Origin of the sequence: Cupriavidus necator (assembly GCF_013141915.1) — a bacterium.
Classification (GTDB): Bacteria; Pseudomonadota; Gammaproteobacteria; order Burkholderiales; family Burkholderiaceae; genus Cupriavidus; species Cupriavidus necator_B.
Window position 1 is genome coordinate 169053 of record NZ_SROX01000002.1, and the last position, 56556, is coordinate 225608.

Below are 56556 nucleotides of genomic sequence, written 5' to 3' on the forward strand. Positions count from 1 at the left end.
CGCCGGGCGCCACGCCGACCAACCCCGGTGGCCTCGCCAAGGATCTCGGCGACGTCCCCAAGGAACCGCACACCGCCGGCGGCCTGCCCGGCCGCGACAAGCCCAAGCCGGCCTCGGAGAGCGCCGGCAAGGCCGACCGCGACGGCCTGCATGGCAAGCCGCGCAAGGGCACCGGCGGCGCCTCGATCGACCAGACCCGCGTGCCGGATTCGAAGGCACGCTGAGCCCCGTCAGGAGCGGAACGATGGCACGATTTGCTGACAAGGTAGTGATCGTCACCGGCGCCGGTTCCGGTATCGGCGCGGCCACCGCGCGGCGCTTTGCCGACGAAGGCGCCAGCGTGGCGCTGGCCGGACGCACGCGCGACAAGCTCGACAAGACGGCCGCCAGGCTGCCCTCCGACCGGTGCCTGGTGCAGGTGACCGACGTGGCGCAGTGGCCGCAGGTGCAGGCATTGGTCGAGGCCACGCTGCAGCGCTTCGGCCGGCTCGACGTGATGGTCAACAACGCCGGCGTGGCGGTCGAGGGCCGCATCACCGAGGCCAGCCTGGAAGACTGGCGCCAGGTGATGTCGATCGACCTCGACGGCGTCTTCCATGGCTGCCGCGCGGCAATGCCCGCGTTGATGCAATCGCGCGGCTGCATCGTCAACGTGTCGTCGGTCTCGGGGCTTGGCGGCGACTGGGGGCTGTCGTTCTACAACGCCGCAAAAGGCGGCGTCAGCAACCTGACGCGGGCGCTGGCGATGGACTACGGCCGCGACGGCGTGCGCGTGAACGCGGTATGCCCGTCGCTGACGCGCACCGGCATGACCGAGGACATGTTCGGCGATGAAGCGCTGCTCGAGCGCTTCCGCGACCGTATTGCCCTTGGCAGCACCGCCGAGCCCGAGGATATCGCCGCGGTGATCGCCTTCCTCGCCAGCGACGATGCGCGCTTTGTCACCGGCGTGAACCTGCCGGTCGACGGCGGCCTGATGGCTTCGAACGGCCAACCGCACCAGGCCTAGCGCCGTTAACTCCGGCAGGGTCGCAACGCCGAAGGCGGGCAACAAAAAAGGGCCTGGCGGCCCTTTCCTGCACTGCGGACGATCCGTGGATCAGCCAGCGAAGTTCTTGCCGGCGAAGTCCCAGTTCACGACATTCCAGAACGCCTCGACGTACTTCGGGCGGGCATTGCGGTAGTCGATGTAGTAGGCGTGCTCCCACACGTCGCAGGTCAGCAGCGGCTTGGCGTCGGTGGTCAGCGGCGTGGCGGCGTTGGAGGTGGACACCAGGTCCAGCGAGCCGTCGGCCTTCTTGACCAGCCAGGCCCAGCCCGAGCCGAAGGTGCCGACGGCAACCTTGGTGAACTCTTCCTTGAACTTGTCGAACGAGCCCCACTTGGCGTTGATGGCATCGGCCAGAGCACCGGTCGGCTGGCCACCACCGTTGGGCTTCAGCGAATCCCAGTAGAAGGTGTGGTTCCACACCTGGGCAGCGTTGTTGAAGATGCCGCCCGACGACTTCTTGACGATCTCTTCCAGGGTCGCGTTCTCGAACTCGGTGCCCTTGATGAGGTTGTTCAGGTTGGTGACGTAGGTCTGGTGGTGCTTGTCATGATGGAACTCCAGCGTCTCCTTGGAGATGTGCGGAGCCAGGGCATCATGCGCGTACGGCAGCGGGGGGAGCTTGTGTTCCATTGTTCTGTCTCTGTGGGTTGGGGTTGTGGGTCCGGAATTGCCGATTGTAGGGGACTTGCAAGACCCGCGCAAACCGCGGCGCAAAGCCCCCTGCTCCGATGTTAGTTTGTCCGCGCGCGGCTTTCCGGGAGATTTCCGTGCCGTCTCTCGGGCGCCGGCAAGACACGAATGGGAGGCGTTCCCGGCGCCGCGCGGCGGCTCAGAATTCCGGCAACTTGGCCTGCACGCCGGCGATCGCCAGGTCGGCCACGCCCTCGGCCAGGTGCGCTTCGATTACGCTGCCGGCGCGGATCTCGGCGGGCGCGCGCAGCGCGCGGCCGCGCTGGTCCAGCAGCACTGCATAGCCGCGTTCCAGCGTGCGCTGCGGCGCCAGCAGTTCCAGCGCACCAGCGCTGCGCGCCAGGCGCTGGCCGGCCCGTTCATGCTGGCGCAGCGCGGCTGCCTGCAGCCGTTGCCACAGGCGTGCCACGCCGGCGTGCGCAGCGAGGGCGTCGGGGCGGCATGCGCGCCAGCGCATTGCCAGCAACTGCTGGCGATGCCGCTGCGACACCACGGTGTCACGCAATGCCGATCGCAAATGTCGCGCCAGATTGTCGACCTGCGCGCGGCGCTCCTGCAGTTGCGCCTGCGGGCTGCGCACGCGCCGGGCCAGCCAGTCGAGGTGTTGCGCGCGCAGGTCCAGTCCACGCCGCAGGCATTGCCTCAGCGCATCGCGCGCGCGCAGCGTCTGCGCGAGCAGGTGCGCGCGATCCGGACTGACCAGCTCGGCCGCGCCGGTGGGCGTCGGGGCGCGCACGTCGGCGACAAAATCAGCAATGGTGAAATCGGTCTCGTGGCCGACGCCGGAAACCACCGGCAGCGTGCAACGCGCGATGGCCTGCGCCACCACCTCTTCATTGAACGACCACAGGTCTTCGATGCTGCCGCCGCCGCGGCACAGGATCAACACGTCGCACTCGGCGCGCGCCGCCGCGGCATCGAGCATGTCGGCAATCTTCTGGGCCGCGCCCGCGCCCTGCACCGGTACCGGATAGACCACCACCGGCACATGGGGGGCGCGCCGCCGCAGCGTGCTCAGCACATCGCGCAGCGCCGCCGCCTGCAACGAGGTAACCACGCCGATGCTGCGCGGCTGCGTCGGCACCGGGCGCTTGCGCTCGGGCGCGAACAGTCCGGCTTGCGACAGCTTCTCCTTGAGCCGCAGGAAAGCTTCATACAGGTTGCCGAGCCCGGCGCGGCGCATGGCTTCCACCCCCAGCTGCAGTTCGCCGCGTGCCTCGTACATCGAGACCACGGCGCGCACTTCGACCGCCTCGCCCTCGCGCGGCTGGAAGTCGACATGCTGGTTGCGGCCGCGGAACATCACGCACCGGATCTGCGCCCGGGCATCCTTCAGCGAGAAATACCAGTGACCGCTGGCAGCGCGCGTGAAATTCGAGATCTCGCCACGTACCCACGCGAGCGGAAAACTGCGTTCCAGCACGCGCGCGATCGCGTGATTGAGTTCGCCGACAGGGATGACATCGCGACCGCTGCGCGGCGCGGTGGAGGAAGGGTCACGGGAAAAATTCGGCAGGTCAGGCATGGGGCACCCGCTGGCATGCGGCGTAGATCAGACATGTCCACAGCATAACCGCTCTGTCAAGGGGGTCGCACTGATGGCGGCCGGCTTCCCTGAAAGCCGCATGACTTCGTGCAAGCCTTTGATTCTTATGCGGTTTATGGGTACAACAAAAATTAGGCAATATAACCATTTCTCTTTTGCATCAACCACTTACAAGGGCGGTGGCAGGCTTGTTCACAAAGTTATCCACAGCTTCTCTGGATAAGAGATGCCTCTCTATTCACTTCTGGCCGCCGCGTGGCCTGTAGCCCGCATCGTTCGGGCGCCCAGGCGCCTCGCCCTTCGCACCTATGGCAGAGCCCGCCTGGCGCGGCGCTTGAGCCGGTTTCATGCTGCGATTGCACATTTTCGCAGCATCCCTTGAAAACCCTCTCGAAATCAACAACTTGTGATCCTTCTCCCGGATTTGTCCACAGGCCATCCACAATGCTCTCCCTCGCTACTGTGGACAAACCCCGATTTTGACGGTGCCACCTCGCCACAGTGCCGGGGCGCAGCCTATACGCCCGTTTGCCCGTTTTTTAAGCAATGGAATGGACTGCCTTTCGAATCAAGGGTTTACGCGATCTCTCAGCCACCTGTCCACAAGCCCTCCACAGTACTGTCCCGCTGCATTGTGGAAAGTCGCACCCGTAGGTGCGGCAGCGCACGGAGGCGAGGCCGGAAACTGTGGCAAGCGCCGGGCCGGTACGTGCCCGATGCGCCGCAGCGCCACCCGGGGCGACCTTGCCCAATTTTTAAGCAGCACCAGCTTTGCCCTTTCCGATCAATGGCTTAGCCATCTTGTCCGGCAGCTTTCCACAATCGATCCACAACACTGTCCCTGCGCGCTGTGGACAGCGCGGTGCGGTGACCGGCCGGGGCGATGCGCGCCAGAGACAGCTGCGCGCGGTCCCTTGCCGCGCGCCAGGCCGCGGGTTAGAGTGGCGCCTGTTTTTTCAGAGCAATGCCGGAGCGCGCAGCAAGGCATCATGCCGACGCGCCTCAAGGCATGCCGACAGGTGGTTTGGGGTTTCGTAATTCGGTGGTCGATCCGGGGGTCCAATTGTTTTCCATCATTCAAGCGGCCGGCTGGCCGATCTGGCCGCTGTTGCTCGCCTCGGTCATCGCGCTGGCGCTGATCGTCGAACGTTTCCTGTCGCTAAAGCGCAGCAAGGTGCTGCCCGCGCGGCTCTATGAAGAAGCGCTGGCGGCCGCGCAGCAACGACGCGCCACGCCGGAAGTGGTCAACACGCTGGAACAGAATTCGCCGCTGGGCCGGGTGCTGGCCGCCGGCCTGCGCCACGTGGTACTGCAGCCCCATACCTCGCGCGATGCCGCCAAGGACGTGGTCGAGGAAGCCGGCCGCGTGGTTGCGCATGAGCTTGAGCGCTACCTGAACGCGCTTGGCACGATCGCCTCGGTGGCACCGCTGATGGGGCTGCTGGGCACCGTGATCGGCATGATCGAGATCTTCGGCGGCCAGGGCGGCACCGGCACCAGCCCCGAGCAGCTGGCGCACGGCATTTCGGTGGCGCTGTACAACACCGCCTTCGGCCTGATCGTGGCGATCCCGGCGCTGATCTTCTGGCGCTACTTCCGCCGCCGCGTCGACGACTACGTGGCCGAACTGGAATTCCGCGCCACCTCGTTCCTCGACGCCATCCTGCCGCAGCGCCGCGCCTGAGCGCCGCACGCAAAGCGAACGCCATGCACTTCCGTTCCCGCCAGCGTCGCGAAGAGCCGGAGATCAACCTGATCCCGCTGATCGACGTGCTGCTCGTGATCTTGATCTTCCTGATGATCACGACCACGTACTCGCGCTTTACCGAGCTGCAGATCCAGCTGCCCACCGCCGATGCCGAACGCGCCCGGCAGCAGCCGCAGGAGATCGTGGTATCGGTGTCTGCTCGCGGCGTCTATTCGGTCAACAAGCAGGTGATGGAGCAAAAAGACGTCACCAGCCTCGCCGACCGGCTGCGCGCAGCCTCCGGCGCCAGCGGCGAGCAGCCGGTGGTGATCGTCAATGCCGACGCGCAGGCCACCCACCAGGCCGTGGTCAATGTGATGGAGGCCGCGCGGCTGGCCGGGCTGTCGCGCCTGACCTTCGCCACCCAGAGCGCGCAGCCGCGCTGATCCCGGGCCGGCCCGCCCCGCCGGCGGCCGGCGGGCTTGCCCCATGCGCATGGCAATGCCCATAATGGTTGGGTCGCCCGAGGGGCGAAGCCGCGCGCGCACTACAATCGCATCCCGACCCTCGACTCTCGCCCGCCGCGTCCATGCCCGTTCCCCGTCATGCCCTTGCCGATTTCGTAACCGCCCAGTGGCAACGCCGCGGCTGGTTCGCGTGGGTCATGCTGCCGTTCTCGCTGCTGTTCGGCCTGGTCGCGCGGGTGCGCCGCCATGGCTACCAGCGCGGCTGGTTCAAGTCGACGCGGCTGCCAATGCCCGTGGTGGTGGTCGGTAATGTCACCGTGGGCGGCACCGGCAAGACCCCGGCGGTGATCGCGCTGGCGCAGGCGCTGACCGAGGCCGGGCTGCGGCCCGGCGTGGTCTCGCGCGGCTACGGCGTGCAGCTGAAGCACCCGCGCCGGGTCAAGCCGACCTCGCAGGCCAGCGACGTCGGCGATGAACCGCTGCTGATCGCGCGCGCCACCGACGTGCCGGTGTGGGTCTTCCCCGACCGCGCGCTGTGCGCGCAGACCATGCTGGTGTCGCACCCCGGCGTCAATGTGCTGCTGCTCGACGACGGGCTGCAGCACTACAAGCTGCAGCGCGACTTCGAGATCGTGATGTTCGACGCGCGCATGGGTGGCAACGGCCTGATGCTGCCGGCCGGCCCGCTGCGCGAGCCGCTCTCGCGCCCGCGCGACGCCACCCTGATCAACGACCCCACCTTCCGCGCCACGCCCGACCGCCCCGGCGTGTACGGCATGCGGCTGGAGCTGGACGATGCCTGGCAGCTTGCCGATCCCACCATGGCGCGGCCGCTGAGCGCCTTTGCCGGCCGGCGCGTGCTGGCCGCGGCCGGCATCGGCAACCCCGAGCGTTTCTTCGCCAGCCTGCGCGGCGCCGGCCTCGCGCCGAAGACGCTGCCGCTGCCCGACCACTATGACTTTGTCGCCGACCCGTTCGTCGACCATCCCGATGCGCTCGATGCCGACGTGATCCTGATCACCGAGAAGGATGCCGTAAAATGCGAGCGCTTCGACGACCCGCGCATCTGGGTCGTGCCCACCAGGCCCGTGATCGATGCGGGCCTGATCGATAAAATCCGCCGCGCCGTGCAGGCGCAAATCCAACCCGCGCCGAACGCGCCGGCCGCCGCGAGCGGCGCCGCCGGGCGCAACGAGGAACACCGAGATGGACAACCGGCTGCTTGAAATCCTGGTCTGCCCGCTATGCAAGGGCAAGCTGGAATACGACCGCGCCGCGCAGGAGCTGATCTGCCACGCCGACAAGCTGGCCTACCCGATCCGCGACGGCATCCCCGTGATGCTGGCCGACGAGGCCCGCCAGTCGGTGCCGGGCCGCGTGGTCGAGCCGGACGCGCCGGCGGGCAACTGAGCAGCGCGGCCATGACCCTCCCCGCGTTTACCGTCGTCATTCCGGCGCGGCTGGCCTCGACCCGCTTGCCCGACAAGCCCCTGGCCGATATCGGCGGGCGCCCGATGGTGGTGCGCGTGGCCGAACGCGCGCATGCGTCTTCGGCGCAGCGCACCGTGGTGGCCACCGACGCGCCGGCAGTGGCGCAGGCCTGCGCCGCGCACGGCATTGAAGCCGTGCTGACGCGTGCCGACCACCCTTCCGGCACCGACCGGCTGTCCGAGGTGGCGGCGCAACTGGGCCTGGCCGATGACGCCATCGTCGTCAACGTGCAGGGCGACGAGCCGCTGATCGAGCCGGCGCTGATCGACGAAGTGGCGCTGCACCTGGCGCGCCACGCCGACTGTGCCATCGCCACCGCGGCCCATCCGCTGCACGACAGCGCCGAAGTGTTCAACCCCAACGTGGTCAAGGTGGTGTGCGACGCCGCCGGCCGCGCGCTGTATTTCTCGCGCGCGCCGATTCCGTGGGCGCGCGACGCCTGGTCCGGCGTGCCGGCCGTGCCCGCCGCGCTGGCGCAGGTGCCGCTGCCGGCCATGCCGGTGCTGCGCCATATCGGCCTGTATGCCTATCGCGCCGGGTTTCTGCGCCGCTTCCCCACGCTGCCCGCCGCGCCGCTGGAACAGACCGAGGCGCTGGAGCAGCTGCGCGCCATGTGGCATGGCGAGCGCATCGCCGTGATGCAGACCGCCGGCGCGCCCGCGCCCGGGGTCGACACCCAGGCCGACCTCGAACGCGTGCGCGCGCTATGGGCGCAGTCGATGGCCCAGGAAGGCCCCTGACCGGCGCCCCATCGGTCCGGGCACGGCGCCCGCGCGAGCGCCTGCCCGCTCGGGTTGATTCTGCTGCAACCTCAATCGGGGGGCCGATTTCGGGCCGAATCCGGCCCGCCTCATGGCATAATGCTTGCCGATACAGAGCCGCCCCGCTGGCACGAGCAATCGCGCCGCCGGCCAAGGCTCGGTGGGGAGATAAAGATAGAGCCCGTCCGGTGCGCCGCGCCGCCATCCACCTGGCAGCCGCCGCCGGCCGTACGCGTGGGTACGCCTGAGCCGTGCCCGCGCTGAACGCAGTCAGCACGCACCGGGACCGCAGTAAGTCTTGCGTCAAGTTACGGCGTTACCCTCCTTCTGATCTCCCGCCATACCGGATTAAAAACTCTGAGGACCCGTAAATGCGTTTGATCCTGTTGGGCGCGCCTGGCGCCGGCAAAGGCACGCAAGCCAAGTTCATCTGCGAGAAGTTCGGCATTCCGCAAATCTCCACGGGCGACATGCTGCGCGCCGCGGTGAAGGCCGGCACGCCGCTGGGCGTGGAAGCCAAGAAGGTCATGGACGCGGGCGGACTGGTGTCGGACGACATCATCATCGGCCTGGTGAAGGACCGCCTGAAGCAGGACGACTGCAAGGGCGGCTACCTGTTCGACGGCTTCCCGCGCACCATTCCGCAAGCCGAGGCGATGAAGGAAGCGGGCGTGGCGATCGACTACGTGCTCGAGATCGACGTGCCGTTCGACGCCATCATCGAACGCATGAGCGGACGCCGCGTGCACGTGGCATCGGGCCGCACCTACCACCTCAAGTACAACCCGCCCAAGGCGGAGGGCGTCGACGACGAGACCGGCGAGCCGCTGATCCAGCGCGACGACGACAAGGAAGAAACCGTCAAGAAGCGCCTCGACGTCTACTCGCAGCAGACCCGTCCGCTGGTGGACTATTACTCGGACTGGGCCGCCAAGGGCGACGCCGCGGCCAAGGTGGCGCCGCCCAAGTACCGCAAGATCCTGGGCGTCGGCAACGTCGACGAGATCACCGCGCGGGTGTTCGAGGCGCTGAAGTAATCGCCTGTTCGCCTGTGCAGCATGAATGAAAAAGCGGCCTTCCGGCCGCTTTTTCATTTTGCGTGACGGGTATCACCGCGCCTTATGCACCCCTCTTACCCGAAACCACCCTTGATGGCCCTTGCATGCCGTGCCGTGCTCCGTACAATATTGACGTTTACGTAAACGGAAACCACACCGAGGAGACACCATCGTGGAAATCAAGGACAACGTATTCATCATCACCGGCGGCGCTTCCGGCCTGGGTGCCGGCACGGCCCGCCTGCTCGCGGAAGCGGGCGCCAGGCTCGTCATTGCCGACCTGAACGAAGCCGCCGGCCAGGCCCTGGCCAGCGAGATCGGAGGCCGGTTCGTGCGCTGCGACGTGACCTCGGAGGCCGATGGCCAGGCCGTGGTCGCGGCGGCACAGTCCCTTGGGCGCCTCGCCGGGCTGGTCAATTGCGCCGGCATCGCCACGGCCAACAAGACCGTTGGCAAGAACGGCCCGCACCCGCTCGACGCCTTCGACAAGACCATCCGCATCAACCTGGTCGGCACCTTCAACATGATCCGGCTGGCCGCCGCGGCGATGGTGCAGAACACCCCGGACAGCGAGGGCGAGCGCGGCGTGATCATCAATACCGCCTCGGTGGCAGCCTTCGATGGCCAGATCGGGCAGGCCGCCTATGCCGCGTCCAAGGGCGGCGTGGTGGCCATGACGCTGGCGATCGCGCGCGACCTGTCGCGCGACGGCGTGCGTTGCATGACCATCGCGCCGGGCCTGTTCGAGACGCCGATGCTGCTGGGCATGCCGCAAGAGGTGCAGGACGCGCTGGGCAGGATGGTGCCGTTCCCGCCGCGGCTGGGTCGTCCCGCCGAATATGCGAAGCTGGCGCGCTCGATCATCGAGAACACCATGCTCAACGGCGAGGTGATCCGCCTCGACGGCGCGATCCGGATGCAGCCCAAGTAATGGCTCGCTGCTGCCCGCTCAACCGGGCAGCAGCATCACCAGCATCAGCCCTGGCGCCGCCGCCGGCACCAGCGTGACCTGCTCGAACTGCAGCGCGCCCTGGCGCGGATGGCGGAAACCGCGGCGCCCGCCCTCGCGGTCTTCCACGTCCTGCGACAGCCAGGCAGCGCGGAAGTCCGCGCTCTCTGCCATCAATCCCTCGATCAACGCCCGTGTTGGCGCCGCGTCGGCGTGGCGGATGCTGTGTGCGCGGAATTCCGCCACCAGCCGGGCCGCGCGGTGCGGCCAGTCTTGCACCAGGGCCTGCAGCGCCGGCGACAGGAACATGGCGCGCAGCAGGTTGCGCTCGGTGCTGGCGGCGTCGAGCCAGCCGATGAACAGGTCCGCGGCCGCGCCGTTCCAGGCCAGCGCGGTCCATTGGCGGTCAAGCAGGTAAGCCGGTCCGCCGATGGCATGCACGCAGGCCAGCACCGCGGGCGGCACGGGCTCGCCGGCGGCGTGTTGCGGGTCGCGCCGGCCGGCCAGCTCGAACAGGTAGGCGCGTTCGGCGCGCGATAGCCGCAGCGCCGCCGCCAGGCTGGCGAGCGCGCGTGCCGACAGTGCCACCGGCCGCCCCTGCTCCAGCCACGTCACCCAGGTTGTGCTCAGTCCCGCCAACTGCGCGACCTCCTCGCGGCGCAGGCCGGGCGTGCGGCGGCGCTGGCCGGGTGCCAGGCCCACGTCAGCCGGCGCCAGGCGTTCGCGGTGTGCGCGCAGGAAGGCGCCGAGCACGGCTTCGCGCGATGCTGTCGAGGATGAGGGATCTGAAAGCTGAGCGAGTGGCGACATGGCAGGCTGGTGGCGCTTATACCAGGATAAAGCGGTACTTGTACCGGGAAAATGACCCGCCTACAGTATGCCGTACCCGCCTCGCGGGCAAGCACCTCCCCCAGACAACAAGACCGCGCGCCCGACCTGGTTCGGCCGCGGCCCAAGGAGCCCAGCACCATGCAGCAACAGGAACTCGTCGCCGCGCAATTCGGCGCCACCGCCAGCGCCTATCTCACCAGCGCGGTCCACGCCAGCGGCGCGGACCTGCAGCAACTGAAGGACGAACTGGCCGCGCTGATTCCCGCCGCCAAGCGCCCGCGCAGCCGCGTGCTCGACCTGGGCTGCGGCGCCGGCCATGCCAGCTTTGCCGCCGCGGCAGTGGCGGGCGAAGTCACCGCTTACGACTTGTCTGCCGACATGCTGGCCGTGGTCGAGGCCGCGGCGCGCGAGCGCGGGCTGGCCAATCTCCGCACCCGCCAGGGCGCGGCCGAGCAGCTGCCGTTCGACGATGCCAGCTTCTGCGCGGTGGTGTCGCGCATGAGCGCGCACCACTGGCGCGATGTGCCGGCCGCGCTGGCCGAAATCCGCCGCGTGCTCAAGCCCGGCGGCAAGGTGGTCATGATCGATATCGCCGGCGCGCCGGACCCGCTGCGCGATACCTGGCTGCAATCGGTCGAGCTGCTGCGCGATCCCTCGCACGTGCGCGACTACACCCCGGCCGGCTGGCGGGCGATGTTCGAAGCCGCGGGTTTTGCCGCGGAAGCCATTGCGGTATCAGAGATCTGGCGCATCGGCATCGCGTTCGACAGCTGGGTGCAACGGATGCGCACGCCGGCGGTGGCAGTGGACGCGATCCGGCACCTGTGGCGGGTGGCGCCGGCCGAAGTGCGCGAGCACTATCGCGTGCAGGAAGACGGCAGCTTTGAACTGGAAGCGGTAATGGTCACCGCGCGGTGACCGGACGCGGCCCGCTCAGGCCGCGGCGCTGACGGCTGGCGCCTCGGCCCGCACGGTCAGGCGGCGCACCAGCTCCCACACCGCCGCCGCGGCCGGCGAGAGGGAACGGTCCTCGCGCCGCACCATGACGATGCTGCGTTCCTCGCGCGGCACCAGCGGCCGCCACACCAGCGGCGACGCCGCCGGCAGCGGCAGCGAGAACGATGGCAGCACCGAAGCGCCGATGCCGGCCTCGACCATGCCGAACACACTGGCCGAATGGCCCAGTTCCTGCACCACCTGCGGCGCCACGCCGTGTCGGCCGAACACGCGGTCGATCAGGGGCCGGCTGCCCGAGGCAAAGTCCAGCAGTACCAGCCGCAAGCCATGCAGCGCCGACCACGGCACCGAATCCGCCTGCGCCAGCGGATGGTCGCGCCGGCACACAAAGCAGAACGGGTCGGTCGCCACCGGCACGACCAGCAGCCCGTCGCGCACCAGCGGATCGATCAGCACGCCGAAGTCCACCGCGCCGGCGCGGACCTGCTCCAGCCCGTCGGCCTGGACGTTGTCGCGCACGGTCAGGCGGATCTCCGGATATTGCGCGGCGCACGCGGCCACGTAGAGCGGCATCAGCCGGGCGGAGATCGTAGGCGCCCCCGCTATCACTACTCGACCCCGATAGCGTTCCCCCAGCTGCCGGGTTTCTTCCAGTGTGTCGTCCAGTTGCCCAAGCAGGCGCTCCAGCGCCGGTGCCAGCGCATGGCCGGCTTCGGTCAGCACCACTTCGCGCGTGGTGCGATCGAGCAGCCGCACGCCGAGCGCGTCTTCCAGCTCTGCCACGCCGCGGCTGACGGCTGGCTGGGTCAGGCCGACCGCGTCGGCGGCCCGGCTGAAGCCGCCGCTGTTGGCCACGGCCAGGAACACGCGCAACTGGCGCAATGTGTAATTCATGCAACAAATGGATAAATAGATTCTATAAATGAATTTGCATTCTAGACCCGGCTAGCGTCCAATACTAGGCAAAACCCTAACATCGCAGGATTTCACCCGCAGTCATGTCCCGTATTGTCCGCAATCTCAAGAAGCTCTATGACCTGATCGACGGCTTTGTGCTCGTCATGCTGACGGCCATCGCCATCGCGCTGGCCGCGCCGGAACTCGGCACCGGCGATGGCCCGCTGCAACTGGGCGTGGTGACCAGCCTGGGCGTGGCGCTGGTGTTCTTCCTGCACGGCGCGGCGCTGTCGCGCGACAAGCTGGTCGCGGGCGCCAAGCACTGGCGCCTGCATGTGTTCGTGCAGGTCTTCACCTACGTGGTGTTCCCGGTGGTGGGCGCGCTGCTGATGCTGTCGCTGCGCAATACGCTGCCGGCCGACCTGCTGCTGGGCGTGTTCTTCCTGTGCGCGCTGCCGTCGACGGTGTCGTCGTCGGTGGCCATGACCTCGATGGCGCGTGGCAATGTCTCGGGTGCGATCTTCAATGCCACCATCTCGGGCCTGATCGGCATGCTGGTGACACCGCTGCTGATGGGGCTGGTGATCAGCGCCAGCGGCGCGTCGATGCCGCTGGGCAAGGCGCTGACCGGCGTAGCGCTGCAGCTGCTGCTGCCGTTCGCGCTGGGGCAGCTGCTGCGTCCGCTGATCGGCAGCTGGCTGGCGAAGAAAAAGCACATCACCAACAAGATCGACCGCGGCGTGATCGTGCTGATCGTCTATTCGTCGTTCTGCGACGCCACCGCCGAAGGCCTGTGGCACCAGTACCAGTGGCAGACCATCGGCGCGGTGATGGCGATTGCCGCGGTGCTGCTGTTCGTGGTGCTTGGCTTCACCACGCTGACCGCGCGCCGCCTCGGCTTCTCCGTCGAGGACGAGATCACCGCGGTGTTCTGCGGCTCGAAGAAAAGCCTGGCCAACGGCATCCCGATGGCCAAGATCCTGTTCGCCGGCCATCCTGCGCTGGGCTTGCTGGTGCTGCCGCTGATGGTCTACCACCAGCTGCAGCTGATCGTCTGCTCGGTGATCGCGTCGCGCTATGCCAACCGCGATGCCTTGCTGGAGGACCAGGCCACGGCGCGGGCCTGAAGCGCGCCGCCATGAAAAAACCGGGGCATGCCCCGGTTTTTTTGTGCCTGCCGCCTGCGCGACGGCTCAGACAGATGGATTCTTCGACAGCGGCGGATTGCGCGCGAAGTAAGCGCGGATGCCCTTCAGGATGGCGTTGGCCAGCTGCTCCTGGTGCGCGTTGTCGTTGAGCTTGCGCTCTTCCTCCGGATTGCTGATGAAGGCAGTCTCGATCAGGATCGACGGAATATCCGGCGCCTTCAGCACCGCAAACCCGGCCTGTTCGACGCTGCCCTTGTGCAGCTTGTTGATGCCGCCGATCTCGCCCAGCACGGCCTTGCCGACCTGCAGGCTGTCGTTGATCTGCGCGGTGGTCGACAAGTCCAGCAGCACGCGCGCCACCTGCGCGTCCTTGTTGCCCATGTTGGCGCCGCCGATCAGGTCGGAGGCGTTTTCCTTGTTGGCGAGCCAGCGCGCCGCGCTGCTCGACGCGCCGCGCTCGGACAGCGCGAACACCGACGCGCCGCGCGCCTCGGGCGACAGGAAAGCATCGGCGTGGATCGATACGAACAGGTCAGCCTGCACCCGGCGCGCCTTCTGCACGCGCACGTTGAGCGGCACGAAGAAGTCGGCGTCGCGCGTCATCATCGCGCGCATATTGGGCTGCGCATCGATCTTGGCGCGCAGCCGGTGCGCGATCTGCAGCACCACGTCCTTTTCACGCGAACCGGCCGCGCCGAGCGCGCCCGGGTCTTCGCCGCCGTGGCCCGGGTCGATCGCCACGGTCAGCAGGCGGCGCATCTTGAAGGGACGCTCGGCAGTAGGGTTGTCGCGCGCGACCGGCGGCACCACGGGGGCGTTGGGGGCCGGCACCGGCGGTGCCGAATGCTTTGGCCGGGCGGCCATTGGCGGCGGCGCGGTGGTGGGCGGCACCTCGCCCTTCTCGTCGAAGCGGCGCACCAGCGCGCCGATCGCGTCTTCTTCCGCCCCCGCCGGCGCGCCGGCGATGCCCTCGGCGCCCGGCGCCGGGTCGGAGGTGGCAAAGCGGCGCTGCTTCTCCTCGGTGTCGCGCACCAGCTTCCACAGCGGGTCGGGCGGGTTGACCGGGTACAGGTCGAACACCAGCCGGTTGCGGTAGCTGCCGATGGGCGCCAGCGTGAACACCTGCGGTGCCACGTTTTCCTTCAGGTCGAACACCATGCGGACCACGCGCGGGCGGTTCTGGCCGACGCGCACGGTCTGGATATAGGGGTCATTCGGGGTGATCTTGGCCACCAGCTCGCGCAGCGTCGGCGACAGGTCCAGGCCGTCGATGTCCACCACCAGCCGGTCGGGGTCGCGGATCATCTGGTGCACGGCGGCCAGCGGGGAATCGGATTCGATGGTGACGCGGGTGTAGTCCTCGGCCGGCCACACGCGCACCGCGACGATGCCGGCACCGAACGCGAGCTGCGGACCGGCCAGCGTCAGGACGGCGGTGCCGGCGCCCAGCTTCAGTGCCTGCGCCATCCATTTGCGGCGCGCCTGCAGCAGGCCGTCGGGTCCATCGGGGCGGTCGGTGGCAAGTCGCTTGATCAGCATGCGTTCAGCAAGGTAAGTCCAGTGGGAGTATAGGCGCGCATCGTCGCGATCCGCCGCTCGCCGGCATCATCCGCGCCGGCCATGTCCGATTGGAGCAACAGGTGCAGATCCGGTTCCCCCAGCAGGCGCCCGGCCTTTTCCGGCCACTCGACCAGGTTGAAGGCCGGTTCGGCGAAACAGTCGCGAAACCCGGCATCGAGCCACTCTTCGGGATCGGCAAAGCGGTACAGGTCGAAGTGGTAGACCGTCAGTGGCGAGCCGTCGGCGCGGGCGACGTCATAGGGCTCGCACAGTGTGTAGGTCGGGCTGCGGACCTTGCCCGCGTGGCCCAGCGCGCGCAGCACGGCGCGCGACAGCGTGGTCTTGCCGGCGCCCAGATCGCCGGACAGCTGCACGTGGACCGTGCGCGGCGGCATGGCCTGCACCGCGGCGGCCAGCGCGGCGCCCAGGCGCGCGGTGGCGGCTTCGTCGGGCAGCGTCAGGGTGCGTTCTTCGAGCAAGGGCATTGCGTACAATTCAGGAATGATCGACCGAGTCGCTCCCGGGCAGGCGGATACGCCGCCCACCCCCGTTCCAGATACCACCGGCCATGCGGCCGCGGGCCCAGGGGAGCTTGCGGCGCTGGCCGCGTCGATCCGCGCATGGGGCGCGGCGCTGGGCTTTGCCTCGGTGCGCATCGCCGATGTCGACCTCGCGCATGCCGAGCCAGGACTGCTGGCCTGGCTGGCGCAGGGCTACCACGGCGACATGGATTATATGGCCAACCACGGCTTGCGGCGCGCCCGTCCGGCCGAACTGGTGCCCGGCACGGTGCGCGCGATCGTGGCTCGCATGCCGTACATTGCGGCCGCCGGCGCGCACGCGGATGCCGCCGACTGGCGCCGCCATGAGCTGGCGCGGCTCGACGACCCGGCCACCGCGGTGGTGTCGCTGTACGCACGTGGGCGCGATTATCACAAGGTGCTGCGCAGCCGTTTGCAGCAGCTGGCCAGCCGGATCGAGGCAGAAATCGGCAAATTCGGCTACCGCGTCTTTACCGACTCGGCGCCGGTGATGGAAGTGGCGCTGGCCAGCCAGGGCGGACTCGGCTGGCGCGGCAAGCATACGCTGCTGCTGGACCGCGACGGCGGCTCGATGTTCTTCCTCGGCGAGATCCTGGTCGATATCCCGCTGCCAGCCGATCCGCCCGAGTCCGACCATTGCGGCAACTGCCACCGCTGCCTCGACATCTGCCCCACGCGCGCCATCGTCGCCCCCTACCGGCTCGATGCGCGCCGCTGCATTTCCTATCTCACCATCGAGCACAAGGGCGCGATCCCGGTGGAATTCCGCGCGCCGATGGGCAACCGCGTCTATGGCTGCGACGACTGCCAGCTGGCCTGCCCCTGGAACAAGTTCGCGCACGTGGCCACGGTGCCGGACTTCGATGTGCGCAACGGGTTGGACGCTCCCGACATGGTGGCGCTGTTCGCGTGGACCGAAGCCGAATTCAACCAGCGCCTAGAAGGCAGCCCGATCCGCCGCATCGGCCATGAACGCTGGCTGCGCAACCTGGCGGTGGGGCTGGGCAACAGCTTGCGCGCGGCACTGTCGGGCACGCGCACCGAGGATACGGCGCTGGCCGCGCGCATCCGCGCGGCCTTGCTGGCGCGGCGCGAGAGCGCCACGCCGCTGGTGCGCGAGCATATCGACTGGGCCCTGGCGCAGGGGGGCCCGCCGGCGGAGCAGGACGGCTGAACGGGTCTTCGCCCAGCCGCCCCCGCGATCGTTCAGCTCACCAGCGCCAGCCACAGCGGCGTGGTAACGATCGCCGCCACCGTCATCAACGAGATGGTCGCGGCCACCATCGGCCCGTTGCCGCCCATGCGCACGGCCAGGATGTAGGCGCTGGAAGCAGTGGGCAGCGAGGCGTACAGCACCACGATCTGGTACTGCAGCGCGGTCAGCGGCAGGTGCCGGCCCACCAGCCATGCCACGCACGGCATCGCCACCAGCTTGACCCCAGTCCACCACGCCACCGGCCCGGCGGTGCCGGTGGCGCCGCTAATCTGCAGCCCCGCACCCACCGTCATCAGGCCCAGCGCGGTCGACGCCGAGCCCAGCCGGTTCAGCGTCATGCCCAGCACCTCGGGCGCGTGCAGCCCCATCAAGTTGGTCGCGAGGCCGCCAGCCGTGGCCAGGATCAGCGGATTGCGCGCCAGCTCCTTCCACAGCGCGCTTTGACCATGCCTGGCCAGGGCCCACACCGCGGCCACATTGCACAACGGCACGGTGCAGCCGACGATTACCGCCATTAGCGCCAGCCCTTCGGAGCCGCCCAGCCGCGAGGCCAGCGCCAGCCCGATATAGGAATTGAAGCGGAACGCGGTCTGCAAGCCCGAGGCAAAGCTCAGCGCGTCCGGGCGCAGCACCCATTTGACGGCGTAGCCCGCCGCGATGCCAACGGCCAGCACCAGCAGCGCCAGCGCCAGCATGGCCGAGGTCGAGGAAAAGTCCAGCACCGCGGTATTGGTCGACTGCAGCAACAGCGCCGGAAACAGGACGAAGTAGACCAGGCGCTCCACCCCGCTCCAGAAGGCGCGGTCGAACGGGGAATAACGCACCAGCAGCCAGCCGATCAGGATCAGGCTGAAGTCCGGCACCAGCAGGAGGGCAGAAGACATCTAGGGTTGTTGTTGTCGTGGCGGTGGCATGGCGCTGCAGCGGCCCAGGCACCCGCTGCAGGAAACGGCGGCGGGGGGAGATAACGGCGAAAATACCGGAATGTGCAGACTAGGGCAGATACGGATAGGTATTTTTCCAGATTTCCGGCAGCATGGCATGCCAAGTTGTACGCCTGCCGCCATGTTGTCCCGCATCCGTTCCGCGCCGCTGCGCATGGACACCCTCCTCCGCTCCCGCTTCCACCCTGGCCTTCGGCCGGGCCATCGCCTGCGCCTGGCCGTCTTGCTGGCAGCGCTCGCCGCTGCCGCCGGGGCCCAAGCCGTGCCCGGGCCGGCGCGCGCGGTCGAGATCGAAGGCATGCGCTTTGACGATGCGGCGCGCGTGGGCGGCAAGGAACTGCAGCTCAATGGCGCGGCACTGCGCACCAGCTTCCTGACCAAGGGCTACGTGGCCGCGCTGTATCTGCAGGAAAAGGCCCGCAACGCGGCCCTGGTATTGGGCACGCCGGGGGCCAAGCGGCTACAGTTACGCATCCTGCGCGAGACCGAGCCGCCAGCGGTGGCGCGCGCGATCCGCCAGGGCATGCGCAACAACCACAGCGAGGCGCAGATGCAGGCGCTGGCGGTGCGGCTGGTACAGTTCGAGCGCACCCTGGGCGAGCTCGGCACCGCGCACAAGGGCGACGTGATCAACCTGGATTTTTCCCCGCAAACGGGGACGGTCGTCGCCATCAACGGCACCCCGCGCGGCCGGCCGATTCCGGGCGAAGACTTTTACCAGGCCGTGCTTCGGGTGTTCCTGGGCGAACGCCCGGCCGACGCCGGGGTCAAGCGCGGCCTGCTGGGCGGCTGACCCAGATTACGCTGCCGCCGCACCGCCCGACCTGTGGCACTGCGACGGTTTTTTTGCTTCCGGGCGGCACCCTGCCCGGATTTCTGACGGGAGACATGATCTCATGCAAGCTGGCAAACTCGCACTGACCCTGGCCCTGGCGGCCGCCGCCTCCGCGGCGCAAGCCCAGAGCTATCCCACCAAGCCGATCCGCCTGATCATTCCGTTCGCACCGGGCGGCACCACCGACATCGTCGGCCGTGGCGCGGCGGACCAGATGAGCCGCATCCTGGGCCAGCCGGTGGTGGTGGAAAACCGCGCCGGCGGGGGCGGTTCGATCGGCGCCGATGCCATCGCCAAGGCGGCGCCGGACGGGTACACCATCGGCATCTCCACGGTGTCGACCATGGCCGTGAACCCGGCCTGCAATCCCAAGCTGTCGTACGACCCGATCAAGGACTTCAAGCCCATCACCAACCTGGCCAACGTCGCCAACGTGATCGCGGTGAATCCGAATTTCCCGGCCAAGGACTACAAGGAGTTCCTCGCCGTGCTGAAGGCCAACCCGGGCAAGTATTCGTACGCGTCGTCGGGCACCTGCGGCTTCGGCCACATGCTGGGCGAGCAGTTCAAGGTCTCGACCAAGACCTTCATGGTCCATATCCCGTACCGCGGCGCGGGCCCCGCACTGAACGACGTGCTGGCCGGCCAGGTACCGATCATGGTCGACAACCTGCCGTCGTCGATGCCCTACATCAAGGCCAACAAGCTGCGTCCGATCGTGGTGGCGTGGAACAAGCGCCTGGAATCGATGCCCAACGTGCCCACCTTCGGCGAGATGGGCCTGAAGGAGCCGAACGATCCGGCCTGGTACGGCCTGGTGGCCCCGGCCGGCACGCCTGACGAGATCATCAAGAAGCTCAACGACGCCGCCGTCAAGGCGCTGCAGGACAAGGACTTCCAGCAACGCCTGCGCACCGCCGGCGCCGAGCCGTCGGGCAACACCCCGGCGCAGCATGCGGCCGAGATCAAGAAGGAATTCGACAAGATGAAGAACCTGGTGAAGGTGCAGAACATCAAGCTGGAGCAGTAAAAAAGGCAACACAGGCAGCGCGGTTTTGGGCGCGCCCGAGCAAGGTGTTCTCCCTCTCCCCTCACCGGGAGAGGGTCGGGGTGAGGGTGGTTTAGCTGGAAGCCACCTCAAGCGAAGCCCAACTGCCCGAAGGCCGCCGCGAGGCGGCCTTTTTTTCTGCCCCCGCCAAAAAGCACTAGAATCCAGCATTCGCCCCAGCCGGACCGCCATGCCCGCCACCTACGACGCCATCCTTTCCGCCCCGTTCGGCAAGATCGGCGTGCGCACGGACGGCGCGCGCATCCGGGCCATCGTGTACCTTCCCGGGCACGTCGAGGCGCACGCGCCGGCCGATGCGCTGACGCAGCGGCTCGCCGCGCAGCTGGCGGCCTATTACGACGATCCCGACACCGCCTTCGACCTGCCGCTGGCCCCGGCCGGCAGCGATTTCCAGCAGCGCGTGTGGCAGGCCATCTGCGCCGTGCCGCGCGGCGCCACCACCACCTACGGCACCATCGCCGAGGCCATCGGCGCGATGCCGCGCGCGGTCGGCCAGGCCTGCGGGCAAAATCCTTTCCCGATACTGATCCCGTGCCATCGCGTGGTCTCAGCGCGCGGCATCGGCGGTTTTTCTCACCATGCCGAAGACGGCTTCTACCTCGACGTCAAACGCTGGCTGCTGCGCCACGAGGGCGCCATGCTGATATGAGCGCCGCCGCGCCGGCACCCGAGCTCGCCGCCGTCCCCAGCGATGCCGATGTGGCCCTGGTGGGCCGCTTCTGCGACGCGCTGTGGCTCGAAGACGGGCTTTCGCGCAACACCATCGACGCCTACCGCCGCGACCTGACGCTGCTGGCGCGCTGGCTGCAGCACGAGCAGCGCCGCGTGCTGCTGGACGCCGACGACGGCGCGCTGTCGGCGTATTTCAGCGCGCGCCACACGCAGACCCGCGCGTCTTCGGCCAACCGGCGCCTGGCGGTGTTTCGCCGTTTCTACCAGTGGGCGCTGCGCGAGCACCTGGTGCAGGCCGATCCCTGCCTGCTGCTGCGCCCGGCCAAGCAGCCGCCGCGCTACCCCAAGACCCTGACCGAGGCCCAGGTGGACGCGCTGCTGGAAGCGCCCGACGCCGGCACGCCGCTGGGTCTGCGCGACCGCACCATGCTCGAGCTGATGTACGCGAGCGGGCTGCGGGTGTCGGAGCTGACGCAGATGAAGACCGTCGAGATCGGCCTGAACGAGGGCGTCGCGCGCGTGGTCGGCGGCAAGGGCGACAAAGAGCGGCTGGTGCCGTTCGGCCAGCAGGCCGGCGACTGGCTGCGCCGCTACCTGGCCAGCGCGCGTCCCGCGCTGCTGGCGGGGCGTGCCTGCGACGCGCTGTTCGTCACGCAGCGCGGCGAAGGCATGACGCGCCAGGCGTTCTGGCACCTGATCAAGCGCCATGCGCGCGATGCCGGCGTGCACGCGCCGCTGTCGCCGCACACGCTGCGGCATGCCTTCGCCACGCACCTGCTGAACCACGGCGCCGACCTGCGCGTGGTGCAGCTGCTGCTGGGGCATGCCGACATCTCCACCACCCAGATCTATACCCACGTCGCCCGCGAACGCCTGCGCGAGCTGCACCAGCAGCACCATCCGCGCGGCTGAACGCCGGGGCGGCGGCCACTGTCATGAGCAAGTCCAAACACGTTTCGGAAACTCCGGCCACGCAAACCCTGCGCAAGCACGGCGTTGCCTTCGGCGAGCACCCCTATGACTATGTCGAGCACGGCGGCACCGGCGAGTCGGCGCGCCAGCTCGGCGTGCCCGAGCATGACGTGATCAAGACCCTGATCATGGAAGACGAGCGTGCGCAGCCGCTGGTGGTGCTGATGCACGGCGACTGCTCGGTCTCGACCAAGAACCTCGCGCGCCAGACCGGGCGCAAGAGCGTGCAGCCGTGCAAGCCCGAGGTGGCGCAGCGGCATAGCGGCTACCTGGTGGGCGGCACTTCGCCGTTTGGCACGAAGAAGCGCATGCCGGTGTATGTGGAAGCGACCGTACTGGAACTGGCGCGCATCTATATCAACGGCGGGCGCCGGGGTTACCTGGTGAGCCTGGACCCGAAGCTGCTGCCCGCCCTGCTCGACGCCCAGCCGGTGCAGTGCGCGCTGCCTGACTGAGCCTGCCGGGCGGCAGCTCGAGGGAAGCCTCCACGCCAATCGGAGCAATCACGGTCGTGGCGGCGGCCCCCGCCGCGCTACAATCGCGCCAGCCTGCAAACATCCCACTCCACATGGCCAATCTGCTTTTTGCCCTTGCCGCCTATCTGATCGGCTCCGTTTCCTTCGCTGTGGTCGTCAGCAAGCTGATGGGGCTGCCGGACCCGCACTCCTACGGCTCGGGCAATCCCGGCGCCACCAACGTGCTGCGCACCGGCAACAAGAAGGCCGCGATCCTGACGCTGATCGGCGATGCCCTGAAGGGCTGGCTGGCGGTCTGGCTGGCGGCGCGCTTCGGCCCGTCGCACGGCCTCAACGACACCGGCCTCGCCATGGTCGCGCTGGCGGTATTCCTGGGCCATCTGTTCCCCGTGTTCCACCGCTTTGCCGGCGGCAAGGGCGTGGCCACCGCGGCCGGCATCCTGCTGGCGATCGACCCGATCCTGGGCCTGGGCACGCTGGCCACCTGGCTGATCATCGCGTTCTTCTTCCGCTATTCGTCGCTGGCGGCACTGATGGCGGCGATCTTCGCGCCGTTCTTCCACGTGCTGATGAATGGCGTCGATGTCATGACCGGCGCGATCTTCATGATCAGCGTGCTGCTGATTGCACGGCACCGGCAGAACATTGCCAAACTGCTGGCGGGCAAGGAAAGCCGGATCGGGGAGAAGAAGAAGGTCTGAAGGATTTGGGGCAAACGGCTGCGAGCGTTTGCATGCGGCCGGTTTGCTCTCCTCTCCCGCAAGCGGGAGAGGGAGCCAGGCAAGCGGTGATCAAGCCACCGCCGCCTTCATCACGCCACCGCCGCCCCGAACACCATCTCCACCCGCAACCCGCCCCCCTCGGCGTTCACCAGATTGAGCTTGCCGCCCGCCTGCCGCACCAGCCGGTCGACGATCGCCAGCCCCAGCCCCGAATGCGCATTGCCGCCGCGCGCCGGGTCCAGCCGCACGAATGGCAGCGTGGCGCGCTCCTTGTCATCGTCGGCAATGCCGTCGCCCTGGTCCTCCACCACCAGCATGTAGCCATCCGGCGTGCGCGAGGTCGCGATGCAGACCGGCGGCTTGCCATAGGCGTAGGCGTTGTCGACCAGGTTGCCGACGATGCGGTCCAGCTGCGTGGCGATCATGCGGAAGCCCTCGCCCGCACCCAGCGACAGCACCACCTGGCGTTCCTGCTCGGCCAGCGAGGCGGCCAGCTCGTTGACGCGCCGGTCCACCGGCACCGGCCGCGCGGTCGACTCGCTGGTCTGCGCGAAGCTCAGGAACTGTTCCACGATGGCCGCCATCGATTCGACATCGCGCGTGACGCCCGCCGCGGCTTTGGGATCGGCCAGCATCTCGGCGCGCAGGCGCAGGCGCGCCAGCGGCGTCTTCAGGTCATGCGCGATGCCGGCCAGCATGGTGTTGCGCTCCTGGTCGATGCGGGCCAGGTCGGCCACCATGCGGTTGAAGCGCTCGATCAGCTGGCGCAATTCGTGCGGGCCGCGCTCGCGCAGCGGCGGCACCGCGTGCTGGCGCGACAGCAGCGCGGCGGCGTTGGCCATGTCGCGCACCGGGCGCTGGATCTGCCACGCGATCAGCACCGCGAACACGATCGCCACGCCCACCACCAGCATCACGCCGGGCACCAGCCGGTTGTCCGGCGGCGGGTTGTGGACCCACAGGATCGGCATGGCGATCCAGTTGGCGCGGTCCGGCAGCTTGATCCAGATGCGCGGCGTGGTCTCGTCCTCCAGGCGGATCTCGGTGCCTTGCGGCAGCCTGCGGATAAACTGCTCGACCAGCCGGCGCGAACGCCCGCCCTTTGGCACGGTGGCGTGCTCGTCGGCATCGGCGGTATTGGCGGTCTCCACCAGGCTCGGCAGCTTCGCCGGCGGGCGCGCATCGAGCGCGCGCTCGATGCTGTCGAGCTGGAACAGCATCTGCTCTACCGAATAGTCGACCTGCTGCTGGCGGCGGTCCATGCGCAGGATGGCGAGCCACGAGAAATGGCTGATCACCAGCACCGCGGCGATCAGCAGCGCAATGCGGCCGAACAGGGTATCGATACGTCGCAACTTCATTGGAAGGCAGTTCTGATGGCTAACGGCGCCAGCTCGTGGCGGCCGCAGCCATTATTCGGGGAGCCCAGCCGGAATCTCTTCCGCTTCATCGGGCACGAAGGTGTAGCCGCGCCCGCGCACGGTCTGGATATAGCGCGGGCGCTGCGCGTCCTCGTCCAGCAGCCGGCGCAAGCGCCAGATCTGCACGTCGATGCCGCGGTCGCTGATGCCGCTGGCGCTGCCGTACATCAGCTCGACGATACGCTCGCGCGACAGCACTTCGAGCGGATGCATCAGCATCAGCTTGAGCAGCGCGAACTCGGTATCGCTGATCGACAGCGGGTGGCCGGCACGCAACAGCGTGCGCTGGCGGAAGTTGACGCGGAACGGCCCGAACGCGACCGATTCGCGGTCTTCGGGCGCCGCCGCCGGACGCGCCAGCTTGCGGCGCAGCACGGCATTGATGCGCGCCAGCAGTTCGCGCGGCGAGAACGGCTTGCCGAGGTAATCGTCGGCGCCGATTTCCAGGCCGACGATGCGGTCGATCTCGTCGCTGCGGGCCGTGAGCAGGATCACCGGGATATCGTCGTTGCGGGCGCGCAGGTTGCGCAGCGCGGTCAGGCCGTCGACCTTGGGCATCATCAGGTCCAGCACGATCAGCGCCGGCCGCTCGCGCTCCAGGCGCGCCTGCAGGCCGTCGCCGTCATGCATCACCGAGACGGCGAAGCCCTGCTGGGTCAGGTATTCGCGCAACAGGTCGCGCAGTTCGGGATCGTCGTCGACAACGAGGATCTGGGTAGGCTGGTTCGTTCGCATAGGCACATGATAGTCAGCCCCGGCGCCACATACGCCTGGGCGGCCGGACGGTTTTGTTTCCGCAGGTTACACCCGGGGCCCTGGTAATCCTCTGTAATAAATCGGCCGGCCACCGAAATACGGGCGTCCGCGCCGGCACATTATCCTTGCCGCATGACTCGCCGCCGGCGCCGCCCAATGCGCGCCGCACGGCACTCGCCGGCACGCTGACGGCCCCCTGGACTCGCGTCCCCGCAAGGCCGGCCAGCGCCCATGCGATGCGGCATACTGCGGCATCGCCACTTGCCAGCAGAACATTACGGCGCGCCCCGGGGCGCGCCGTTCCCAGGATTTCGTACATGTCCCACCCCGAACAAGGCCAACCTAACCCTTCCCCGTCCCCGTCTTCCCGCCCGCCCCTGCCGCCAGGCACCCCGCGCAGGAACCGGCGCGGCCTGTATGCCGGGCTGCTGGTGCTGTTGCTGGCCGGGGGTGGCTGGTACTGGTATGCGCACCGCGGCGACGCCCCCAAGGGCATCGCCGGGGGCCCGGGCGGCGCCAGCGGCCCCGCGGCGGGAGGTCCCGGCGGCCCGGGCGGGCGCGCCGGCATGCCGCGCTCTCCGGTGGTGGTAGCCACCGTGGTCCAGCGCGACATGGAGGTGGTCCTGAACGGGCTGGGCAACGTGACCCCGGTCTCGAACGTCACCGTGCGCGCGCAGGTGTCCGGGCCGCTGCTCAAGGTGCTGTTCAAGGAAGGCCAGATGGTCAAGGCCGGCGACGTGCTGGCCGAGATCGACCCGCGCCCGTTCCAGGCCGCGCTCGACCAGGCCGTGGGCCAGCTGGCGCGCGACCAGGCGCTGCTGCAGAACGCCCGGCTGGACCAGCAGCGCTACCGCACCCTGCTGGGCCAGGACTCGATCTCCAAGCAGCAGGTCGACACCCAGGACGCACTGGTGCGCCAGTACGAGGGTGTGGTCAAGACCGACCAGGGCAATGTCGCCAACGCGCGGCTGCAGCTCGGCTATACGAAGATCGTCGCGCCGGTGTCGGGCCGCATCGGCCTGCGCCAGGTCGATCCGGGCAACATCGTCAATACCGGCGACACCAACGGCATCGCGCTGATCACGCAGATCCAGCCGATCGCCGTGATGTACACCATCCCCGAGGACAACCTGCCGTCGGTGCTGAAGAAGCTCAACGCCGGCGAAAAGCTGCCGGTGCAGGCCTGGGACCGCCAGGTGCGCAACCAGCTCGGCGAAGGCACGCTGCTGACCACCGACAACCAGATCGACACCACCACCGGCACGGTCAAGCTCAAGGCGGTATTCCCCAACGCCGACGGCATGCTGTTCCCCAACCAGTTCGTCAACGTGCGCACGCGCGTCGACACGCTCAAGGACGCCACCGTGGTGCCGGTGGCGGCGATCCAGCGCGGCCAGCAGGGCACCTTCGTCTATACCGTGGACGAAGCCAGCAAGGTCAAGGTGCAGGTGGTCACGCTGGGCCCCGGCGACGGCAGCCGCAGTGCGGTGCTCAAGGGCCTGGCGCCCGGCCAGCGCGTGGTGGTGGACGGCGCCGACCGGCTCAAGGAAGGCATGACGGTCGAAACTGTCGACCCGGCGGCGCGCGCCGCCGCGGTGGCGCCGGCCAGCCAGCCGCGTGCGCGCGCGCGGCGCCATCGCGACGGCGCCGGCGGTGCCAGCGGCGCGCAGGCCGATGCCGGCGCGGGCGGCGCCTCGGCGCCGCCAGGGGAACGCCGGCGCCACCGCGATGCCGGCACCGGCGCGAGCGCGCCGCAGCAGTAAGGACACCGCATGAACCCGTCCCGCCTCTTCATCGAGCGCCCGGTCGCCACGGCGCTGCTGATGCTGGCCATCCTGCTGTCCGGGCTGGTGGCCTACCGGCTGCTGCCGCTGTCGGCGCTGCCCGAGGTCGACTACCCGACCATCCAGGTCACTACGCTGTACCCCGGCGCCAGCCCCGACGTGATGACCTCGGCGGTGACCGCGCCGCTGGAGCGCCAGTTCGGCCAGATGCCGGGGCTCAAGCAGATGTCGTCGTCCTCGTCGGGCGGCGCCTCGGTGATCACGCTGCAGTTCGAGCTGACGCTGCCGCTGGACGTGGCCGAGCAGGAAGTGCAGGCCGCCATCAACGCCGGCAGCAACCTGCTGCCGTCCGACCTGCCGATGCCGCCGGTCTACAGCAAGGTCAACCCGGCCGACGCGCCGATCATGACCATCGCCATGACGTCGGACACCATGCCGCTGCCCAAGCTGCAGGACATGGTCGATACACGCGTGGCGCAGAAGATCTCGCAGATCCAGGGCGTGGGCCTGGTCACCATCAGCGGCGGCCAGCGCCCGGCGGTGCGGATCCAGGCCAACCCGGCTGCGCTGGCGTCGCTGGGCATGTCGATCGACGACCTGCGCACCGCCATCGGGGCGTCCAACGTCAACGGTGCCAAGGGCAGCTTCGACGGCCCGCAGCGCGCCTCCACCATCGACGCCAACGACCAGCTGCGCTCAGCCGACGAATACCGCCAGATCATCCTGGGCTACAAGAACGGCGCGCCGATCCGCATTACCGACGTGGCCGAGATCGTCGACGGTCCCGAGAACAGCCGCCTCGCCGCCTGGGCCAACGACAAGCCCGCGATCGTGCTGAACATCCAGCGCCAGCCGGGCGCCAACGTGATCGAGGTGGTCGACCGCATCAAGGCGCTGCTGCCACAGTTGCAGACCTCGCTGCCGGCGTCGGTCCACGTGCAGCTGCTGACCGACCGCACCACCACCATCCGCGCCTCGGTCGAGGACGTGCAGTTCGAGCTGCTGCTGGCGATCGCGCTGGTGGTGCTGGTGATCTTCCTGTTCCTGCGCAATATCCCCGCCACCATCATCCCCGGCGTGGCGGTGCCGCTATCGCTGGTGGGCACCTTCGGCGTGATGTACCTGGCGGGGTTCTCGATCAACAACCTGACGCTGATGGCGCTGACCATCGCCACCGGCTTCGTGGTCGATGACGCGATCGTGATGATCGAGAACATCATGCGCTACATCGAAAAGGGCGACTCGCCGATGCAGGCGGCGCTGAAGGGCTCCAGGCAGATCGGCTTCACCATCATCTCGCTGACGTTCTCGCTGGTGGCGGTGCTGATCCCGCTGCTGTTCATGGGCGACGTGGTGGGCCGCCTGTTCCGCGAGTTCGCGATCACGCTGGCGGTGTCGATCCTGATCTCGGCGGTGGTGTCGCTGACGCTCACGCCGATGATGTGCGCGCGCCTGCTGCACCACGTGCCGGAAGAAAAGCTGTCGCGCTTCCACCGCGCCACCGGCCGCTTCTTCGACGACGTGATTGCGCGCTACGGCCGCGGCCTGGAGTGGGTGCTGGATCGCCAGAAGGCCACGCTGGTGGTGGCGGTGGCCACGCTGGCGCTGACCGTGCTGCTGTACCTGCTGGTGCCCAAGGGCTTCTTCCCGGTGCAGGACACCGGCGTGATCCAGGGCATCACCGAAGCGGCGCAGACCACCTCGTTCAGCGCCATGGCGCGCAAGCAGGAAGCCGTGGCCAAGGTGGTGATGCAGGACCCGGCGGTGGCCAGCCTGTCGTCGTTCATCGGCGTGGACGGCAGCAATACCACGCTCAATGCCGGGCGCATGCTGATCAACCTCAAGCCCAAGGGCGAGCGCGATGCCATCGACGTGGTCACGCAGCGGCTGCAGCAGGCGGTGCACGACCTCGGCGGCGTGTCGCTGTACACGCAGCCGGTGCAGGACCTGACCATCGAGGACAAGGTCTCGCGCACGCAGTACCAGTTCACGGTGGAGGATCCCGATCCCGCGACGCTGGCCACGTGGGTGCCGAAACTGGTGGAGCGGCTGCGCCAGGAGCCCGAACTGCGCGACGTCACCAGCGACCAGCAGAACAACGGCCTGCGCGCCTATGTCGATATCGACCGCGACGCCGCGGCGCGCTTCGGCATCACCACCGCGGTGATCGACAGCGCGCTGTACAGCGCTTTTGGCCAGCGGCTGGTGTCGACCATTTTCACGCAGTCGAGCCAGTACCGCGTGGTGCTCGAGACCATGCCGGAATTCCGCAAGAGCCCGCAGTCGCTGGCCGAGCTGCGCCTGCCTTCGTCTTCCGGCGGCCAGGTGCCGCTAGGCGCATTTGCGCGCATCACTGAGCGCACCGGGCCGCTGGTAATCAACCACCAGGGACAGTTCCCCGCGGCGACGATCTCGTTCAACCTGGCCCGCGGCGAATCACTGGGCGCGGCGGTCGACAAGATCACGCAGGTCGAGCATGAGCTGGGGCTGCCGATCTCGATGCAGACCAGCTTCCAGGGCGCGGCGCTGGCGTTCCGTGCGTCGCTGTCGAACACGCTGTGGCTGATCCTGGCCGCGGTGGTGACGATGTATATCGTGCTGGGCGTGCTGTATGAAAGCACCATCCACCCGGTCACGATCCTGTCGACGCTGCCGTCGGCCGGCGTCGGCGCGTTGCTGGCGCTGCTGGTGGCGGGCCAGGACCTGGGCATCATCGCCATCATCGGCATCATCCTGCTGATCGGCATCGTCAAGAAGAACGCGATCATGATGATCGACTTCGCGCTCGAGGCCGAGCGCGAAGGCGGCATGCGCCCGCGTGACGCAATCTTCCAGGCCTGCCTGCTGCGCTTCCGCCCGATCCTGATGACTACCATGGCCGCGCTGCTGGCGGCGCTGCCGCTGATGCTGGGCTCGGGCATCGGCAGCGAGCTGCGCCGGCCGCTGGGCGTGACCATGGTGGGCGGGCTGCTGGTGAGCCAGGTGCTGACGCTGTTCACCACGCCGGTGATCTACCTCGCCTTCGACCGCGTGGCGACGCGTGTGAAGGACTGGCGCAAGCGCCGCTTCGGCGATCCCGAGGAAGGCGGCACTGGCGAGGAGCCGGCCCAGCGATGAACCTGTCCGCCGCCTTTATCCACCGCCCGGTCGCAACCGCGCTGCTGACGCTCGGCATCCTGCTGGCGGGGCTGGCCGCACTGCGGCTGCTGCCGGTGTCGCCGCTGCCGCAGGTGGACTTCCCCACCATCTCGGTATCGGCGTCGCTGCCTGGCGCCAGTCCGGAAACCATGGCCGCCACCGTGGCCACGCCGCTGGAGCGTGCGCTCGGCACCATCGCCGGCGTGACCGAGATCACCTCGAGCAGCTCGCTGGGTTCGACCCGCGTGACGCTGCAGTTCGACCTGTCGCGCAACATCGACGGCGCCGCGCGCGACGTGCAGGCCGCCATCAACGCCTCGCGCGCGACGCTGCCGACCAGCCTGCCCAACAACCCGACCTACCGCAAGGTCAACCCGGCCGACGCGCCGATCATGATCATCGCGCTGACCTCGCCGACCATGACGCGCGGGCAGCTGTACGACGCGGCCTCGACCATCCTGGCGCAGAAGCTGTCGCAGGTCGAGGGCGTGGGCCAGGTCACCATCGGCGGGGCCTCGCTGCCGGCGGTGCGGGTGGAGCTGAACCCCACCGCGCTGAACAACTACGGCATCTCGCTCGAGGACGTGCGCAGCACCATCAGCGCGACCAACGCCAACCGGCCGCTCGGCACGCTGGAGAACGCCGGCAACAACTGGCAGGTCTACGCCAACGACCAGGCGATGAAGGCGGAAGACTACCTGCCGCTGATCATCCGCTACGCCACGCCGGGCACGTATTCGTCGGCATCGGCCGGCGCGCTGATCGCCGGCACCGCCAACGCCGCCGCCAGCGGCGGGGTCAGCACCAAGGTGGTCAACGGCGTCACCGTGACCACGCTGACCACCAGCAGCGGCACCACCACCATCACCAGCGGCGCCACCGGCGGCGCCAGCGCCACCAGCGGGCCGAATGCGTTCGCGGTGCCGGTGCGGCTGCGCGACGTGGCCAATGTGGTCGATTCGGTGCAGGACATCCGCAATGCCGGCTCGGCCAACGGCAAGCCGTCGGTGCTGCTGGTGCTGAACCGCTCGCCCGGCGCCAACATCATCGAGACCGTCGACCGCGTCAACGCGATGCTGCCGCAACTGCAGAAGATGATCCCGGCGGCGATCTCGATGGACGTGATGATGGACCGCACGCCCACCATCCGCGCCTCGCTGCGCGAGGTCGAGCACACGCTGATGATCTCGGTGGCGCTGGTGATCATGGTGGTGTTCGTGTTCCTGCGCAACGTGCGCGCCACCTTCATTCCCAGCGTGGCGGTGCCGGTATCGCTGATCGGCACGTTCTCGGTGATGTACCTGGCCGGGTTCTCGCTGAACAACCTGTCGCTGATGGCGCTGACCATCGCCACCGGCTTCGTCGTCGACGATGCCATCGTGGTGCTGGAGAACATCTCGCGCCATATCGAGGCAGGCATGAAGCCGCTCGCCGCCGCGTTGCGCGGCGCGCGCGAGGTCGGCTTCACGGTGCTATCGATGAGCCTGTCGCTGATCGCGGTGTTTATTCCGCTGTTGATGATGGGCGGCATCGTCGGCCGGCTGTTCCAGGAGTTCGCGATCACGCTGTCGGTGGCGATCCTGGTGTCGCTGGTGGTCTCGCTGACCACCACGCCGATGATGTGCGCGCGGCTGCTGCGCCCGGCGGAGCCGGAGAAGCAGGGCCGCTTCTTCCGCGCCACCGAGCGCATGTTCCAGTGGTTGCATGACGGCTATGCGCGCTCGCTGTCGACCGCGCTGCGGCTGAGCCCGCTGGTATGGCTGGTGCTGATCGCCACCATCGCGCTGAACGTGTACCTGTATGTAATCGTGCCCAAGGGCTTCTTCCCGCAGCAGGATACGGGACGGCTGATCGGCTTTATCCGCGCCGACCAGGCCACCTCGTTCCAGGCCATGCGCGGCAAGCTCGACAGCTTCATCAAGATCGTCCAGTCAGACCCGGCGGTGGTCAACGTGACCGGCTTTACCGGCGGCTCGCAGCGCAATACCGGGCAGATGTTCGTCACGCTCAAGCCGCTGTCGGAGCGCAGGGAATCGGCCGACGCCATCATCGCGCGGCTGCGCGGCAAGCTGGCCAAGGAGCCCGGCGCGAGCCTGTTCCTGCAGTCGGTGCAGGACATCCGAGTGGGCGGGCGCCAGAGCAGTTCGCAATACCAGTTCACGCTGCAGTCCGACGACCTGGAAGTACTGCGCACGTGGGAGCCCAAGGTGCGCGCGGCGCTGTCCAACCTGAAGGGGCTGGAGGACATCGACACCGACACCAACGACAAGGGCCTGCAGACCTCGGTGATCATCGACCGCGATGCCGCCTCGCGCCTGGGCGTGACCGCGCAGCAGGTCGATGCGGTGCTCAACGATGCCTTCGGCCAGCGGCTGGTGTCGACCATCTACCATCCGCTCAACCAGTACCGCGTGGTGATGGAACTGAGCCAGGAATACCTGCAAGGGCCCGATGCGCTCAAGGACATCTATGTGGTCACCGGCAATGGCAAGCGCGTGCCGCTGGCCGCGTTCGCGCGCGTGACGCCGAGCAGCACGCCGCTGGGCGTGAACCACCAGGGCCAGTTCGCGGCCTCTACGATCTCGTTCAACCTGGCCGAGGGCACTTCGCTGTCGCAGGCGACCGACGCGATCACGCGCGAGATGGCGCGCATCGGCGCGCCCGAGACGCTGCGCGCCAACTTCCAGGGCGGCGCCAAGGCGTTCCAGGATTCGCTCAAGAGCCAGCCGATCCTGATCCTGGCGGCGCTGATCACGATCTATATCGTGCTGGGCGTGCTTTATGAAAGCTACGTGCACCCGCTGACGATCCTGTCGACGCTGCCGTCAGCCGGCGTCGGCGCACTGCTGGCGCTGCTGGCATCGAAGACCGACTTCAGCATCATCGCGCTGATCGGCGTGATCCTGCTGATCGGCATCGTCAAGAAGAACGCGATCATGATGATCGACTTCGCCATCGACGCCGAGCGGCGCGAGGGGCTGTCGCCGCGCGACGCCATCTACCGCGCCTGCCTGCTGCGCTTCCGCCCGATCCTGATGACCACCATGGCCGCGCTGCTGGGCGCTGTGCCGCTCGCGCTGGGCCGCGGCGACGGCGCCGAGCTGCGCGCGCCGCTGGGCATTTCCATTGTCGGCGGGCTGGTGGTGAGCCAGCTGCTGACGCTGTACACCACGCCGGTGGTCTACCTGACGCTGGACCGCTGGCGCCTGCGGGTCAAGGCCTGGCGCCAGCGCCGCCGCGGCGCCGGCACGCCTGACCAGCCGGCCGCCGTTTAGTGATGCAGAGATTCGCCATGACCGCTTTTTCTCGTTTGCTGACCCATGCCCTGCCGCTGCCGCTGGCATGCACGCTGCTGCTGGCCGGCTGCGCCGTGGGCCCCGACTACCAGCGCCCCGATGCGCCGGTGTCCGAATCCTTCAAGGAAGCCGATGCCGCCACCCCGGCCTGGCGCGGCGACTGGAAGCCCGCCGAGCCGCAGGATGCGCTGGCGCGCGCCGACTGGTGGACGGTGTTCGGCGACGCGCAGCTCGATGCGCTGATGGCCGAGGTGCAGATCTCGAACCAGAACATCAAGGCCGCCGAGGCCCAGTATCGCCAGGCGGTGGCGTCGCTGCAGGCGGCGCGCGCGGGATTCTTCCCCACCGTTGATGCGCAGGCCGGTGCGTCGCGCGCGCGCGGCGCCAGCGGCAACACGCTCAACGGGCAGAACCTCACACTGGGTGCGACCTGGGAGCTGGATGTCTGGGGCCGCGTGCGGCGCCAGGTAGAAAGCAGCGAGGCCGGCGCGCAGGCGAGCGAGGCCGACCTGGCCTCGACGCTGCTGTCGACGCAGGCGACGCTGGCGCAGAGCTACTTCCTGCTGCGCGTGGCCGATGCGCAGAAGGCGCTGCTGGACCGCACCGTGGCCGACTACCAGAAGTCGCTGCAGCTGGTGCAGAACCAGTACGCGGCGGGCACCGCGCAGCGTTCCGACGTGCTGCAGTCCGAGACCCAGCTCAAGAGCGCGCAGGCGCAGCAGATCGATATCCAGATCACGCGCGCGCAGCTGGAGCACGCCATCGCCGTGCTGGTCGGCAAGCCGCCCGCGGCGCTGTCGCTGGCCGCCGGCGAATTCCGCGCCGCCGCGCCGCGCGTGCCGGCCGCGCTGCCATCGCAACTGCTGGAGCGCCGCCCCGACATCGGCGCGGCCGAGCGCCGCATGGCGTCGGCCAATGCGCAAATCGGCGTGGCGCAGGCGGCCTACTACCCGACCCTGTCGCTGTCGGCCAGCGGCGGGCTGACGGCCAGCACGCTGGCGCGCTGGATGTCGCTGCCGGACCGGATCTGGTCGATCGGCGGCGGGCTGGCCGGCACGCTGTTCGACGGCGGCGCGCGCCGCGCGGCCAAGGCGCAGGCGGTGGCCGCCTACGACCAGACCGTGGCCAACTACCGCCAGACCGTGCTGGGCGCATTCCAGGAAGTCGAGGACAACCTCGCCGCGCAGCGGCTGCTGGAACAGGAGGCGGTGGTGCAGAACGACGCGCTGCGCTCGGCGCGCGAGGCGCTGGCGCTGGTCAACAACCGCTACCGCGCCGGCACCGCAGGCCTGCTCGACGTGCTCACGGCGCAGACCAGCGCCTACACCGCCGAGCGCACCGCGCTGTCGATCAGCGGGCGCCAGTACACCGCGGCGGTGGTGCTGATCAAGGCGCTGGGCGGCGGCTGGCACGCGCAGCCGGCAAGCGGCGGCGCTGGCGGCGCGGCCCCGGCAGCTGCCACTGTCGGACAGCGCTAGGCGCCGCGCTGTGGCGCGCTCGGCAACGGCTGCGCGCAGATGCGCTCGCGCAGCCAGGTGGCGGCCTTGCCCAGCGGCCGCTGCTTGTGCCAGACCAGTTCCATCGCCACCGGCCAGTCCTGCTGCTGGAACGCCAGCGGCGGCGACACCAGCTGCGCCGCGGCCGGAGAATTGGCCACCACGTGCCATGGCACGAAGGCCCAGCCCAGGCCGCGCTTGACCAGTTCGACGATGACCCACTGGCTTTCGACCCACCACACGTCGGCGGCGACGCGCAGCCGCATCTTTTCCTCGCTGTCAGTGCGGGTCGCGACCATCAGCTGGCGGTAGCGCTTGAGCTCTTCCCAGTCGACCCGCTGCGACGCCAGCGGATGGTCAGGCGCGCACAGGATCTGCATCGGCATCCAGCCCAGCGCATGGAAGCCCAGTTCCGGCGGCAGCACCTCCTGGCGCCACATGATGCCGAGGTCGGCGCCGCCCTCCAGCACCAGCCGGCTGACGTCCTCCATCAGCGGAAAGAGAAGCTCGAGCTCTACCGCCGGGAAGCGCCGGGAAAACTCTTCCAGCAGCCCGCCCAGCGTCTCTTCCGGATACAGCTCGTCCACCGCCAGCACCAGCCGCGTCTCCACGCCCTCGCCCAGGCTCTTGGCCACGCCGCGGAAATGCTCGCAGCGCTCCAGGATCACGCGCGCCTCGGCCAGCAGCCGCTCGCCGGCCGGGGTCAGCACCGGGTAGCGGCCGGCACGGTCGAACAAGGCGTTGCCGGCATCGATCTCGAGGTTGGACACCGCCGCACTGACCACCGACTGGGCCTTGCCGAGCCGGCGCGCGGCGGCGGAAAAAGAGCCGGTGTCGGCCGCCGCGACAAAGGCCTGCAACTGCTCCAGCGAGAGACTCATCCGTATCTCCGTCTCGTCATCTATCTGTCAAACCGATAGTATCCAACTTGGCAATCCCTGCCCAGCAGATAGACTAGGCTCCATCGTGTTTGCCCGCAAGGAGAAACCATGCGCAAAACCTGGGACCGGATCCGCCATGCCGTTGGCTTCGAGGTGGTCGGCCTGCTGATCTTCGCCCCGCTGGCAAGCTGGGCCTTCGGCTATGAACTGCACCAGATGGGGCTGATCGGCGCGGTCGCCTCGCTGATCGCCACCGGCTGGAACTACCTGTACAACGTGCTGTTCGACCGAGGCATGCTGCGTTTCACCGGCCAGCTGCGCAAGTCGGTGCCAGTGCGCATGCTGCACGCGCTGCTGTTCGAGTTGGGCCTGCTGGTGGTGTTTTTGCCGTCGCTGGCGTGGTATCTCGACATCAGCTTGCTCGACGCGCTCATCATGGACATCGCCGTGGCCGGCTTCTACATGGCCTATGCGCTGGTGTACAACTGGCTGTACGACATCGTCTTCCCGGTGCCGTCGCTCAAGGCACAGGCTACGGCCGAAGCCAAGCCGGAAGGCGCAGCGCTGGGCTGAGCGCGGGTTTTTCCCGACCCCGGCCGCCATGCGCCCGGGGCTTTCCCGTCTTGTCGCCCGCGGTCGAATCGTTATACTCCATAACAAATTCGAATCGCCGCGGGGTGCCGCCATGCGCGGCCCCGGCGCGGCCTGCACGCGGGAGACACCATGAAGATCGCAATCGCCGGAGGCGGCATCGGCGGACTGACGCTGGCGCTGCTGTGCCACCACCACGGCATCGAGGCCGAGGTCTGGGAGGCCAGCGAATCGCTGCGCCCGCTGGGCGTGGGCATCAACCTGCTGCCGCACGCGGTACGCATCCTGGATGAGCTGGGCCTGCGCGATGCGCTGGCGGCGATCGCCGTCGAGACCTCGTCCCTGTCCTACTACAACAAGCTGGGCCAGCGCATCTGGCATGAGCCGCGCGGGCTCGCCGCCGGCTATGACTGGCCGCAGTTCTCGATCCACCGCGGCGAATTCCAGATGCTGCTGCACCGCACGGTGGTCGAGCGCTTGGGCGCCGGCGCGGTCCATACCGGCCACAGCTTCGAGACCGTGCTCGACACCGGCGCGCACGGCAGGGCGCGCTTCGCCCTGCGCCGCCGTGGCGACAATGCCGAGGTCGAGGGCAGCGCCGACGTGCTGGTCGGCGCCGACGGCATCCATTCGGCGGTGCGCCGCCATTTCTACCCGACCGGCGACCTGCCGCGCTTCTCGCGCCGGCTGTTGTGGCGCGCGGTCACCGAGGCGCCGCCGTACCTGGACGGCCGCTCGATGTTCATGGCCGGGCACCAGGACCAGAAATTCGTCGCCTACCCCATTTCCGAACCGCTGCGCCGCCAGGGCCGTGCGCTGGTCAACTGGATTGCCGAGCTGCGCGTGCCCGACAGCGTGCCCGACACCCCGCCGCGCAGCGACTGGAACAAGCAGGTCGACAAGGCCGTGTTCCGCGCACGGTTTGCCGGCTGGCAGTGGGACTGGATCGACATCCCCGCACTGATCGACGGCGCCGAAGCCATCTACGAATTCCCGATGGTCGACAAGGATCCGCTGCCGCGCTGGACCTTCGAGCGCGTCACGCTGCTGGGCGACGCCGCGCACCCGATGTACCCCATCGGCTCGAACGGCAGCGCCCAGGCCATCCTTGACGCGCGCTACCTGGTCGACAGCCTGCTCGGCAACCGCGACACCGGCTACGCGCTGCGCGAATACGAGGCCGAGCGCCTGCCGCGCACCGCCGGCATCGTGCTGCGCAACCGCATGAACGGCCCTGAGCAGGTAATGCAGCTGGCCGAGGAACGCGCGCCACAGGGCTTCGGAGAGATCGACCAGGTGATTCCGCGGGCGGAACTGGAAGCGATCTCGCTGCGGTACAAGCAACTGGCGGGCTTCGACCGGCAGTCGATGCAGGGCAAGACTTGAGCCACGTAAGCCGATGCCCTGATTCGACCAACGGGGTACTCCCTCTCCCGCAAGCGGGAGAGGGGAGCAAACCGGCAGGCGCGGACACGCATCAGACCAATCAGACCGAGGAGACAACCATGGCACCCCATCCCCCAACTACCTTCGCCCGGCTCGCACTGAGTGCCATCCTGGCGCTCGCCGCCACCACCGCTCGCGCCGACATCACCGTCGGCGTCAGCCTGTCCACCACCGGGCCGTCGGCGTCGCTGGGCATCCCGCAGAAAAACTCGCTGGCCTACCTGCCGCAGCAGCTCGGCGGCGAGCCGGTGCGCTACATCGTGCTGGACGATGCCTCCGACCCCACCCAGGGCGCCAAGGTGGCGCGCCGCTTTGTCGCCGAGGACAAGGTCGACATCATCCTGGGCTCGTCAGCGGTGGCGCCTTCGATCGCCATTGCCGAGGTAGCCGACGAAGCCCAGACCGTGCAGCTGGCGTTCTCGCCGATCGAGCTGAAGCCCGGGCGCGGCGCCTGGACCTTCCGGCTGGCGCAGCCGGTGCGTCTGATGGCCAATGCCGTGGCCGCCACCGCCAAGACCAACGGCGTCAAGACCATCGGCTTTATCGGCTTTGCCGATGCCTACGGCGAGACCTGGCTGAAGGACTTCACGGCCGCCGCCACGGCCAACGGCATCCGCCTGATCGCCACTGAGCGCTACGGCCGCGCCGACACCAGCGTGACCGCGCAGGCGCTCAAGCTGATTGCGGCCAAACCCGATGCCATCCTGATCGCCGGCGCGGGCACCGGCGCCGCGCTGCCGCACACCACGCTGCGCGAGCGCGGCTACGGCGGCACCCTCTACCAGACCCACGGCGCGGCCACCAAAGACCTGATCCGGATCGGCGGGCGGCTGGTCAACGGCGCGATCCTGCCCGCCGGCCCGGTGATCGTGCCGGAGCAGCTGCCCGCGGGCGACCCGGTGCGCAAGCCCGGGCTGGACTACGTCACCCGCTATGAAAAGCAGTACGGGGCCGAGAGCCGCACGCAGTTCGGCGCCCATGCCTACGATGCCGGGCTGGTGCTGGAACGCATCGTGCCCGTGGCCCTGAAGCACGCCAGGCCAGGGACGCCGGCGTTCCGCCAGGCGCTGCGCCATGCGCTGGAGACCGAGCGCGACATCGTGGTGTCGCACGGCGTGCTGAATTACAGTGGGCAAGACCACTATGGCTTCGACCAGCGCGGGCGGGTTATGGTGACAATAGAGAACGGCAACTGGAAACTGCTCAAATGATTCCCGACGCATCCGGCACACCGCCCGCCGTCCCCGCGCGGCGGGCCCGCACCGCCGCGGCGCCCGCGCGGCGCAAGGCCCGCGACCCGCTGGCACCCGACCCTGCCGCCGGCGTCAGTGCCGACGCCGGCTTCGATCCCCATGTGCCGAACATCGACTACGGCGTGCTCGACAACCTGGTCGGCTACGCCATCCGCCGCGCGCAGATCCGCATCTATGAGGACTTCGTGCACTCGCTGGCGCAATGGCAGATCACGCCGCCGCGCTTCTCGGCGCTGGTGATCATCTCGCGCAACCCGCATTTGAAGCTGACCGAACTGGCGCGGATCCTGGGCATCGCGCGCTCGGGCGCGGTGCTGCTGGTCGATGCGCTGGAAGCGATGAAGCTGGTGGCGCGGCGCCCCGCCGCCGCCGACCGGCGCGCCTACAGCCTGGTGCTGACCCCGGCGGGGCGCCGCACGCTGGAAGCCGCCACGCAGGCGGTGGTAGCGCACGACGCCCACGTCAGTTCGGTGCTGAGCGAAGCCGAGCAGGCCACGCTGAAGTCGCTGCTGGCGCGGCTGGCACCGCCGCGCGCGGGCTGAACCCGCCGGGCATCCAGGCTGTCATGCGCTTGCCGGCGGCCATGCGTTAACATGGCCGCCATGCCAAGAACCATCGCCGCGCCCACCGCAGCGCGACCCGGCGCCCTGCTGCGCCGCCTGTCGCCACTGCTCTCGCCCATCGTTGCCGCCGTGCTGCTCGCCGGCGGCCCGGCACTGACCACGGCCCACGCCAAGCCGCCCGCCAAGGCAGCAAAGGCGGCCAAGGCCGCGAAAGCCCCCAAGGCCGCCAAAGCCGCCGATCCGGCGCTGCTCGGCGCCGGCGTGCCGGCCCCGGTGGCCGCGGCACTGCGCCGCGCCGGCGTACCGGCGGCGGCGGCCAGCTTCTACGTGGTGCGGCTGGGCGACAGCACCGCGCGGGCCAGCTGGAACGCGCAGCAGCCGATGAACCCGGCCTCGACCATGAAGCTGGTCACCACCTTCGCCGGACTGCAGCTGCTGGGGCCGGACTACCGCTGGCAGACCTCGCTCTACGCCGACGCGCAGCCGGCCTTCGACGGCACCATCAACGGCAACGTCTACCTGCGCGGCCACGGCGACCCCAAGCTGGTGCCCGAGGAAATGGCCAAGCTGGTGGCCCGCGCGCGCGCCGCCGGCGCCACCACCATCAACGGCGACCTGGTGCTGGACCGCAGCTATTTTGCCGATGGCCTGGACAGCAACGGCACCATCGACGGCGAAATGCAGCGCGCCTACAACGTCGGACCCGATGCACTGCTGTACGCCTTCAAGACGCTGTCGTTCACGCTGACGCCGGACCCGGCCACGCAGACCGTGGCGGTCAGCGTCACGCCGGAACTGGCACAGCTCAAGCTCGACAACCGGCTGACGCTGACCAACGGCCGCTGCGGCGACTGGCAGAGCAACGCCAGCCCCACCGTGCTGCCGCAGGCGGACGGCACCGTGCTGGCCTCGTTCGCGGGCGACTATGCCAGCGACTGCGGCGAGCACGTGCTCAATATCGCCACGCTGTCACATGCGGAATTCACCTGGGGCGGCTTTGTCGCCGAATGGCAGCGCGCCGGCGGGCGCTTTGCCCGGCTGCCCGCGCTGCGCAGCGGCAAGGTGCCGCGCGGCGCGGTGCTGCTGGCGCGCCACTACGGCCTGCCGCTGGCCGACATCGTGCGCGACATCAACAAGTTCTCGAACAACGTGATGGCGCGCCAGCTGTTCCTGACCATCGGCGCCGAGATCGACCGCGGCGGGCCGGCCAGCACCGGGCGCTCGATCCGCGTGGTGCAGCGCTGGCTGGCGCGCCAGGGACTGGACATGCCGGGGCTGGTGCTGGACAACGGCTCGGGCCTGTCGCGCGCGGAACGCATCAGCGCTTATGACATGGCGCGGCTGCTGCAGCAGGCCGCGGCCAGCCAGGTCGGGCCGGTGCTGATCGACTCGCTGCCAGTGCTGGGCGTCGACGGCACGCTGCGCAACCGCCTGACGCGCGCCAACGCGGCCGGCAGCGGCTACCTGAAGACCGGCACGCTGGCCGACGTGCGCGCGCTGGCTGGCTATGTGGACGCCGCCGAAGGCGGCCGCTACGTGGTGGTGAGCATGATCAACCACCCCAATGCCGCACAGGCGCAGGAGGCGCATGACGCCCTGCTGCAGTGGGTGTATCGCGGGGCACCCTGACGCCCCTTCGACCATGGCCCGCCGCGGCGCCGTGGCCTGCCGCCAACGGCGCGGCTGCATTTTGTTAAGCGGCCGCTTACCAGCCCGCCATCGCACCCTATAATGCCAGGGTGCCGGCCGCGCCCTGCGGCGGCAGCCTTCCGGGCCGGCCCTCGGCCCCGGGCCGCATTGCCCCCACTTCCTCTGACATGACTTCCCGACAACCCCCGGTGTGGTTGCGCCTCTGGCATCGCTTCGCACCCGCCGAACGCGCCGGCTTTATCGACGGCGCGCGCCGCTTTGCCCCGTCCCTGCCCGCGGTGTTTTCCTGGGGCCTGGTCACGGGCGTGGCCATGAGCAAATCCGTGCTGACGGTGCCCGAGGCGATCGGCATGTCGCTGCTGGTCTATGCCGGCTCGGCGCAGTTGGCGGTGCTGCCGCTGTTCGCCGCGGGGCTGCCGCTATGGACCATCTGGCTGACCGCCGCCATGGTCAACCTGCGCTTCGTCATCTTCAGCGCCGGCATGCAGCCGCATTTCAGCTACCTGACGCTGGCGCGGCGCACGGTGCTGGGCTTCTTCAATGGCGACCTGCACTTCGTCTACTTCCTGCAGAAGTACAGCACGCCCGGCTATGAGCCCGGCAAGGAAGGCTACTTCTGGGGCATGGCGCTGACCAACTTCTGCATGTGGCAGGTGTCGTCGATCATCGGCATCGTGCTGGCCAGCCTGTTCCCCGACAGCTGGGGCCTGGGCCTCGCCGGCACCATGGCGCTGATCCCGGTGATGATCGCCACCATCAACTCGCGTTCGACGCTGATGGCGGTAGTGATTTCCGCGGTGCTGGCGCTGCTGTGCTTCGACCTGCCATACCGGCTCGGCCTGGTCGTGGCCGTGGTGGGCGCGATCGCCGCCGGCATGGCCAGCGACGAACTGGCGGCGCGCGCGGCGCTGCGCGGCATCCGGCGGCGCAAGTCGGCGCCGCTGGCCAAACCTGCGCAAGAGCCGGCGCCCAACGCGGCGGACGTACCGGGAGACCGCGCATGAGCCATACCGAAGTCTGGATCGCACTGATCGGCATGGCGGTGGTCACCGTGATCACCCGCGCGCTGTTCCTGATGGCCGGCGAGCACATCACCGTGCCGGACCGGATCCAGCGCGCGCTGCGCTACGCGCCGGCGGCGGCGCTGGCTGCCATCATCCTGCCGGACCTGATGACCTGGCAGGGGCATTTCACGGTGGCGTTGACCAACTACAAGCTGATGGCGGGCGTGGCCGCGACGCTGTTCTACCTGCTCACCAGGAAGATGGTGGGGATGATTGCGGTGGGGATGGCGGTGTATACGGCGTTGCGGTTGTTGGGGGGGTAAGGTGGCGGAGTGCCTGGCATGCGCCGGCCCTCAGCCCCCAAACGCCGCCGCGGCCCGCTCGAGCCGGTCCCGCACCCCTGCCCACTCCTGCCCTTCGGGCAAGGTCTCGAACACCAGCTGGGTGTAGCCCTGCCGGTCGAGCTTGCGCAGCAGCCGGTACAACTCCTGCGCGTAGGCGGCGGCATCAAGCGGCGCCTGCACCCAGGTGCAGCGCTGATCCGCCAGCGGCGCGCGCCCGATCCACGCCACGCGGGCATCCGCAGGCAGCGCTTCCAGGCGCGCGGCAGCGGCCTGCGCATCGGCCAGCAGCAGCGGCGTGTGCGGGGCGTAGTGGGCTTTGAGGGTTCCCGACGCGCGCGGCGCAGTGGCGTCCGGCGGCAGCGGGGCCTGGCCCAGCACCTGCGCGAGCATTCCCAACGTGACGGCACCCGGGCGCAGCAGCACCGGGCCGATGCCCTGGTCCAGCCGCGACAGGTCGACGATGGTCGATTCAATGCCAACTTCAACGCCGTCGCCCTCCAGCACATAGACCGCGTCGCCAAATTCATCGCGCACATGCTGCGCGGTGGTCGGGCTGACCTGGCCGAACTTGTTGGCGGAAGGCGCGGCGATGCCGCCGCGGCCGCGCTTGAAGCGCGCCAGCAGCGCCTGCGCCACGGGATGCGACGGGCAGCGCAGGCCGATGCTGTCCTGCCCGCCGGCGACGGCCGCATCGATATGCGCGGCGCGCTTCAGGATCAGCGTCAGCGGGCCGGGCCAGAAGGCGTCGATCAGTTGCCGGGCCACGTCGGGAACATCGTCGGTCCAGTAGCCGATGTCGGCACCGTCGACCACGTGCACGATCACCGGATGATTCGACGGCCGGCCCTTGAGCGCGAAGATGCGGCCGACGGCCGCGGGGTTCTCGGCGTCGGCGCCAAGGCCGTAGACGGTTTCGGTCGGAAAGGCGACCAGTTGCCCGGCCTCGAGCAGGCGGACGGCTTCATCCAGTTCGGCGGCCGTGGGCGTGCGCGGCGACATCGTGTTCCTTCAGGGTGTGGCGTGACGGTCGGCGGAAAATCAGAGCGGGATATGCAGCGCCTGCGCGGCCGCGTTGAACGCGGCGTCGGCGGCTTCGGCATGCTCGCCGATGCAATTGACATGCCCCATCTTGCGCGACGGGCGCGCATCGCTCTTGCCGTACAGGTGCAGCTTGGCGCCCGGTTGCGCCATCACCTCGTCCCAGGCCGGGGTGCGTTCCAGGCCGAACTCGAACCACACGTCGCCCAGCAGGTTCAGCATCTTGCCGGCCGAATGCTGGCGCGTGCTGCCCAGCGGCAGCCGCGCCATGGCGCGCACCTGCTGCTCGAACTGGCTGGTCTCGCAAGCGTCCATGGTGATATGGCCCGAATTGTGCGGGCGCGGCGCCATTTCGTTAGCGACCAGCGAGCCATCGGTGAGCACGAAGAACTCGATGCACAGCACACCGACATAGCCCATTTCGGTGGCAATGGCGGCGGCGGCGGCGCGGGCCCGGTCGGCGATCTCGGGCGAAACGCTGGACGACGGCATTTCGGTCGAGAACAGGATGCCGTCGCGGTGGACGTTCTCGGCCAGCGGCCAGGTGGCGGTGGCGCCGTTGGCGCCGCGCGCGGCCAGCACCGACACCTCGTACGCCAGCGGCAGCATCTGCTCGAGCACGCACGGCACGTGCTGCATCGCCTTCCAGGCGGCGCGCACGTCGTCGCGCGTCTTCACGCGCGCCTGGCCCTTGCCGTCGTAGCCCATGCGCGCGGTCTTGAGGATGCCGGGCAACACGTGGTCGGGCAACTGGTCGACGTCGGCGTCGTGCTGGATCACCCAGTGCGGCGCCGTCGGCACGCCGGTGCGCTCGGCGCACGCGGCAAAGAACTTCTTCTCGCCGATGCGGTTCTGCGCGATCGACACGCAGTAGCCGCGCGGCGCGACGAACGCGCCCAACTGCTCCAGCCGGTCCAGCGACAGCGACGGCACGTTCTCGAACTCGGTGCTTACCGCCTGGCACAGCTTGCCCATCTCGGCCAGCGCGGCCTCGTCGGTGTATTGCGCGCAGATGTGCTTGTCGGCGACCACGCCCGCCGGGCTGTCCTGGTCCGGGTCGAGCACGCACACGCGATAGCCCATCGCCTGCGCCGCATGCGTGAACATGCGGCCAAGCTGGCCGCCGCCCAGCATGCCCAGCCACGCGCCGGGCAGGATGGGCGCGTCGGGACGGTCGACGCCAAACTCGGCGCGCGATTCCGGCGTGTGGGCTTCGGAGAGGTAGGGATGGATATCGGTAGGCATTGCTCGGTTCCGTGTGGGTCCGGAGGATTACAGCGGCAAGGTCATCGCGCGCGCGGCTTCGGTCTGCTTCGCGCGGAACGCTTCCAGCGCGGCGGCCAGCGCCTCGTCGGTGGTGGCCAGTGTGGCGATCGCGTGCAGCGCGGCGTTGGCCGCGCCCGCCTCGCCGATGGCGAAGGTGGCGACCGGCACGCCCTTGGGCATCTGCACGATCGACAGCAGCGAGTCCTCGCCGCGCAGGTACTTCGACGGCACCGGCACGCCGAACACCGGCACGATGGTCTTGGCGGCGATCATGCCGGGCAGGTGCGCGGCTCCGCCGGCACCGGCGATGATGGCGCGCAGGCCACGGCTGCGCGCGCTCTCGGCATAGCGGAACATGTCGTCGGCCATGCGGTGCGCGGACACCACCTGGGCTTCGAACGGCACGCCGAAATCCTTCAGCATGGCCACGGCGTGCTGCATCACGTCCCAGTCGGAACTGCTGCCCATGACGACGCCGACCAATGGCTTGTCTTGCTTGCTCACGTTTGATCCTTGCTTGTTTGCTCCCCTCTTCCCATGGGGGCAGAGGGGAACACCGTCGGCTTGCGGGAAGCCGGTGGAAACCTTACTTCAGCGCTTCGCCCGTCAGGCGCGTCAGCGCCTCGCGGTACTTCGCCGCGGTTTTCTCGATCACGTCGTCCGGCAGCTGCGGCGCCGGCGCGGTCTTGGGCCAGGGCTTGCCGTCGATGCGCACGGCTTCCAGCCAGTCGCGCACGAACTGCTTGTCGAACGACGGCGGGTTGGTGCCCACCTGGTAGGAATCGGCCGGCCAGAAGCGCGACGAATCGGCGGTCAGCACTTCGTCCATCAGCGTCAGCACGCCGTTGTCGTCGAGGCCGAACTCGAACTTGGTGTCGGCGATGATGATGCCGCGCGTGGCGGCGAACTCGGCCGCTTCCTTGTACAGGCGGATCGAGATCTCGCGCATCTGGCGCGCCAGCGCGATGCCGATGCGGGCCTCGACCTCGGCGAACGAGATGTTCTCGTCGTGCTCGCCCATCTCGGCCTTGGCCGCCGGCGTGAAGATCGGCTCGGGCAGTTTCTGCGCATTCTGCAGGCCCGGCGGAAGCTCGATGCCGCACACCTTGCCGGTGGCCTGGTAGTCCTTCCAGCCACTGCCGGCCAGGTAGCCGCGCACCACGGCTTCCACCAGGATCGGCTTCAGGCGCTTGACCACCACGGCGCGGCCCGCGACCTGCTCCACTTCATCAGCGGCCACCACGGTCTCGGGCGCGATGCCGGTCTCGTGGTTGGGCACGATATGCGCGAGCTTGCGGAACCAGAAGTTCGCCATCTGGTTCAGCACGCGGCCCTTGTCGGGGATCGGCTCGCCCATGATGACGTCGAACGCCGACAGGCGGTCGGTGGTGACGATCAGCAGCTTGTCATCGCCGACGGCGTAGTTGTCGCGCACCTTGCCGTGGCCCAGCAGCGGCAGCGAGTTGATGGAGGACTGGTAGAGAGCGTTGGACATGATGGTTCCGATAAAACGGCGAAGCCGCCGGGCGCAAAATGCGTGCCGCGGCGGCCGGAACTGCAGTCCGCCCTCCCCTTGCGCGGAAGGCGGACATGGGACATTACTGCACGACCTGCGCCAGCTTGCCCGACTTGTACTGCTGCGCGATCTCGCTCAGTGCCACCGGCTTGATCTTGCCGGCCTGGCCTTCGCAACCGAACGCCAGGTAGCGTGCCTTGCACACCTGCTTGGCGGCTTCGCGGGCCGGCTTCAGGTATTCGCGCGGGTCGAACTTGCTCGGGTTCTCGGCGAAGAAGCGGCGGATCGCGCCGGTCATGGCCAGGCGGATGTCGGTGTCGATATTGATCTTGCGCACGCCGTACTTGATCGCTTCCTGGATTTCCTCGACCGGCACGCCGTAGGTTTCCTTCATGTCGCCGCCGAACTTGCGGATCTCTTCCAGCAGTTCCTGCGGCACCGACGACGAGCCGTGCATCACCAGGTGGGTGTTCGGGATGCGGGCGTGGATTTCCTTGATGCGGTTGATCGCCAGGATGTCGCCGGTGGGCTTGCGGGTGAACTTGTAGGCGCCGTGCGAGGTGCCGATGGCAATCGCCAGCGCGTCGAGCTGGGTGGCCTTGACGAAGTCGGCGGCCTGCTCGGGGTCGGTCAGCAGCATGGAGTGGTCCAGCTTGCCTTCGGCGCCGATGCCGTCTTCTTCGCCGGCTTCACCGGTTTCGAGGGAGCCCAGGCAGCCAAGTTCGCCTTCGACGGTGACGCCGATCGCGTGCGACAGCTGGACCACCTTGCGGGTCACGTCGACGTTGTACTCGTAGTCGGCCGGGGTCTTGCCGTCTTCGCGCAGCGAGCCGTCCATCATCACCGACGAGAAGCCCAGGTCGATCGCGGCCTGGCAGATCGCCGGCGACTGGCCGTGGTCCTGGTGCATCACCACCGGGATATGCGGATAGGCTTCGACCGCGGCTTCGATCAGGTTGCGCAGGAAGTGCTCGCCGGCGTATTTGCGGGCGCCGGCCGAGGCTTGCATGATCACCGGAGCGTTGACCTCGTCGGCCGCCTGCATGATGGCCTGCACTTGCTCGAGGTTGTTCACGTTGAAGGCCGGCAGGCCGTAGCTGTTCTCGGCTGCGTGGTCCAGCAGCTGGCGCATCGAAACGAGTGGCATGTCTAACTCCTAAATGAAAATGGGATGTCTCGGTATTTTTCTGTCGGCGCTCAATGCCCCACCCTGACGATCTTCAGGGTGTTGGTACCGCCCGGCTGGCCCATCGGCTCGCCGATGGTCAGCACGATGAAATCGCCCCGCTGCACCACGCCCTGCGCCAGCAGCAGTTCCTCGGCCTGCTCCAGCGCGGTATCGCGGTCGGCGCTGGACTGCAGCGGCAGCGGCACCACGTTGCGGTACAGCTGCATCTTGCGCTGCGACGCCAGGTTGGGCGTCATCGCGTAGATCGGCACATGGATGCGGTGCCGGCTCATCCACAGCGCGGTCGCGCCTGAGTCCGTCAGCGCCGCGATCGCCTTCACCTGCAGATGATAGGCGGTGAACAGTGCCCCCATCGCCACCGACTGGTCGATGCGCGAGAAGGTCTGGTTCAGGAAATCGGTGTCGAGCTGCACCACCTCGGACTTCTCGGCCTCGATGCAGACCGCGGCCATGGCCTCGACGGTCTCTACCGGATAGCGGCCCGCGGCGGTCTCGGCCGACAGCATCACGGCATCGGTGCCGTCCAGCACGGCGTTGGCCACGTCCGAAACCTCGGCGCGCGTCGGCACCGGGTTGACGATCATGCTTTCCATCATCTGGGTGGCGGTGATGGTGAGCTTGTTTGCCTCGCGCGCCAGCCGGATCATGCGCTTCTGCAGCGCCGGCACGGCGGCGTTGCCGACTTCCACGGCAAGGTCGCCGCGCGCCACCATGATGCCGTCGGAGGCCTGCAGGATTTCTTCCAGCACGCCCGGATGGATGGCTTCGGCGCGCTCGATCTTGGCGATCATGCGGGCCCGGTGGCCGTGCGGCTGGCCGGCCACGGCGGCCAGCTGGCGCGCCATTTCCATGTCGGTGGCGTTCTTGGGGAAGCTGACCGCGACATAGTCCGCGCCCAGGGCCATGGCGGTCTTGATGTCGTCCATGTCCTTGGCGGTCAGCGCCGGCGCCGACAGCCCGCCGCCCTGGCGATTGATGCCCTTGTTGTTGGACAGCTCGCCGCCGACGCGCACGGTGGTGAAGATCTCGGTGCCGAGCACGCGCTCGACCACCAGCACGATCAGGCCGTCGTTGAGCAGCAGCAGGTCGCCCGGCCCGACGTCGCGCGGCAGGTCCTGGTAGTCCAGGCCGGCACGCGCTTCGTTGCCGAGCTTGCAGCTGGAATCCAGGATAAAGGAGTCGCCCGCCTTGAGCAGGACCTTGCCGTGCTCGAACTTGCCCACGCGGATCTTGGGGCCCTGCAGGTCGGCCATGATGGCGACCTCGCGCCCGCATGCCTGCGCCGCCTCGCGCACCAGCCGGGCCCGGTCGAGATGATCCTGGGCGGTGCCGTGCGAAAAGTTCAGCCGCACCACGTCGACCCCCGCCGCGATCATGCGGGTCAGGATTTCCAGCGAACTGGAAGCGGGGCCGATGGTGGCGACGATCTTGGTGGAACGGGTCATGCGCGGATTTCCTTGGTGAAGGACGGGGCCCGGCATGGCGCCAGGGCCTGGCGGATGCTTCAGCCTGCTGCGCGCTGTTCCAGCACTTCAAAGGCGGGCAGCTTCTTGCCTTCCAGGAATTCCAGGAACGCGCCGCCGCCGGTGGAGATATAACCGACGCGGTCGGCGATGCCGTACTTGGCGATGGCGGCCAGCGTGTCGCCGCCGCCGGCGATCGAGAAGGCCTTCGATTCGGCGATGGCCTCGGCCAGCACCCTGGTGCCGTTGCCGAACTGGTCGAACTCGAACACGCCGACCGGGCCGTTCCAGACGATGGTGCCGGCGGCCTTGAGCTGTTCGGCCAGCATCGCCGCGGTCTTGGGACCGATGTCGAGGATCATGTCGTCGTCGGCCACGTCCTTGACGTCCTTGACCGTCGCCGTGGCGGTCGCGCTGAATTCCTTGGCGCAGACCACGTCGACGGGAATGGGCACCGAGGCGCCGCGCCCGGCCATGATGTCGATGATGGCCTTGGCATCGCCGACCAGGTCGGCCTCGGCCAGCGACTTGCCGATGTTCAGGCCGGCGGCCAGCATGAAGGTGTTGGCGATACCGCCGCCGACAACCAGGTTGTCGACCTTGTCGGCCAGCGACTTCAGGATGGTCAGCTTGGTCGAGACCTTGGAGCCGGCCACGATCGCCACCAGCGGACGTGCCGGCTGGCCCAGCGCCTTGCCCAGCGCGTCGATCTCGGCGGCCAGCAGCGGGCCGGCGCAGGCGATCGGCGCGTACCTGGCGATGCCGTGGGTGGTGGCTTCGGCGCGGTGGGCGGTGCCGAAGGCATCGTTGACATAGACGTCGCACAGCTTGGCCATCTTCTGCGCCAGTTCGTCGCTGTTTTTCTTCTCGCCCTTGTTGACGCGGCAGTTTTCCAGCAGCACCACCTGGCCGGGCGCCACTTCGACGCCGTCGACCCAGTTCTGCACCAGCTTGACCGGCTTGCCCAGCAGTTCGGACAGGCGCGCGCCAATCGGCGCCAGCGAATCCTCGGGCTTGAACTCGCCCTCGGTCGGGCGGCCCAGGTGGGACGTGACCATCACCGCGGCGCCGGCGGCCAGGCAGGCCTCGATGGCGGGCACGGAGGCGCGGATGCGGGTGTCCTCGGTGATGTGGCCGGCGTCATCCTGCGGCACGTTCAGGTCGGCGCGGATAAACACCCGCTTGCCGGAGAGTTTGCCTTGGGAAATCAGATCGGAAAGACGCAGGACAGAGGTCATGACGGTGGATGGCGCGAGATTTCGCTGCTGACTCGGGGAAACCGGCATTTTACCTGATCGCGATCGGAGCTTTGCCGATTCCGGACCGTGGCGGACGGGGAAGCGCTCCGCGGCGCACAAACCAGCCCCGGTACGCGTCTCGCCTCGATGGACTCCCCACCAAAGAAGGGTCGCCCGCGTTTTCCGCGTGACCCCCGAGTGCGGTAATGTACGCAACGTCTGCAACAACAGACACGCAACCACGCCAGAGCCGGTCTACAAACGGCCAAGACAAGCGGCGGCCAATACGGCCAATCACACGCAGCCAGAATAACAAAGCATGCCGGGATGCGAGCGGACGCATCGCCGGCGCCGCGCATTATCTTGTCGCGAATGCAAGGGGTAAGTCAGATGAATGAAGCCGACATGCACGGAGCGATCCGCGGCTTGTACGAGGGCATTCTGGATCCCGGGGCCTGGCAGGACAGCCTGCGCGCCCTGACCGGGCTGGCGGGCACGGCACACGCTTCCATGATGGTCTGGGACACGGTGCGCGACCAGGTCACGGTCAACGAGATCGTCAATCCGGTGGTCGAACTGTTCACCGAATACGAAACGGATTTCCAGGCGATCGACCCGGCCAAGCAGTTCGCACCGCGCATGCAGCCGGGCGACTGGTATATCGACGCGCGCGAACTGGGCGAAGGCACCATGGCGCGCCATCCGTTCTACCGTGACTTCTTCCACCGCTATGGCTTGCGTTCCTACGTCGCCTGCCTGGTGGAGCGCCAGCCCCATTACGAAGTCTACTTCTCGATGCAGCGCGCGCGCCGGCAGCCGCTGTTCTCGACCGCCGATACCAGCGGCCTGGACTGGATCATTCCGCATATGCGCAGCGCCATGGCGATGCGCGACCGCACCCTGGGGCTGACCGTGCTGGCGCGGCTGTCGACGCAACTGGTGGAACGGCTCAATTTCGCCGTGCTGGTGTTTTCGCCGCAGCGCCACGTGCTGCTGGCCAACCGCGCCGGCGAGCGCTGGGCGCGCCGGCTCGACCCGGCCGGCAAGGTGTCGGACTGGACCCTGTCGCGGCCGTTCGCCGACATGGTCGAGGCCGCCTGCGACCCGCGCCGCGCCGTGGCCGCGCAGGCAGCGCACGCCACCAGCGGCGCCGAGCGCGCGCAGGTCATCGTGCTGCCCCTGCCGCCGTCGCACGCCTTTGCCGCGCAGTGGCAGGAACCGGCCGCGCTGGTGATCGTGCATGAGCCGGAGCGCGCGCCGCTATGGCTCGCACCCGTGCTGCGCGACCTGTACGGGCTGACGCCGGCCGAAACCCGGCTGAGCGTGCAGCTGGCCCACGGCCAGGGCCTGCCCGAAGCCAGCCAGCAACTCGGCATCCGCCACGAGACCGCGCGCTCCCAGCTCAAGGCGGTGTTCCACAAGACCGGCTGCAACAGCCAGGCCCAGCTCACGCACATGCTCTCGCGCCTTGGCGCGGCGCTGGAACGGGGCTGAACCGGTTACGCCTGGCACGCCGGCCGCCGCTGCGCGGCGGCACGCGCGCTGCCATGCGGGTAAAGTGATAAAAATAAAAGAAGTAAAAAGAAGGGAAGCCATGAGCGACACACAGATGCACGACACCATTCGCGCGCTGTACGAGGGGATTTTCGACGCCGACGCGTGGCAGCGCAGCCTGGGCGCGCTGTGCCAGGCCAGCGGCAGCACCCACGCGCACCTGCTCGTGCTCGACACCGTCCACGAGCGCGTGCTGGTGCACCAGGAGGTCAACCCGATGCCCGAGGCCGTGGCCACGTACCGCGAACATTTCGCCGCGATCGATCCGGCGCTGCCGTTTGCCCGGCGCATGGCGGTGGGCAGCTGGTATATCGATTCGCGCGAGCTGGGCCCGCAGGTCATGCGGCAGTCGCCGTTCTACGGCGAATTCCTGCGGCCGATCGAACAGTCGTCGGTGATGGCCTGCCTGATCGAGCGCCAGCCGCACTACGACGTCTTGCTGTCGCTGCAGCGCCCGTACGGCCACGACCACTACTCACCCGAGGATGCACGCGCGCTCGACTGGGCGATCCCGCACATGCGCCAGGCCATGGCGCTGCGCGAGCGCACCCACCAGGTGTCGGCGCTGGCGCATGCATCGTCGCAGCTGATGGAGCGGCTGCCATTCGGCGTGATCGTGTTCCGCGACGACGGCAAGCCGCTGCTGGCCAACAGCATCGGCGAAGCCTGGGTGCGCCGGCTGCTGCCGGCGGTGTCGATCGAAACCAGCGCCGTCGCGTCGCCGCTTGCGGGCGCCCGCGACGATGGCGGCTGGACCCTGTCGCGTCCGTTCGCGGACGCGCTGCGGGCGGTGTGCGACCCCGCCAGCGCGCAGCCGGCGCAGGCGCTGCGCGCCGCCGACGGCGCGGGCCGGCAGGCGCAGGTGATCCTGCTGCCGCTGCCCCCGGCCCATCACCTGGCGCTGGACTGGCAGCGCCCCAGCGTGCTGGTGGCGATTCACGAACCGGGCGCCGCGCCGATGACGCTGCCGACCGTCTTGCGCGACCTCTACGGCCTGACGCCGGCGGAAATCCGGCTGGCCTTGCAGCTGTCCTCGGGCATCGGCCTGCCCGAGGCTTGCGAGCTGATCGGCATCCGGCGCGAGACCGGGCGTACGCAGCTCAAGGCCATCTTCACCAAGACCGGCACCGGCACGCAGGCGCAGCTGGCGCACCTGCTGACGCGGCTGGGGGTGCGCGCCTAGCTGCGCACGCAGCCGGCCGCGGGATCGATCAGTCGATCGACGCGCCCACGGTCTTGACCACCCCCGCCCACTTCTGGCGGTCCGCCTTCACCGTGGCCTTGAACTGGTCCACGGTCTCGACCCGCGGCGTGTTGCCGGCATCGATCAGCTTCTGGCGGATCGCCGGCGTTTCCAGTGCCACCTTGACCGCGTCATTGATCTTGCGCGCGATCTTCGGGTCCAGCCCCTTCGGCCCGAACAAGCCGAACCAGATGGTGCTGTTGAAGCCAGGCAGGCCGCTCTCGGCAATGGTCGGCACATCGGGAATCACCTGCACGCGCTGGCGGGTGGTCACGCCCAGCAGGCGCACCTTGCCGGCGCGGAACTGCGGCAGCACGCTCTGTACCTGGTTGAAGATGCAGCAGACCTCGCCCTTGACCACCGCCTGCAGCGCATCCGGGCCGCCCTTGTAGGGCACGTGCACCATGTCGAGCCCGGCGCGGGCGTTGAACTCGGCAAACGCCAGGTGCGTGCCGGTGCCGTTGCCGGTGGAGGCAAAGTTGTACTTGCCGGGATTGGCCTTGACCTTCTCGATGAATTCCTTGACTGACTTGACGTCAAGCACGGCCGGGTTGACGGTCAGCACGTTGGAGACCTCGACCAGCGGCGCGATCGGGGTGAAATCGGCGTCGGCATCGAACGGCAGGGTCTTGTACAGCGCCGGGTTGATGCCGTGCGTGGCGGCGGTGCCCAGCAGCAGCGTATAGCCGTCCGGCTTGGCATGTGCCACCACCTCGGAGGCAACGTTGCCGCCGGCGCCCGGCCGGTAGTCGTAGATGATGGTGGTCTTCAGCGTTTTCTGCAGCGATTCCTGCAGTGTGCGGCCGACGATGTCGACGCCGGAGCCCGCGGTGAAGCCCATCAGGATCGTCACCGGCTGGGTCGGCCACTCACCTTGCGCGTGGGCGGGCAGGCTGACCGTGCTGACGGCTGCGGCGGCGCACAGCGCGGCCACCCGGGCGGCGGAACGGAAGGACAAGCGCGGAAGCAGGCGGGACGAGTTGGGCATGGGGGCACCGTCGGTGAAGGTCAGCAAAAAGCGGCCCGGCGCGGCGGGCCGGCGCGATGGCCGGGATCTGAGCCCCGGGCCAGCGCAACAAGATAGCAAGGTTCCTGCCAAAACCAAACGACTGAGTTGGCCTGAAGGTATGCCGTGCTGGCATATGGCTGCGTTCAAACGGCGCCCGGCGGCAATCAGCGCCGCAGCAGGCCAACCAGCTCATCGACATCCGGCAGCGGCGCGCCACTGCCCGCCGCGCTGTCGTCGTCCGCCTCCAGCAGGCCGTCGGCCAGCGCGCGCTTGTCGCGGTGCAGGTCGACGATGCGCTCCTCGATGGTGCCCGCATTGATCAGCCGGTACACCGTAACGGGGCGTTGCTGGCCGATGCGGTGCGCGCGGCCCATGGCCTGGTCTTCGGCGGCGGGGTTCCACCACGGGTCGGCGATGATCACGTAGTCGGCCGCGGTCAGGTTCAGGCCGAAGCCGCCGGCCTTCAGGCTGATCAGGAAGACATCGCCCGCGCCGGACTGGAACGCGGCCACGCGGCGCGTGCGCTCGGCCGCGGGCGTGGCGCCGTCCAGGTATTGCAGCGCCAGCCCGGCCCGCTCCAGCCCCTGGCGCAGCAACTGCAGGAAATCGACGAACTGGCTGAACACCAGCGTCTTGTGGCCGCTGGCCGCCAGCCCGCTGGCCAGCTCGACGAAGGCACGCAGCTTGGCGCCTTCGCCCAACTGGCCCGCCAGCTCCGGCGTGACCAGGCGCGGGTCGCACGCCGCGCGGCGCAGCCGCATCAGTTGCGCCAGCACGTGGATGCGCGCCGGCGCCTGGTGCTGGGCCTGCGCCAGCGCGCGCGCGCGGGCACCGGCGGGCGCAGCGCGGGTGGCCTTGCGCGCGGCCTCGACGCGCGCCAGCGCGGCTTCGGCCTCGGTCTGGGCCTGGCGGCGCAGCGCCTCGTAGTGCGCGGCTTCGACCGGCTCGGGCTCGACCCGGAGCACCAGCTCGGTACGCGGCGGCAGTTCGTCCAGCACCTGCGCCTTGGTCCGCCGCAGCACGAACGGCGCGATCATGCGGCGCAGCCGCAGGCGCGCCTCGCTGCTGCCGCCGCGTTCGATCGGGTTGGCGAAATGCTCGTTGAAACGGGCCAGCGAACCGAGCAGGCCCGGATTGCAGAACCGCATCACCGACCACAGCTCGGCCAGCCGATTCTCCACCGGCGTACCGGTCAGCGCCATGAGGAATCCTGACGGCAGCGCAAACATCGCCTGGGCCCGCCGCGTTACCGCGTTCTTGAAGGCCTGGGCCTCGTCGGCCACCACGGTGTGCCATTCGCGCGCGCAGAAGTCCTTGCTGGCCTGCTGCATCAGCGTGTACGAAACGATCACCAGGTCATGCGGCCCAGCCTGCGCCAGCAGCGTGTCGCGGTCGCCCTCGGCATAGACGTGGACATCGAGCGTGGGCGCAAAGCGGCGCGCCTCGGCGGCCCAGTTGCCGCACACCGAAGTCGGCGCGATCACCAGCGCCGCGCCGCCACCGGCGCGCGCCACCAGCACCGCCAGCGCCTGCAGGGTCTTGCCCAGGCCCATGTCGTCGGCCAGGCAGGCGCCCAAACCGGAGGCCGCGAGCGCCATGGCCCAGCGGTAGCCGGCTTCCTGGTAGGGGCGCAGTTCGGCCGCCAGCGTCGCCGGCAGCGCGGCCTCGGTCTCGCGCGCGGCGCGCAGCCGGGCGATGCGCGCGCGGAAATGCGCGTCGGGATCGACGCCCGCGCCGGCCAGCACGTCGTCCAGCCACGGCGTGGCCATCTGCGGCACGCGGATGCCGTCAGGCACAGGTTCGGCCACGCCGGCGAGGTCGCGCAGCCGGCCGCGCAGCGCCCGCGTCAGCGCCACGTAGACGCCCTGTCCCATTGGCACGAAGCGCCCGGCATGGCTGCCGGTCCAGTCGATCAGCATGCCCAGTTCCAGCACCAGGCCCTCGGCCACGCGCAGCTCGCCGGCCAGCCGGTACCACGCGCCGCGGCTCTCGATCTGCACACCCAGCTGCGGCAGGTCGGCGGGCAGCACGCGCAGCGCCTTGCCGCGCGGCCATTCAACGGTCTCTACTGCGGGCAGTTGCGGCAGCGCCTCGACCACCGCCAGCGCCTCCTCCGGATCGTCCAGCGACCACGTGTATTCGCCGCCCGGCAGCGCCAGCGCCACCAACTGCGGCAGCGCGGCAAAGACCTCGGCCACGCTGGCCAGTTCGGCGTCGAGGTCGCGCTGCGTGGACAGGGTCTCGCCGCGCACCGTGGCCATCAGCCGCTCGCGCCCGGCGCCAGGCGCCAGCCGCGGCCCGAGCGGGCCCAGCGGCGTCACCACCAGCCGCAGCGAGATGCCGCGCCCCACCGGCGCCACTTCGGCACGCAGGCGCGCTTCGGCCTCGACGGCGCGCGTGCCGGCCGCGGCATCGGCCTGGATCTGGAACTGGCCGGCGAGCGCGCGCAGGGTCTGGTCGAGCCGCGCGTGGCCTTCCTCGGGGATCGCCAGGCCGTTGCCAATCAGCCGCGCGGCCTCGAACTGCGCCGGGGTATAGCGGATCAGCCGCAAGCGGTGCGGGCCGTCACGCACCACCGTGAGCTGGCGCAGCGCCTCGGCCTCCTGGCGCGCCGCGGCGGGCAGCAGCGCCTCCATCGCGGGCGCCTCGCGCGCAGGCGGGAACAGGCGCAGCACGTAGCGGCCGGCGCTGCGCACGGCCTCCAGCGCGGGCGCGTCCTCGACCACCTCCAGTGTCTGCGTGGGCGCGTGGGCCAGCACCACGCCCGGGTGCCCGGCCAGCGCCATCAGCGCCATGGCGCGGTCGAGCACGTAGCGCCGGTGGTGCGAGGCATCGCGGCGGATGGCGCGCGCCACGCGCGCGTCCCACGGCTCGAG

50 protein-coding genes (2 of these 50 running past the window's edge) are annotated in these 56556 nt (G+C 68.9%); 31 read left to right on the forward strand and 19 right to left on the reverse strand.

Going from position 1 to position 56556, the window contains the following annotated elements:
* Both E5S69_RS05750 and E5S69_RS05755 read left to right on the forward strand, forming a co-directional pair.
* Positions 1 to 224, forward strand: the 3' portion of a protein-coding gene (locus E5S69_RS05750; RefSeq protein ID WP_171514064.1) for a hypothetical protein. The gene continues 160 nt to the left of window position 1, outside the view; 224 of the gene's 384 nt are visible here — the last part of the coding sequence; its start codon lies off the left edge, out of view; its stop codon occupies positions 222 to 224.
* Between the two features lie 20 nt (positions 225 to 244).
* On the forward strand, positions 245 to 1009 hold the full coding sequence (locus tag E5S69_RS05755; protein WP_171514065.1) for an SDR family NAD(P)-dependent oxidoreductase: 765 nt from the start codon (positions 245 to 247) through the stop codon (positions 1007 to 1009).
* Positions 1010 to 1099: 90 nt separating this feature from the next.
* On the opposite strand, the gene sodB is transcribed toward E5S69_RS05755, so the two are convergent.
* Positions 1100 to 1681, reverse strand: a complete 582-nt coding sequence (gene sodB / locus E5S69_RS05760) for a superoxide dismutase [Fe] (protein ID WP_012351891.1) — start codon at positions 1679 to 1681, stop codon at positions 1100 to 1102.
* 199 nt (positions 1682 to 1880) lie between these two features.
* On the reverse strand, positions 1881 to 3266 hold the full coding sequence (gene xseA / locus E5S69_RS05765) for an exodeoxyribonuclease VII large subunit (protein WP_171514066.1): 1386 nt from the start codon (positions 3264 to 3266) through the stop codon (positions 1881 to 1883).
* A 1084-nt stretch (positions 3267 to 4350) separates the two neighbouring features.
* Here xseA and E5S69_RS05770 point away from each other — a divergent pair.
* From E5S69_RS05770 to E5S69_RS05800, 7 genes are all read left to right on the forward strand, one after another.
* Entirely contained in the window at positions 4351 to 4971 is a 621-nt protein-coding gene (locus E5S69_RS05770) for a MotA/TolQ/ExbB proton channel family protein (RefSeq protein WP_171514067.1), read from the forward strand.
* A gap of 23 nt (positions 4972 to 4994) precedes the next feature.
* Entirely contained in the window at positions 4995 to 5420 is a 426-nt protein-coding gene (locus E5S69_RS05775) for an ExbD/TolR family protein (protein WP_171514068.1), read from the forward strand.
* A gap of 143 nt (positions 5421 to 5563) precedes the next feature.
* Complete coding sequence (gene lpxK, locus E5S69_RS05780) at positions 5564 to 6667, forward strand: tetraacyldisaccharide 4'-kinase (RefSeq protein WP_171514069.1); 1104 nt, start codon at positions 5564 to 5566, stop codon at positions 6665 to 6667.
* A complete protein-coding gene (locus E5S69_RS05785) occupies positions 6648 to 6851 on the forward strand; it encodes a Trm112 family protein (protein WP_171514070.1) in 204 nt (67 codons plus the stop codon). The genes lpxK and E5S69_RS05785 overlap by 20 nt, the downstream gene beginning before the upstream one ends.
* A gap of 11 nt (positions 6852 to 6862) precedes the next feature.
* Entirely contained in the window at positions 6863 to 7672 is an 810-nt protein-coding gene (kdsB, locus tag E5S69_RS05790) for a 3-deoxy-manno-octulosonate cytidylyltransferase (protein WP_171514071.1), read from the forward strand.
* 392 nt (positions 7673 to 8064) lie between these two features.
* Positions 8065 to 8730, forward strand: coding sequence for an adenylate kinase (adk, locus tag E5S69_RS05795; RefSeq protein ID WP_171514072.1), 666 nt, complete (start codon positions 8065 to 8067; stop codon positions 8728 to 8730).
* Between the two features lie 193 nt (positions 8731 to 8923).
* Positions 8924 to 9682: an SDR family NAD(P)-dependent oxidoreductase gene (locus E5S69_RS05800; RefSeq protein WP_171514073.1), complete on the forward strand. Its 759-nt coding sequence runs from the start codon at positions 8924 to 8926 to the stop codon at positions 9680 to 9682.
* 18 nt (positions 9683 to 9700) lie between these two features.
* On the opposite strand, the gene E5S69_RS05805 is transcribed toward E5S69_RS05800, so the two are convergent.
* The gene (locus E5S69_RS05805) at positions 9701 to 10510 is read right to left on the reverse strand and encodes a helix-turn-helix transcriptional regulator (RefSeq protein ID WP_171514074.1); all 810 of its coding nucleotides are present in this window, start codon (positions 10508 to 10510) and stop codon (positions 9701 to 9703) included.
* Positions 10511 to 10669: 159 nt separating this feature from the next.
* On the opposite strand from E5S69_RS05805, the gene E5S69_RS05810 reads away from it, so the two are divergent.
* Positions 10670 to 11449 carry a class I SAM-dependent methyltransferase gene (locus E5S69_RS05810; RefSeq protein WP_171514075.1) on the forward strand — a complete coding sequence of 260 codons (780 nt, stop codon included), beginning with the start codon at positions 10670 to 10672 and terminating at the stop codon, positions 11447 to 11449.
* Between the two features lie 15 nt (positions 11450 to 11464).
* On the opposite strand, the gene E5S69_RS05815 is transcribed toward E5S69_RS05810, so the two are convergent.
* Complete coding sequence (locus E5S69_RS05815; protein WP_171514076.1) at positions 11465 to 12382, reverse strand: LysR family transcriptional regulator; 918 nt, start codon at positions 12380 to 12382, stop codon at positions 11465 to 11467.
* A gap of 104 nt (positions 12383 to 12486) precedes the next feature.
* On the opposite strand from E5S69_RS05815, the gene E5S69_RS05820 reads away from it, so the two are divergent.
* The gene (locus E5S69_RS05820) at positions 12487 to 13512 is read left to right on the forward strand and encodes a bile acid:sodium symporter family protein (RefSeq protein WP_171514077.1); all 1026 of its coding nucleotides are present in this window, start codon (positions 12487 to 12489) and stop codon (positions 13510 to 13512) included.
* A gap of 66 nt (positions 13513 to 13578) precedes the next feature.
* On the opposite strand, the gene E5S69_RS05825 is transcribed toward E5S69_RS05820, so the two are convergent.
* Both E5S69_RS05825 and tsaE read right to left on the reverse strand, forming a co-directional pair.
* A complete protein-coding gene (locus tag E5S69_RS05825; RefSeq protein WP_171514078.1) occupies positions 13579 to 15072 on the reverse strand; it encodes an N-acetylmuramoyl-L-alanine amidase in 1494 nt (497 codons plus the stop codon).
* Positions 15066 to 15578 carry a tRNA (adenosine(37)-N6)-threonylcarbamoyltransferase complex ATPase subunit type 1 TsaE gene (tsaE, locus tag E5S69_RS05830; RefSeq protein ID WP_171514079.1) on the reverse strand — a complete coding sequence of 171 codons (513 nt, stop codon included), beginning with the start codon at positions 15576 to 15578 and terminating at the stop codon, positions 15066 to 15068. The genes E5S69_RS05825 and tsaE overlap by 7 nt, the downstream gene beginning before the upstream one ends.
* A gap of 16 nt (positions 15579 to 15594) precedes the next feature.
* On the opposite strand from tsaE, the gene queG reads away from it, so the two are divergent.
* Complete coding sequence (gene queG / locus E5S69_RS05835; RefSeq protein WP_171514080.1) at positions 15595 to 16809, forward strand: tRNA epoxyqueuosine(34) reductase QueG; 1215 nt, start codon at positions 15595 to 15597, stop codon at positions 16807 to 16809.
* 32 nt (positions 16810 to 16841) lie between these two features.
* Here the strand turns inward: queG and E5S69_RS05840 are convergent, their stop codons facing one another.
* On the reverse strand, positions 16842 to 17735 hold the full coding sequence (locus E5S69_RS05840; RefSeq protein WP_171514081.1) for an AEC family transporter: 894 nt from the start codon (positions 17733 to 17735) through the stop codon (positions 16842 to 16844).
* Positions 17736 to 17949: 214 nt separating this feature from the next.
* Here E5S69_RS05840 and E5S69_RS05845 point away from each other — a divergent pair, with 214 nt between their 5' ends.
* From E5S69_RS05845 to plsY, 6 genes are all read left to right on the forward strand, one after another.
* Complete coding sequence (locus E5S69_RS05845) at positions 17950 to 18588, forward strand: chalcone isomerase family protein (RefSeq protein ID WP_236901236.1); 639 nt, start codon at positions 17950 to 17952, stop codon at positions 18586 to 18588.
* A gap of 103 nt (positions 18589 to 18691) precedes the next feature.
* Positions 18692 to 19660, forward strand: a complete 969-nt coding sequence (locus E5S69_RS05850) for a tripartite tricarboxylate transporter substrate binding protein BugE (RefSeq protein WP_171514082.1) — start codon at positions 18692 to 18694, stop codon at positions 19658 to 19660.
* Positions 19661 to 19868: 208 nt separating this feature from the next.
* Entirely contained in the window at positions 19869 to 20348 is a 480-nt protein-coding gene (locus tag E5S69_RS05855) for a methylated-DNA--[protein]-cysteine S-methyltransferase (RefSeq protein ID WP_171514083.1), read from the forward strand.
* Positions 20345 to 21283, forward strand: coding sequence for a site-specific tyrosine recombinase XerD (xerD, locus tag E5S69_RS05860; RefSeq protein ID WP_171514084.1), 939 nt, complete (start codon positions 20345 to 20347; stop codon positions 21281 to 21283). The genes E5S69_RS05855 and xerD overlap by 4 nt, the downstream gene beginning before the upstream one ends.
* Positions 21284 to 21306: 23 nt before the next feature.
* The gene (locus E5S69_RS05865; protein ID WP_171514085.1) at positions 21307 to 21798 is read left to right on the forward strand and encodes an aminoacyl-tRNA deacylase; all 492 of its coding nucleotides are present in this window, start codon (positions 21307 to 21309) and stop codon (positions 21796 to 21798) included.
* Positions 21799 to 21911: 113 nt separating this feature from the next.
* Positions 21912 to 22520, forward strand: a complete 609-nt coding sequence (gene plsY / locus E5S69_RS05870) for a glycerol-3-phosphate 1-O-acyltransferase PlsY (protein WP_171514086.1) — start codon at positions 21912 to 21914, stop codon at positions 22518 to 22520.
* A 110-nt stretch (positions 22521 to 22630) separates the two neighbouring features.
* Here plsY and E5S69_RS05875 read toward each other — a convergent pair whose 3' ends face one another.
* Entirely contained in the window at positions 22631 to 23902 is a 1272-nt protein-coding gene (locus tag E5S69_RS05875; protein WP_171514087.1) for an ATP-binding protein, read from the reverse strand.
* Positions 23903 to 23953: 51 nt separating this feature from the next.
* Positions 23954 to 24697 carry a response regulator gene (locus tag E5S69_RS05880; protein ID WP_171514088.1) on the reverse strand — a complete coding sequence of 248 codons (744 nt, stop codon included), beginning with the start codon at positions 24695 to 24697 and terminating at the stop codon, positions 23954 to 23956.
* Positions 24698 to 25035: 338 nt separating this feature from the next.
* Here E5S69_RS05880 and E5S69_RS05885 point away from each other — a divergent pair, with 338 nt between their 5' ends.
* Genes E5S69_RS05885 through E5S69_RS05900 form a run of 4 tightly spaced genes read left to right on the forward strand, consistent with a single transcriptional unit; the run spans position 25036 to position 34414 of the window.
* Positions 25036 to 26481 (forward strand): MdtA/MuxA family multidrug efflux RND transporter periplasmic adaptor subunit, encoded by a 1446-nt coding sequence (locus E5S69_RS05885; protein ID WP_171514089.1) that lies wholly within the window; start codon positions 25036 to 25038, stop codon positions 26479 to 26481.
* Positions 26482 to 26490: 9 nt separating this feature from the next.
* Positions 26491 to 29619: an MdtB/MuxB family multidrug efflux RND transporter permease subunit gene (locus tag E5S69_RS05890; RefSeq protein ID WP_171514090.1), complete on the forward strand. Its 3129-nt coding sequence runs from the start codon at positions 26491 to 26493 to the stop codon at positions 29617 to 29619.
* A complete protein-coding gene (locus tag E5S69_RS05895) occupies positions 29616 to 32915 on the forward strand; it encodes an efflux RND transporter permease subunit (protein WP_171514091.1) in 3300 nt (1099 codons plus the stop codon). Before E5S69_RS05890 ends, E5S69_RS05895 begins: the two co-directional genes overlap by 4 nt.
* A gap of 17 nt (positions 32916 to 32932) precedes the next feature.
* Complete coding sequence (locus E5S69_RS05900) at positions 32933 to 34414, forward strand: efflux transporter outer membrane subunit (protein WP_171514092.1); 1482 nt, start codon at positions 32933 to 32935, stop codon at positions 34412 to 34414.
* On the opposite strand, the gene E5S69_RS05905 is transcribed toward E5S69_RS05900, so the two are convergent.
* Positions 34411 to 35313: a LysR family transcriptional regulator gene (locus E5S69_RS05905; RefSeq protein WP_171514093.1), complete on the reverse strand. Its 903-nt coding sequence runs from the start codon at positions 35311 to 35313 to the stop codon at positions 34411 to 34413. The two genes, E5S69_RS05900 and E5S69_RS05905, sit on opposite strands and share 4 nt — an antisense overlap.
* Positions 35314 to 35421: 108 nt before the next feature.
* On the opposite strand from E5S69_RS05905, the gene E5S69_RS05910 reads away from it, so the two are divergent.
* The 7 genes from E5S69_RS05910 (at position 35422) to E5S69_RS05940 (ending at position 42143) form a co-directional block, all read left to right on the forward strand.
* Positions 35422 to 35886 (forward strand): PACE efflux transporter, encoded by a 465-nt coding sequence (locus E5S69_RS05910; RefSeq protein ID WP_171514094.1) that lies wholly within the window; start codon positions 35422 to 35424, stop codon positions 35884 to 35886.
* Between the two features lie 150 nt (positions 35887 to 36036).
* On the forward strand, positions 36037 to 37290 hold the full coding sequence (locus E5S69_RS05915; protein WP_171514095.1) for a flavin-dependent oxidoreductase: 1254 nt from the start codon (positions 36037 to 36039) through the stop codon (positions 37288 to 37290).
* Positions 37291 to 37409: 119 nt separating this feature from the next.
* Positions 37410 to 38561 (forward strand): ABC transporter substrate-binding protein, encoded by a 1152-nt coding sequence (locus E5S69_RS05920; protein ID WP_171514096.1) that lies wholly within the window; start codon positions 37410 to 37412, stop codon positions 38559 to 38561.
* On the forward strand, positions 38558 to 39145 hold the full coding sequence (locus tag E5S69_RS05925; protein ID WP_171514097.1) for a MarR family winged helix-turn-helix transcriptional regulator: 588 nt from the start codon (positions 38558 to 38560) through the stop codon (positions 39143 to 39145). The genes E5S69_RS05920 and E5S69_RS05925 overlap by 4 nt, the downstream gene beginning before the upstream one ends.
* A 51-nt stretch (positions 39146 to 39196) precedes the next feature.
* The gene (dacB, locus tag E5S69_RS05930; RefSeq protein ID WP_171514098.1) at positions 39197 to 40795 is read left to right on the forward strand and encodes a D-alanyl-D-alanine carboxypeptidase/D-alanyl-D-alanine endopeptidase; all 1599 of its coding nucleotides are present in this window, start codon (positions 39197 to 39199) and stop codon (positions 40793 to 40795) included.
* Positions 40796 to 40983: 188 nt separating this feature from the next.
* Positions 40984 to 41820 (forward strand): AzlC family ABC transporter permease, encoded by an 837-nt coding sequence (locus E5S69_RS05935; RefSeq protein ID WP_171514099.1) that lies wholly within the window; start codon positions 40984 to 40986, stop codon positions 41818 to 41820.
* Positions 41817 to 42143, forward strand: coding sequence for an AzlD domain-containing protein (locus tag E5S69_RS05940; protein WP_171514100.1), 327 nt, complete (start codon positions 41817 to 41819; stop codon positions 42141 to 42143). The genes E5S69_RS05935 and E5S69_RS05940 overlap by 4 nt, the downstream gene beginning before the upstream one ends.
* A 30-nt stretch (positions 42144 to 42173) precedes the next feature.
* On the opposite strand, the gene E5S69_RS05945 is transcribed toward E5S69_RS05940, so the two are convergent.
* From E5S69_RS05945 to E5S69_RS05975, 7 genes are all read right to left on the reverse strand, one after another.
* Complete coding sequence (locus E5S69_RS05945) at positions 42174 to 43163, reverse strand: L-threonylcarbamoyladenylate synthase (RefSeq protein WP_171514101.1); 990 nt, start codon at positions 43161 to 43163, stop codon at positions 42174 to 42176.
* 39 nt (positions 43164 to 43202) lie between these two features.
* Positions 43203 to 44447, reverse strand: coding sequence for a 5-(carboxyamino)imidazole ribonucleotide synthase (locus E5S69_RS05950; RefSeq protein ID WP_171514102.1), 1245 nt, complete (start codon positions 44445 to 44447; stop codon positions 43203 to 43205).
* A gap of 27 nt (positions 44448 to 44474) precedes the next feature.
* Positions 44475 to 44972: a 5-(carboxyamino)imidazole ribonucleotide mutase gene (gene purE, locus E5S69_RS05955; protein WP_042884202.1), complete on the reverse strand. Its 498-nt coding sequence runs from the start codon at positions 44970 to 44972 to the stop codon at positions 44475 to 44477.
* 82 nt (positions 44973 to 45054) lie between these two features.
* Positions 45055 to 45963: a phosphoribosylaminoimidazolesuccinocarboxamide synthase gene (locus E5S69_RS05960; RefSeq protein WP_171514103.1), complete on the reverse strand. Its 909-nt coding sequence runs from the start codon at positions 45961 to 45963 to the stop codon at positions 45055 to 45057.
* 103 nt (positions 45964 to 46066) lie between these two features.
* Positions 46067 to 47131: a class II fructose-bisphosphate aldolase gene (gene fba, locus E5S69_RS05965; RefSeq protein ID WP_171514104.1), complete on the reverse strand. Its 1065-nt coding sequence runs from the start codon at positions 47129 to 47131 to the stop codon at positions 46067 to 46069.
* Positions 47132 to 47181: 50 nt separating this feature from the next.
* Complete coding sequence (pyk, locus tag E5S69_RS05970) at positions 47182 to 48618, reverse strand: pyruvate kinase (RefSeq protein WP_171514105.1); 1437 nt, start codon at positions 48616 to 48618, stop codon at positions 47182 to 47184.
* Positions 48619 to 48677: 59 nt separating this feature from the next.
* Positions 48678 to 49874 carry a phosphoglycerate kinase gene (locus E5S69_RS05975; protein ID WP_171514106.1) on the reverse strand — a complete coding sequence of 399 codons (1197 nt, stop codon included), beginning with the start codon at positions 49872 to 49874 and terminating at the stop codon, positions 48678 to 48680.
* Between the two features lie 390 nt (positions 49875 to 50264).
* Between E5S69_RS05975 and E5S69_RS05980 the strand changes: the two genes are divergently transcribed.
* Positions 50265 to 51368: a helix-turn-helix transcriptional regulator gene (locus E5S69_RS05980; protein WP_171514107.1), complete on the forward strand. Its 1104-nt coding sequence runs from the start codon at positions 50265 to 50267 to the stop codon at positions 51366 to 51368.
* 100 nt (positions 51369 to 51468) lie between these two features.
* The gene (locus tag E5S69_RS05985) at positions 51469 to 52611 is read left to right on the forward strand and encodes a helix-turn-helix transcriptional regulator (RefSeq protein ID WP_171514108.1); all 1143 of its coding nucleotides are present in this window, start codon (positions 51469 to 51471) and stop codon (positions 52609 to 52611) included.
* Positions 52612 to 52639: 28 nt separating this feature from the next.
* On the opposite strand, the gene E5S69_RS05990 is transcribed toward E5S69_RS05985, so the two are convergent.
* Positions 52640 to 53659 carry a Bug family tripartite tricarboxylate transporter substrate binding protein gene (locus E5S69_RS05990; RefSeq protein WP_171514109.1) on the reverse strand — a complete coding sequence of 340 codons (1020 nt, stop codon included), beginning with the start codon at positions 53657 to 53659 and terminating at the stop codon, positions 52640 to 52642.
* Between the two features lie 185 nt (positions 53660 to 53844).
* Positions 53845 to 56556 carry the 3' portion of an SNF2-related protein gene (locus E5S69_RS05995; protein WP_171514110.1) on the reverse strand. It continues 300 nt past the right edge of the window, so the window shows 2712 of its 3012 coding nt (coding positions 301–3012); its start codon lies off the right edge, out of view; its stop codon occupies positions 53845 to 53847.

Bases quoted from the DNA above. Each gene is read 5' to 3' on its own strand.
- E5S69_RS05755 (WP_171514065.1), top strand. From the start codon at position 245: ATGGCACGATTTGCTGACAAGGTAGTGATCGTCACCGGCGCCGGTTCC.
- sodB (WP_012351891.1), bottom strand. From the start codon at position 1,681: ATGGAACACAAGCTCCCCCCGCTGCCGTACGCGCATGATGCCCTGGCT.
- xseA (WP_171514066.1), bottom strand. From the start codon at position 3,266: ATGCCTGACCTGCCGAATTTTTCCCGTGACCCTTCCTCCACCGCGCCG.
- E5S69_RS05775 (WP_171514068.1), top strand. From the start codon at position 4,995: ATGCACTTCCGTTCCCGCCAGCGTCGCGAAGAGCCGGAGATCAACCTG.
- lpxK (WP_171514069.1), top strand. From the start codon at position 5,564: ATGCCCGTTCCCCGTCATGCCCTTGCCGATTTCGTAACCGCCCAGTGG.
- E5S69_RS05785 (WP_171514070.1), top strand. From the start codon at position 6,648: ATGGACAACCGGCTGCTTGAAATCCTGGTCTGCCCGCTATGCAAGGGC.
- kdsB (WP_171514071.1), top strand. From the start codon at position 6,863: ATGACCCTCCCCGCGTTTACCGTCGTCATTCCGGCGCGGCTGGCCTCG.
- adk (WP_171514072.1), top strand. From the start codon at position 8,065: ATGCGTTTGATCCTGTTGGGCGCGCCTGGCGCCGGCAAAGGCACGCAA.
- E5S69_RS05805 (WP_171514074.1), bottom strand. From the start codon at position 10,510: ATGTCGCCACTCGCTCAGCTTTCAGATCCCTCATCCTCGACAGCATCG.
- E5S69_RS05810 (WP_171514075.1), top strand. From the start codon at position 10,670: ATGCAGCAACAGGAACTCGTCGCCGCGCAATTCGGCGCCACCGCCAGC.
- E5S69_RS05815 (WP_171514076.1), bottom strand. From the start codon at position 12,382: ATGAATTACACATTGCGCCAGTTGCGCGTGTTCCTGGCCGTGGCCAAC.
- E5S69_RS05820 (WP_171514077.1), top strand. From the start codon at position 12,487: ATGTCCCGTATTGTCCGCAATCTCAAGAAGCTCTATGACCTGATCGAC.
- E5S69_RS05825 (WP_171514078.1), bottom strand. From the start codon at position 15,072: ATGCTGATCAAGCGACTTGCCACCGACCGCCCCGATGGACCCGACGGC.
- tsaE (WP_171514079.1), bottom strand. From the start codon at position 15,578: ATGCCCTTGCTCGAAGAACGCACCCTGACGCTGCCCGACGAAGCCGCC.
- queG (WP_171514080.1), top strand. From the start codon at position 15,595: ATGATCGACCGAGTCGCTCCCGGGCAGGCGGATACGCCGCCCACCCCC.
- E5S69_RS05840 (WP_171514081.1), bottom strand. From the start codon at position 17,735: ATGTCTTCTGCCCTCCTGCTGGTGCCGGACTTCAGCCTGATCCTGATC.
- E5S69_RS05845 (WP_236901236.1), top strand. From the start codon at position 17,950: ATGGACACCCTCCTCCGCTCCCGCTTCCACCCTGGCCTTCGGCCGGGC.
- E5S69_RS05850 (WP_171514082.1), top strand. From the start codon at position 18,692: ATGCAAGCTGGCAAACTCGCACTGACCCTGGCCCTGGCGGCCGCCGCC.
- E5S69_RS05855 (WP_171514083.1), top strand. From the start codon at position 19,869: ATGCCCGCCACCTACGACGCCATCCTTTCCGCCCCGTTCGGCAAGATC.
- xerD (WP_171514084.1), top strand. From the start codon at position 20,345: ATGAGCGCCGCCGCGCCGGCACCCGAGCTCGCCGCCGTCCCCAGCGAT.
- E5S69_RS05865 (WP_171514085.1), top strand. From the start codon at position 21,307: ATGAGCAAGTCCAAACACGTTTCGGAAACTCCGGCCACGCAAACCCTG.
- plsY (WP_171514086.1), top strand. From the start codon at position 21,912: ATGGCCAATCTGCTTTTTGCCCTTGCCGCCTATCTGATCGGCTCCGTT.
- E5S69_RS05875 (WP_171514087.1), bottom strand. From the start codon at position 23,902: ATGAAGTTGCGACGTATCGATACCCTGTTCGGCCGCATTGCGCTGCTG.
- E5S69_RS05880 (WP_171514088.1), bottom strand. From the start codon at position 24,697: ATGCGAACGAACCAGCCTACCCAGATCCTCGTTGTCGACGACGATCCC.
- E5S69_RS05885 (WP_171514089.1), top strand. From the start codon at position 25,036: ATGTCCCACCCCGAACAAGGCCAACCTAACCCTTCCCCGTCCCCGTCT.
- E5S69_RS05890 (WP_171514090.1), top strand. From the start codon at position 26,491: ATGAACCCGTCCCGCCTCTTCATCGAGCGCCCGGTCGCCACGGCGCTG.
- E5S69_RS05895 (WP_171514091.1), top strand. From the start codon at position 29,616: ATGAACCTGTCCGCCGCCTTTATCCACCGCCCGGTCGCAACCGCGCTG.
- E5S69_RS05900 (WP_171514092.1), top strand. From the start codon at position 32,933: ATGACCGCTTTTTCTCGTTTGCTGACCCATGCCCTGCCGCTGCCGCTG.
- E5S69_RS05905 (WP_171514093.1), bottom strand. From the start codon at position 35,313: ATGAGTCTCTCGCTGGAGCAGTTGCAGGCCTTTGTCGCGGCGGCCGAC.
- E5S69_RS05910 (WP_171514094.1), top strand. From the start codon at position 35,422: ATGCGCAAAACCTGGGACCGGATCCGCCATGCCGTTGGCTTCGAGGTG.
- E5S69_RS05915 (WP_171514095.1), top strand. From the start codon at position 36,037: ATGAAGATCGCAATCGCCGGAGGCGGCATCGGCGGACTGACGCTGGCG.
- E5S69_RS05920 (WP_171514096.1), top strand. From the start codon at position 37,410: ATGGCACCCCATCCCCCAACTACCTTCGCCCGGCTCGCACTGAGTGCC.
- E5S69_RS05925 (WP_171514097.1), top strand. From the start codon at position 38,558: ATGATTCCCGACGCATCCGGCACACCGCCCGCCGTCCCCGCGCGGCGG.
- dacB (WP_171514098.1), top strand. From the start codon at position 39,197: ATGGCCGCCATGCCAAGAACCATCGCCGCGCCCACCGCAGCGCGACCC.
- E5S69_RS05935 (WP_171514099.1), top strand. From the start codon at position 40,984: ATGACTTCCCGACAACCCCCGGTGTGGTTGCGCCTCTGGCATCGCTTC.
- E5S69_RS05940 (WP_171514100.1), top strand. From the start codon at position 41,817: ATGAGCCATACCGAAGTCTGGATCGCACTGATCGGCATGGCGGTGGTC.
- E5S69_RS05945 (WP_171514101.1), bottom strand. From the start codon at position 43,163: ATGTCGCCGCGCACGCCCACGGCCGCCGAACTGGATGAAGCCGTCCGC.
- E5S69_RS05950 (WP_171514102.1), bottom strand. From the start codon at position 44,447: ATGCCTACCGATATCCATCCCTACCTCTCCGAAGCCCACACGCCGGAA.
- E5S69_RS05960 (WP_171514103.1), bottom strand. From the start codon at position 45,963: ATGTCCAACGCTCTCTACCAGTCCTCCATCAACTCGCTGCCGCTGCTG.
- fba (WP_171514104.1), bottom strand. From the start codon at position 47,131: ATGCCACTCGTTTCGATGCGCCAGCTGCTGGACCACGCAGCCGAGAAC.
- pyk (WP_171514105.1), bottom strand. From the start codon at position 48,618: ATGACCCGTTCCACCAAGATCGTCGCCACCATCGGCCCCGCTTCCAGT.
- E5S69_RS05975 (WP_171514106.1), bottom strand. From the start codon at position 49,874: ATGACCTCTGTCCTGCGTCTTTCCGATCTGATTTCCCAAGGCAAACTC.
- E5S69_RS05980 (WP_171514107.1), top strand. From the start codon at position 50,265: ATGAATGAAGCCGACATGCACGGAGCGATCCGCGGCTTGTACGAGGGC.
- E5S69_RS05985 (WP_171514108.1), top strand. From the start codon at position 51,469: ATGAGCGACACACAGATGCACGACACCATTCGCGCGCTGTACGAGGGG.
- E5S69_RS05990 (WP_171514109.1), bottom strand. From the start codon at position 53,659: ATGCCCAACTCGTCCCGCCTGCTTCCGCGCTTGTCCTTCCGTTCCGCC.